Annotated in this window: 51 protein-coding genes and 1 pseudogene (2 of these 52 cut by a window edge); 28 read left to right on the forward strand and 24 right to left on the reverse strand. The window is 71.5% G+C overall.

From position 1 onward, the window contains the following. From POL25_RS42220 to POL25_RS42235, 4 genes are all read right to left on the reverse strand, one after another. A protein-coding gene (locus POL25_RS42220; protein WP_272092119.1) for a protein kinase domain-containing protein crosses the window boundary here: on the reverse strand, positions 1-489 show its beginning. The gene continues 1,110 nt to the left of window position 1, outside the view; 489 of the gene's 1,599 nt are visible here — the first part of the coding sequence; its start codon is at positions 487-489; its stop codon lies beyond the left edge, outside the window. Further along, positions 486-1,235, reverse strand: coding sequence for a PP2C family serine/threonine-protein phosphatase (locus POL25_RS42225; protein ID WP_272092120.1), 750 nt, complete (start codon positions 1,233-1,235; stop codon positions 486-488). Before POL25_RS42225 ends, POL25_RS42220 begins: the two co-directional genes overlap by 4 nt. Continuing rightward, positions 1,232-1,912 carry a vWA domain-containing protein gene (locus POL25_RS42230; protein WP_272092121.1) on the reverse strand — a complete coding sequence of 227 codons (681 nt, stop codon included), beginning with the start codon at positions 1,910-1,912 and terminating at the stop codon, positions 1,232-1,234. Before POL25_RS42230 ends, POL25_RS42225 begins: the two co-directional genes overlap by 4 nt. A gap of 473 nt (positions 1,913-2,385) precedes the next feature. After that, positions 2,386-3,465 carry a CE1 family esterase gene (locus POL25_RS42235; protein ID WP_272092122.1) on the reverse strand — a complete coding sequence of 360 codons (1,080 nt, stop codon included), beginning with the start codon at positions 3,463-3,465 and terminating at the stop codon, positions 2,386-2,388. Between the two features lie 178 nt (positions 3,466-3,643). Here POL25_RS42235 and POL25_RS42240 point away from each other — a divergent pair, with 178 nt between their 5' ends. The 5 genes from POL25_RS42240 to POL25_RS42260 all read left to right on the forward strand — a co-directional run bounded on the left by POL25_RS42240 (position 3,644) and on the right by POL25_RS42260 (position 10,520). Continuing rightward, positions 3,644-4,639, forward strand: coding sequence for a DUF2169 family type VI secretion system accessory protein (locus tag POL25_RS42240; RefSeq protein ID WP_272092123.1), 996 nt, complete (start codon positions 3,644-3,646; stop codon positions 4,637-4,639). Continuing rightward, positions 4,632-5,681: a 3-oxoacyl-ACP synthase gene (locus tag POL25_RS42245; protein ID WP_272092124.1), complete on the forward strand. Its 1,050-nt coding sequence runs from the start codon at positions 4,632-4,634 to the stop codon at positions 5,679-5,681. Before POL25_RS42240 ends, POL25_RS42245 begins: the two co-directional genes overlap by 8 nt. Before the next feature lie 9 nt (positions 5,682-5,690). Then, a complete protein-coding gene (locus POL25_RS42250; protein WP_272092125.1) occupies positions 5,691-7,109 on the forward strand; it encodes a DUF4150 domain-containing protein in 1,419 nt (472 codons plus the stop codon). Positions 7,110-7,121: 12 nt separating this feature from the next. Beyond that, positions 7,122-7,970, forward strand: coding sequence for a hypothetical protein (locus POL25_RS42255; protein ID WP_272092126.1), 849 nt, complete (start codon positions 7,122-7,124; stop codon positions 7,968-7,970). A 375-nt stretch (positions 7,971-8,345) separates the two neighbouring features. Then, complete coding sequence (locus POL25_RS42260) at positions 8,346-10,520, forward strand: type VI secretion system Vgr family protein (protein ID WP_272092127.1); 2,175 nt, start codon at positions 8,346-8,348, stop codon at positions 10,518-10,520. On the opposite strand, the gene POL25_RS42265 is transcribed toward POL25_RS42260, so the two are convergent. Continuing rightward, positions 10,421-11,269, reverse strand: coding sequence for a hypothetical protein (locus tag POL25_RS42265; protein WP_272092128.1), 849 nt, complete (start codon positions 11,267-11,269; stop codon positions 10,421-10,423). The two genes, POL25_RS42260 and POL25_RS42265, sit on opposite strands and share 100 nt — an antisense overlap. A 151-nt stretch (positions 11,270-11,420) precedes the next feature. Here POL25_RS42265 and POL25_RS42270 point away from each other — a divergent pair, with 151 nt between their 5' ends. Genes POL25_RS42270 through POL25_RS42285 form a run of 4 tightly spaced genes read left to right on the forward strand, consistent with a single transcriptional unit; the run spans position 11,421 to position 15,880 of the window. Further along, positions 11,421-12,656 (forward strand): hypothetical protein, encoded by a 1,236-nt coding sequence (locus POL25_RS42270; RefSeq protein WP_272092129.1) that lies wholly within the window; start codon positions 11,421-11,423, stop codon positions 12,654-12,656. Positions 12,657-12,666: 10 nt separating this feature from the next. Next, positions 12,667-13,638 carry a DUF2169 family type VI secretion system accessory protein gene (locus POL25_RS42275; RefSeq protein ID WP_272092130.1) on the forward strand — a complete coding sequence of 324 codons (972 nt, stop codon included), beginning with the start codon at positions 12,667-12,669 and terminating at the stop codon, positions 13,636-13,638. 10 nt (positions 13,639-13,648) lie between these two features. Beyond that, on the forward strand, positions 13,649-14,710 hold the full coding sequence (locus POL25_RS42280) for a hypothetical protein (protein ID WP_272092131.1): 1,062 nt from the start codon (positions 13,649-13,651) through the stop codon (positions 14,708-14,710). A 12-nt stretch (positions 14,711-14,722) separates the two neighbouring features. Continuing rightward, positions 14,723-15,880, forward strand: a complete 1,158-nt coding sequence (locus POL25_RS42285; protein WP_272092133.1) for a DUF2169 family type VI secretion system accessory protein — start codon at positions 14,723-14,725, stop codon at positions 15,878-15,880. A 65-nt stretch (positions 15,881-15,945) separates the two neighbouring features. Here POL25_RS42285 and POL25_RS42290 read toward each other — a convergent pair whose 3' ends face one another. Both POL25_RS42290 and POL25_RS42295 read right to left on the reverse strand, forming a co-directional pair. Beyond that, positions 15,946-16,134 (reverse strand): hypothetical protein, encoded by a 189-nt coding sequence (locus POL25_RS42290; RefSeq protein ID WP_272092134.1) that lies wholly within the window; start codon positions 16,132-16,134, stop codon positions 15,946-15,948. Further along, positions 16,131-16,289: a hypothetical protein gene (locus POL25_RS42295; RefSeq protein ID WP_272092135.1), complete on the reverse strand. Its 159-nt coding sequence runs from the start codon at positions 16,287-16,289 to the stop codon at positions 16,131-16,133. Before POL25_RS42295 ends, POL25_RS42290 begins: the two co-directional genes overlap by 4 nt. A 200-nt stretch (positions 16,290-16,489) precedes the next feature. Here POL25_RS42295 and POL25_RS42300 point away from each other — a divergent pair, with 200 nt between their 5' ends. Further along, entirely contained in the window at positions 16,490-16,828 is a 339-nt protein-coding gene (locus tag POL25_RS42300) for a hypothetical protein (RefSeq protein WP_272092136.1), read from the forward strand. Here the strand turns inward: POL25_RS42300 and POL25_RS42305 are convergent. After that, entirely contained in the window at positions 16,788-17,411 is a 624-nt protein-coding gene (locus tag POL25_RS42305) for a cysteine hydrolase family protein (protein WP_272092137.1), read from the reverse strand. The two genes, POL25_RS42300 and POL25_RS42305, sit on opposite strands and share 41 nt — an antisense overlap. Before the next feature lie 536 nt (positions 17,412-17,947). On the opposite strand from POL25_RS42305, the pseudogene POL25_RS42310 reads away from it, so the two are divergent. Further along, a pseudogene (locus POL25_RS42310) lies at positions 17,948-19,015 on the forward strand (epoxide hydrolase family protein); the annotation flags it as partial. Between the two features lie 388 nt (positions 19,016-19,403). Here the strand turns inward: POL25_RS42310 and POL25_RS42315 are convergent. The 4 genes from POL25_RS42315 to POL25_RS42330 all read right to left on the reverse strand — a co-directional run bounded on the left by POL25_RS42315 (position 19,404) and on the right by POL25_RS42330 (position 28,593). After that, positions 19,404-22,769, reverse strand: a complete 3,366-nt coding sequence (locus POL25_RS42315) for a M36 family metallopeptidase (protein WP_272092138.1) — start codon at positions 22,767-22,769, stop codon at positions 19,404-19,406. 897 nt (positions 22,770-23,666) lie between these two features. Next, the gene (locus tag POL25_RS42320; RefSeq protein ID WP_272092139.1) at positions 23,667-24,623 is read right to left on the reverse strand and encodes a hypothetical protein; all 957 of its coding nucleotides are present in this window, start codon (positions 24,621-24,623) and stop codon (positions 23,667-23,669) included. 256 nt (positions 24,624-24,879) lie between these two features. Further along, positions 24,880-25,386, reverse strand: coding sequence for a DUF2505 domain-containing protein (locus tag POL25_RS42325; protein WP_272092140.1), 507 nt, complete (start codon positions 25,384-25,386; stop codon positions 24,880-24,882). A 66-nt stretch (positions 25,387-25,452) separates the two neighbouring features. Continuing rightward, positions 25,453-28,593 (reverse strand): FG-GAP repeat domain-containing protein, encoded by a 3,141-nt coding sequence (locus tag POL25_RS42330; RefSeq protein WP_272092141.1) that lies wholly within the window; start codon positions 28,591-28,593, stop codon positions 25,453-25,455. A 312-nt stretch (positions 28,594-28,905) separates the two neighbouring features. Here POL25_RS42330 and POL25_RS42335 point away from each other — a divergent pair, with 312 nt between their 5' ends. From POL25_RS42335 to POL25_RS42365, 7 genes are all read left to right on the forward strand, one after another. Next, positions 28,906-30,033, forward strand: coding sequence for an NADPH:quinone oxidoreductase family protein (locus POL25_RS42335; RefSeq protein ID WP_272092142.1), 1,128 nt, complete (start codon positions 28,906-28,908; stop codon positions 30,031-30,033). 541 nt (positions 30,034-30,574) lie between these two features. Next, positions 30,575-31,309 carry a hypothetical protein gene (locus POL25_RS42340; RefSeq protein ID WP_272092143.1) on the forward strand — a complete coding sequence of 245 codons (735 nt, stop codon included), beginning with the start codon at positions 30,575-30,577 and terminating at the stop codon, positions 31,307-31,309. A gap of 8 nt (positions 31,310-31,317) precedes the next feature. Further along, positions 31,318-31,698: a hypothetical protein gene (locus POL25_RS42345; protein WP_272092144.1), complete on the forward strand. Its 381-nt coding sequence runs from the start codon at positions 31,318-31,320 to the stop codon at positions 31,696-31,698. Between the two features lie 6 nt (positions 31,699-31,704). After that, entirely contained in the window at positions 31,705-32,028 is a 324-nt protein-coding gene (locus POL25_RS42350; RefSeq protein ID WP_272092145.1) for a hypothetical protein, read from the forward strand. Then, positions 32,025-32,321, forward strand: coding sequence for a hypothetical protein (locus POL25_RS42355; RefSeq protein ID WP_272092146.1), 297 nt, complete (start codon positions 32,025-32,027; stop codon positions 32,319-32,321). The genes POL25_RS42350 and POL25_RS42355 overlap by 4 nt, the downstream gene beginning before the upstream one ends. A 10-nt stretch (positions 32,322-32,331) precedes the next feature. Beyond that, positions 32,332-32,523, forward strand: coding sequence for a hypothetical protein (locus tag POL25_RS42360; RefSeq protein ID WP_272092147.1), 192 nt, complete (start codon positions 32,332-32,334; stop codon positions 32,521-32,523). Positions 32,524-32,631: 108 nt separating this feature from the next. Beyond that, a complete protein-coding gene (locus POL25_RS42365; protein ID WP_272092148.1) occupies positions 32,632-33,486 on the forward strand; it encodes a hypothetical protein in 855 nt (284 codons plus the stop codon). A 91-nt stretch (positions 33,487-33,577) separates the two neighbouring features. Here the strand turns inward: POL25_RS42365 and POL25_RS42370 are convergent, their stop codons facing one another. The 5 genes from POL25_RS42370 to POL25_RS42390 all read right to left on the reverse strand — a co-directional run bounded on the left by POL25_RS42370 (position 33,578) and on the right by POL25_RS42390 (position 37,085). Beyond that, a complete protein-coding gene (locus POL25_RS42370; RefSeq protein ID WP_272092149.1) occupies positions 33,578-33,838 on the reverse strand; it encodes a hypothetical protein in 261 nt (86 codons plus the stop codon). Between the two features lie 148 nt (positions 33,839-33,986). Continuing rightward, positions 33,987-34,709: a hypothetical protein gene (locus POL25_RS42375; protein WP_272092150.1), complete on the reverse strand. Its 723-nt coding sequence runs from the start codon at positions 34,707-34,709 to the stop codon at positions 33,987-33,989. An 88-nt stretch (positions 34,710-34,797) separates the two neighbouring features. Next, the gene (locus tag POL25_RS42380; protein WP_272092151.1) at positions 34,798-35,823 is read right to left on the reverse strand and encodes a TrbL/VirB6 family protein; all 1,026 of its coding nucleotides are present in this window, start codon (positions 35,821-35,823) and stop codon (positions 34,798-34,800) included. Continuing rightward, the gene (locus POL25_RS42385) at positions 35,816-36,388 is read right to left on the reverse strand and encodes an RNA polymerase sigma factor (protein WP_272092152.1); all 573 of its coding nucleotides are present in this window, start codon (positions 36,386-36,388) and stop codon (positions 35,816-35,818) included. Before POL25_RS42385 ends, POL25_RS42380 begins: the two co-directional genes overlap by 8 nt. A gap of 49 nt (positions 36,389-36,437) precedes the next feature. Next, positions 36,438-37,085: a hypothetical protein gene (locus tag POL25_RS42390; protein ID WP_272092153.1), complete on the reverse strand. Its 648-nt coding sequence runs from the start codon at positions 37,083-37,085 to the stop codon at positions 36,438-36,440. Positions 37,086-37,506: 421 nt separating this feature from the next. Between POL25_RS42390 and POL25_RS42395 the strand changes: the two genes are divergently transcribed. Then, positions 37,507-37,764, forward strand: coding sequence for a hypothetical protein (locus POL25_RS42395; protein ID WP_272092154.1), 258 nt, complete (start codon positions 37,507-37,509; stop codon positions 37,762-37,764). Between the two features lie 367 nt (positions 37,765-38,131). Continuing rightward, the gene (locus POL25_RS42400; protein WP_272092155.1) at positions 38,132-39,043 is read left to right on the forward strand and encodes a hypothetical protein; all 912 of its coding nucleotides are present in this window, start codon (positions 38,132-38,134) and stop codon (positions 39,041-39,043) included. A 58-nt stretch (positions 39,044-39,101) separates the two neighbouring features. Here POL25_RS42400 and POL25_RS42405 read toward each other — a convergent pair whose 3' ends face one another. Beyond that, the gene (locus tag POL25_RS42405; protein WP_272092156.1) at positions 39,102-39,920 is read right to left on the reverse strand and encodes a hypothetical protein; all 819 of its coding nucleotides are present in this window, start codon (positions 39,918-39,920) and stop codon (positions 39,102-39,104) included. 1 nt (position 39,921) lies between these two features. Here POL25_RS42405 and POL25_RS42410 point away from each other — a divergent pair, with 1 nt between their 5' ends. Then, entirely contained in the window at positions 39,922-40,185 is a 264-nt protein-coding gene (locus POL25_RS42410; protein ID WP_272092157.1) for a hypothetical protein, read from the forward strand. A 254-nt stretch (positions 40,186-40,439) separates the two neighbouring features. Here POL25_RS42410 and POL25_RS42415 read toward each other — a convergent pair whose 3' ends face one another. Continuing rightward, positions 40,440-41,726, reverse strand: coding sequence for a tetratricopeptide repeat protein (locus POL25_RS42415; protein WP_272092158.1), 1,287 nt, complete (start codon positions 41,724-41,726; stop codon positions 40,440-40,442). Between the two features lie 244 nt (positions 41,727-41,970). Between POL25_RS42415 and POL25_RS42420 the strand changes: the two genes are divergently transcribed. Further along, positions 41,971-43,521 (forward strand): WGR domain-containing protein, encoded by a 1,551-nt coding sequence (locus tag POL25_RS42420; protein WP_272092159.1) that lies wholly within the window; start codon positions 41,971-41,973, stop codon positions 43,519-43,521. 61 nt (positions 43,522-43,582) lie between these two features. Here the strand turns inward: POL25_RS42420 and POL25_RS42425 are convergent, their stop codons facing one another. Continuing rightward, entirely contained in the window at positions 43,583-44,497 is a 915-nt protein-coding gene (locus POL25_RS42425; RefSeq protein ID WP_272092160.1) for a LysR family transcriptional regulator, read from the reverse strand. 58 nt (positions 44,498-44,555) lie between these two features. On the opposite strand from POL25_RS42425, the gene POL25_RS42430 reads away from it, so the two are divergent. After that, positions 44,556-45,557, forward strand: a complete 1,002-nt coding sequence (locus tag POL25_RS42430) for an aldo/keto reductase (protein WP_272092161.1) — start codon at positions 44,556-44,558, stop codon at positions 45,555-45,557. Between the two features lie 42 nt (positions 45,558-45,599). Here POL25_RS42430 and POL25_RS42435 read toward each other — a convergent pair whose 3' ends face one another. Together POL25_RS42435 and POL25_RS42440 are read right to left on the reverse strand one after the other, a co-directional pair. Next, the gene (locus POL25_RS42435) at positions 45,600-46,448 is read right to left on the reverse strand and encodes a DUF2490 domain-containing protein (RefSeq protein ID WP_272092162.1); all 849 of its coding nucleotides are present in this window, start codon (positions 46,446-46,448) and stop codon (positions 45,600-45,602) included. A gap of 208 nt (positions 46,449-46,656) precedes the next feature. After that, positions 46,657-47,520, reverse strand: a complete 864-nt coding sequence (locus POL25_RS42440; RefSeq protein ID WP_272092163.1) for a DUF2490 domain-containing protein — start codon at positions 47,518-47,520, stop codon at positions 46,657-46,659. A gap of 1,119 nt (positions 47,521-48,639) precedes the next feature. Between POL25_RS42440 and POL25_RS42445 the strand changes: the two genes are divergently transcribed. The 3 genes from POL25_RS42445 to pepN all read left to right on the forward strand — a co-directional run bounded on the left by POL25_RS42445 (position 48,640) and on the right by pepN (position 53,993). Beyond that, on the forward strand, positions 48,640-50,376 hold the full coding sequence (locus POL25_RS42445) for an amidohydrolase (protein ID WP_272092164.1): 1,737 nt from the start codon (positions 48,640-48,642) through the stop codon (positions 50,374-50,376). Between the two features lie 223 nt (positions 50,377-50,599). Continuing rightward, entirely contained in the window at positions 50,600-51,076 is a 477-nt protein-coding gene (locus POL25_RS42450; protein ID WP_272092165.1) for a hypothetical protein, read from the forward strand. A gap of 268 nt (positions 51,077-51,344) precedes the next feature. Next, the gene (gene pepN, locus POL25_RS42455) at positions 51,345-53,993 is read left to right on the forward strand and encodes an aminopeptidase N (RefSeq protein WP_272092166.1); all 2,649 of its coding nucleotides are present in this window, start codon (positions 51,345-51,347) and stop codon (positions 53,991-53,993) included. A 125-nt stretch (positions 53,994-54,118) separates the two neighbouring features. Here the strand turns inward: pepN and POL25_RS42460 are convergent, their stop codons facing one another. Further along, positions 54,119-55,363, reverse strand: a complete 1,245-nt coding sequence (locus POL25_RS42460) for a cytochrome P450 (protein WP_272092167.1) — start codon at positions 55,361-55,363, stop codon at positions 54,119-54,121. A 204-nt stretch (positions 55,364-55,567) separates the two neighbouring features. Here POL25_RS42460 and POL25_RS42465 point away from each other — a divergent pair, with 204 nt between their 5' ends. Next, positions 55,568-55,897: a hypothetical protein gene (locus POL25_RS42465; RefSeq protein ID WP_272092168.1), complete on the forward strand. Its 330-nt coding sequence runs from the start codon at positions 55,568-55,570 to the stop codon at positions 55,895-55,897. Between the two features lie 63 nt (positions 55,898-55,960). Beyond that, positions 55,961-56,770, forward strand: coding sequence for an alpha/beta fold hydrolase (locus POL25_RS42470; RefSeq protein ID WP_272092169.1), 810 nt, complete (start codon positions 55,961-55,963; stop codon positions 56,768-56,770). A 54-nt stretch (positions 56,771-56,824) separates the two neighbouring features. Here the strand turns inward: POL25_RS42470 and POL25_RS42475 are convergent, their stop codons facing one another. Then, positions 56,825-57,343, reverse strand: partial view of a hypothetical protein gene (locus POL25_RS42475; RefSeq protein WP_272092170.1) — the 3' portion only. The gene runs 141 nt beyond the window's last position; only the last 519 of its 660 coding nucleotides appear in the window; its start codon lies off the right edge, out of view; it ends in the stop codon at positions 56,825-56,827.

Genomic DNA, 57,343 nt, shown 5'->3' on the forward strand with positions numbered 1-57,343 from the left:
ATCCGTATCGATCAGCGTGACCCGCCCCGAGGTCGGCCGTATCAAGATATTCTGCGGCTTGAGATCGCCGATGCAGTGCCCGGTGCGATGGACCCCGGCGACGATCCTCGCCAGCCGCGCCGCGACGGCGCACAGATCGCGCTGCGTCAGCCAGCCGGCGACTTGCATCCGCTCGTCCGGCACGATCAGCTGGAACAGCTCGATCGCCCCGCGCTGCGCCGGCATCACGAACCCCGCGAACGCTCCGTCGCGCGTGTGGAGCGTCGTCACCGGCCACGCCAGCGCGCGGCAGACCAGCCACGACGGACGGCCGGCCAGCATCGCTTGCACCTTCTGCGCGCGCGCGGCGGCCTTCTCGGGCCGGTAGATCTTCGCGCACAGCTGCGGACGATCGCGGATCGCAAACACCGACCCCTCCCCGCCGGCACCGAGCTCTTCACCGAGCTCGACCGGCTCGCCGCGCTCGTCGCAATAGACCGGCGAGGTCATGGCACCGGCCGCCAGGCCAGCGCCAGCGTCTTGTCATCGCCCGAGCTCTTGCGCATCGCCGCGCCGTCGAGCAATTGCACGACCTCCGCGCTGGCCGCCGCGCCGTCGGTGACCTCGGCCGCGAATGCGAACAGCGGCGCGAAGAACGGCGAGTACGGCGAAACCTCCGCGCCGCGCACCAGCGCCGCCTCCTGACAGCCGTCGGTGAGCGCACAGACCCCCGCGATGCCCTCGTGCACCGCGATTCGCAGGCGGGCCTGCCACGCGTCCGACGTCACGAACCATGTCTCGTTGAAGTATTCGCCGCGATCGGGCGCGCTGAGCACAACGAGCTCACCGCTATCGGCGCGCCGGCCGACCGCCACCCCGTCGCCGAGATGCGCAATCGCCACCCGCTCATCCGAACACACCACTGCCACCAGCGTGCACGCCAGCGCCGCCGGAGCGACCCCGATTTCGGCGGCCTCGCGCAGCAGCGCCGCTCGCCCGGCAGTGCACGCGCCCCGCAGCGCCTCGACCAGCGCCTCGGGTCCGCTCGCCGTCCCGGTCAATGCTGCGACCACCGCCTCCGCCACCACCCGCGCCCCGACCTCCGCATGCGACGCCGAGCCCGCGCCGTCGCACAGGCACAGGCACGCCCCGTGCGCCCCGAACGGCCCCTGCGCCCACGCGTCCTGGCCGGGCGAGCCCTCGCGTTCGTGCTCCGGGCCCCGCACCGACGCGCCGACCACCTGCCACGAGATCACGACGGCAGCGCTCCCCACCCGCGCGGCCCGGTCGGATCTTCGAGCGGCACCTCCTCGCCCGGCCGCGAGCGGCTGCGGGCCTGCAGGCTGCGGCTGAGCCACTGGAACATGGTCTCCCACTGCGCCTCCTTGAGCCGCAGCGGCACCCGATCGGGGCACAGCTCGCCGAGCCTGGCGAACCCTGCCGTCTGCGTCCCGACCGCCAGCAGCACCAGCTTGCGCTCGCGCTCGGCCTCGCGGACGCGGCGCACCGCCTCCGGCCAGCGCGACAGGTCGGTCGGCTCGCCGTCGGTCAGCAGGAACAGCAGCGGGCGGTAATAATCGAGCCCGCTGCGCCTGTACGCCTGCTTCTTGGCCTCGAGCAGATCGAGCGCCTGCGTCAGCGCCGAGGCCATCGGCGTATCGCCGGACGCGCTCAGCGGCGGCGGCTCGAACAGCGCCGCCTCGCCGAAATCGCCGTGCACCGTGACCTGCCCGCCGAACGTGACGACCACCAGCTCGACCCGGTTGCGGGCCACCGGGTCGCGGGCCAGCGCGCCACGCAGCCCGTCGAGCCCGGCGGCCACGTCGGCCAGGTCATCGGCCATCGAGCTGGAGGTGTCGACGAGCAACACGAGCGGCTGGCGCGGCTCGCGGTTGTTGTCGTTGACGCGGACACGGTCGACCAGGGCGCTCATGGCCAGGAGGGGACCACGGGACGCCGTGGCGAGCAAAAAACTCTCTGTGGGCGTCTGGCGCCGCGGCGAGGGGCCGGAGCAGGCAACCTCGGCGCCCGCGAACCGTCGGTCACGAACGCGCAAGAATGCGCAATCGCGCCTGACCGGCGCCCGTGAGCCCCGAAGCTGGCCCACTCGAACCAGTCCAGTCGTGGCTAGCGACGCCATCGCCGTCGTCTTGCTCGTGACTCTCGGCCGCCAGCGGAACCACCCGCCGCGCGAGACCCGGTGATTCTCGGCAGGCGCGGCGCCTCGTGACGGTCGGCCCTCGATCACCGCGTCGCGCGCGCGGCTCGGCAGCACCAAGGTCTGGCACGTGGTCTTGACCGAGGTCTCGCTCCGCCCGAAGCGATGAGAGCGCGGCGCCAGCGAACGCATGGTGCGATGGGAAGCGGTGGCACGCGCTGCCGGCGAGCCCCCGCGGCGCGCGACCGCTACAGCGACGTCATCACGGCGTAGATGTCGGCCAGGCCGTCCTTCCAGATCTGATGGGCGAGGCCGGGGATCCGGCATGTGGCGACCTCGGCCCCGGCGTCGCAGCCCGTGAAGCCCAGGCAGGGCGCCGGCGCCACTGGCTCCTGGGCCCCGCTGCACCCCTGGCGCGCGGCGAAGCCGGCCAACGTCGCCTCCTCGTCGGCGTGGCGCGTGACATCGTCCTCGCCCATGACGCTCATCACCATGACGGCGCCGTCGCACTGGTTCGCCACGTCGTTGTAGGGGTCGCAGACGCCGGGCCCGTAGGAGAAGCAGCGCCCGCCGAACGGGAACACCGCGCGCACGCGGTCGCTCCGCAAGCAGCCGAGGTGGAACGCCATCTGCCCGCCGTTGCTCATGCCGATCACGAACACGCGGTTGAGGTCGATGCAATAGTCCCCGGCGAGCTTGTCCAGCACCTGCTCGAACACCACGAGGCTCGCGTCGAGGTTGAATGGCACGAAGTGCTTCTGGTTCCACTCCGGGGCCGTCCACCCCTGCGGCGCCACGTTGATCGAAAAGCCCGCGTTCTCGGTGCTCAGGGTGTCGAGCTGGAACTGGTTGGTGTTCGCGGTCCCGTCCACGCCGTGGTAGCTGAAGATCAAAGCGTGCGGCTTGGCGGCGTCGTACGGGGTCGGCACGAACATGTCGTAGAAGCGCTCGACGCCGTCGACCGTCGTCTTCTGTTCGTCGAGGTGTCCGGTCGGCGCTCCGCCCAGTCCGCAGCCCGGGCTCGGGAGCACTGGCACATCGACCTCCATGTCGCCGGTGCTGGAGCTGCTGCCGGTGCTGGTGCTGCCGCTCGTCGTCTCGGGGGCCGCGCCCGTCGTCGTGCCGGTCACGGTCCCGCCGGTCGAGCTCGACGTGCTGGCCGTTCCAGTGGTCCCGTCGCTGCCCGTGATCGGCGCGTCGCTCGTCGGTGCACCCGTCGTCGGGCTCGCGCCGGTGCTCGTGCTCGTGACCGCCGTGGTGGCCTCGGAGCCGGTCGTCTGCGTGCTGCTGCTGCCGCCGCCCCCGCACGCGGCCGACCCCGTCGCCATGGCCAACAGGACGCCGGAGACGATACTTTGGCGCGGACTCAGGAGCATCCGGTCAGGCTATCATCGGCGCCGACGAGGAGGCAATCCATCCCCGAAACTCCGCCCCGATCGGACATATCGACGACCATCGCGCATACCCTGTCCAAAGCCGCCTGACCCTGGGTTATCTTCGCTGTGGGTGTTTACCCTCACCAACCGGACGTCCTGCCAGGTCCACACGCAACTGCTGCTCGACGCCAATGGCGAAGAGCGCCTGCTGGTCCTCGCCAAGGCGAGCTTCCGCATCGAGGCCGGGAAGCTCGTGAGCGCCGACGCCGAGCTGGTGCTCGCCGATCGCTATCGCGGGGACCCCACCGCCTCGAGCCTCGTCGCGGCCGGCGAGGTCGTGCTCGCCAAGCCGCTCCCGGATCTGCTCCTGTCGGGCAACGCCTACCCCTCCGAGCCCGGCGGCACCATGGGACACGTCAGCTTTCGCGTCGGTGCCTGGTCCAAGGATGCGCTGGTCTTCGGCGACCGCACATGGACGCGCGGCGTCACCGGGCTCCGTCCTGCTGCTCCGCAGCCGTTCGAGACGATGCCGCTGATCTACGAGCGCGCGTTCGGTGGCGCCGACCTCGACGCACGGCCGCCGCTGGAGTGCGCCGAGAACCCGGTCGGCGTCGGTCTCGTCGGTTGCCAGGCCGGAGCGCCGTTGCCCAACCTCGAACACCCGCATCACCGCCTCGAGGCGCCCGGCGATCGCCCACCGCCGCGAGCCTTCGGCCCGATCGCCCCGCACTGGCAGCCGCGGCGGAGCCTCCACGGCACCTTCGATGCGGCGTGGCAGCGCACGCGTCTGCCGCTGCCCCCGCTCGATGGCGATCCGCGCGCGGCCCAGGTCGCGCCGCCCGATCAGGTCTACCCGACGATGTTGCGGGGCGACGAGGAGGTCGAGATCCGCGGAGCCCAGCCAGGCGGCGCGTGGTTGACGTTTCGCCTGCCTTCGATGCACGTGCAGGTGATCGTCCACGACGGAAAACACCGGCGCGCCTTGCCGACCGCCCTCGACACCCTGCACGTCGACGCCGAGGCGCGCCGCCTCGACCTGACGTGGCGCGCGAGTTTGTCGGTGCACGAGCGATTCGACGAGCTCGCCTGGGTGCTTGTCGACTCCGCGGGAGGACCGAGTGTCTGACGAACGCCTGGTCGTGACCGGGGCGGGCATGCGCACGCCGGTGGGGACCAACGCGCCCGGCACGTGTGGGGCGCTCCGGGCCGGCATCTCGCGCCTGGCAGCCTGGCCGCACTTCGGCTTCGCCGGCGAGCCCCTGAACGTCGGGGCCGTCGCCGCCGAGCGGAAGGACGCGCCGTGGGTCGAGAAGGCGGTCCCGATCGTCTCACCGGCGATCCACGAGGCGCTCTGGCAGGCTGGGCTTTATGCGTATACGTGGCACCGGCGCCGCGTGGGGCTGTTCTTCTCGACGCCGTCGCCGACCCGCCCCGGGGTATTGCCCGAACGACTCGCCAACTTTCGCGCGTATGTCGGCGACCTCTGGGCCGAGCTCGCGGGCAACGACCTCGTTCACTACGTCGAGCAGGCGCACGTCGGCGGCGCGCTCGCGTTGGCCCACGCGTCCGAGGCCGTGGCGAAGGGCGAACTCGACGCCGCGGTGGTCGCCGGCTTCGAGTCGTATTTGGACAGCGTCTACCTCGACGAACTCCTGGGCGACGGCCGCCTGCTCACCGCCGATCGCTCCAGCGGCATCATCCCGGGCGAGGCCGCCGCAGCGCTGGTGATCGAGACGGCGGAGACCGCCCGTCGCCGTCAGGCTCCCGCGCTCGCCACGATCGCCGCCCTGGCGCTCGAGCAGGAGCCGACCGGCTGGACGCCCATGCGCCCCTCGCAGGCCGAGGCGCTCGCACGCGCGCTGCAGGGCGCCCTCGCGGCGGACCCGGGCGCCGCGTATCACACGATCATCGTCGACCACACGGGCGAGCGCTGGCGGCCGCGCGAGTGGGCCCTCGTCGAGCCCCGGGCGCTCGGCTCGCTGCCGGAGGATTGGGCGCTCTGGCACCCCGTCGAGGGCATCGGCGACGTCGGCGCGGCCTTCGTCCCCCTCGCGGTCGGGTGGGCGACCCAGGCGTTCGCCCGCCGCTACGCCGGCCCGGGAGGTATCCTGGTCGGCGCCATGAACGACACCGGCGAGCGGGCCATCGTCGCGCTCATGCCCCCCTGAGAACCACGCATGCCCGCCACGGTCATCATCAACAACCTCACCGTCGTTCACAAGCAGAGCGGCGGGACGAGCGTCGCGGCGCCCGACGTGTGCAAGACGCCGACGCCGAGCGGGCCGGTGCCGCTGCCGTATGCCAACACCGCGCTCTCCCGCGACGTGGCGAAGGGCGGCAAGCGGACCCGCATCGACGGTCAGCCGCCCGCGCTCAAGTCGAGCACGTTCTCGAGCAGCGCCGGCAACGAGCCGGGCTCGCTCGGCGGAATCATCTCGGGCAAGACGAAGGGCCGGGCGAAGCCGCGGAGCTACTCGCTCGACGTCAAGGTCGAGAACCAGCCGGTGGTCCGCTTCACCGACGTGATGGTCCAGAACGCCGGCGCCGCTCCGAACGCGACCGGCATCATCAGCCAGCCGAGCGGCGCGGCGACCGGCCTCGATCCCGACAAGGTCGAGGTCGTCGAGTTGCGCTGGTCCACGACGAAGCTGTGCTGCGGAGACCCCGTCACGCTGCACGTGGCGACCCAGAACGCCAAGGACGGCCAGCCCGTCCAGGTCTGGGCGCGACGCACCGATCCGAGCCGATGGACGACGATGGAGGGGCTCGCCGTCGAGGTCCACGGCAACAAGGCCGAGGTGCCGTGGATCTCGCGCTGGCGCTTCAAGTTCCGCGAGAACATCCCGGCGGTCGCGGCCCAGGAGACGCTCAAGGGCGCGCAGAAGAGCAGCAACGCCCTGGAATTCCAGAACCCTCCCGCGCAGGCGAAGCAGACGATCCACGCAGCCACGCATTGGGCGTGGAAGTTCGTCTTCGACGACACGCTCCAGAAGTGGATCAAGAATGGCGAACACTACGCGTGGGAGGTCGCCTTCGACATCGCTATCGCCGACGGCTGGATGATCGTGCGCCGCGAGCTGGACTTCAACCTCCGCTCGGGACAGGCGCCGGTAAGTCCGCTGACATGGCGCGCGTGGGCGCAGGAGATCGAGGCGGTGTGGGACCGCAAGTTCTACTTTCACCGCGTCGACTGCAAGCGAGAGCACCGCTGCGACTGCAGCCTCATAGGCTGCTGCAAGTATCCGCTGCGGATCTTCGCCAAGCAGGGCGCGGCCCACGGCGAGGTCGATCTGTTCGAGGGCGCGCCGCGGGCGAAGAATTGGGGCAAGCCGGATCTCTGGTGGTACTCGCACACGTGGTGGACGGAGCTCGGCGAAGCCAACGGCTACGTGCGAGCGCACGAGTTCGGTCACCTCATCGGCTGCTACGATGAATACAAGGGCGGCGCCTGCCAGACCGGCGGTCATTGGGTCGGGGCCCCCAACAGCATCATGAACGACGGCAGGACCGTGTTCCCGCGGCACGTGGAGACCTTCCGCAAGATGTTCTCGGCGGCGAGCCCCGTCGTCGGCGCGGTGCGCACGGTACGGGTTTAAAAGGGTATCCCCATGACCGATCTCCTCTGGCCTTTCAAACTTCACCAATCGATCCCCAGCTACTCGCGCGGCGAGCTCGGCGCATCGCTCGACGCCGACGGCAGCTTCCATTTCTGGACGCCGGGTGTGATCCGCGGCCGCCCCGAGATCGGCTCCTACGTCCACGAGTTCCCTCCCCAGCGAGCGCTCGACTTCCGCGCCATGGTCGAGCAGGCTGGGGTCTGGGACTTGCCGCGGCTCAAGGCCCTGCGGCCGGAGCAGCCGCACGTGTTCATGATGGCAGGCGCTTGGGAAGGCCCCAAGCGCTCGGTGATGTGGGCGATCGACGCAGTGCCCACCGAGGTCCTGCCGATCATGGACGCGTTTCACAAAATGGTCGACGAGGCGTTCTCCAGCCCACTCAAGGTGCTCGCGGGCGCCGCTCGCTGGACAGCGCCGAGCTTCTCGGCCCGCGACTTGTTCCAGCTCGAGCTCACCCTGAGCAACAAGGGGACCCAGCAAATCTCGCTGCAGGACCCGATGGGGCTCGATGCCCGCGGCTCGCTGCTGACCCTGCTCATCTCGCAGGTGCCGACCCGGGAGTTCCCGTCGCCGACACCGAACCGCGTCACCATCACGCCCCCGATGCTCTCCCGACCCGACCAGGCCCAGCCCCACGCCAAAAAGCCGCCAGGTTCGCGCCTCACGCTCGCGCCAGGCGAGTCGGTGCGGTTCGCCGTCTCGACCTCGGCTTTCCTGTCGCCAGCCGAGCACCGGGCGGTCCTGCTCCTCGACACGGGGGACAACGCGCAGACCCCGAAGGACCATGTGCGCGGCGTCCTCGCCATGGACATGCCGTCCGTCCACATTGTCCATCCGTGAGAATGCACGGACGCCCGTTCTCCACGACAGGTGCCCGCGTGGCGGAGAACTCCATCGGGTGAATCGAAATGCTCCGATCGCGGTGGGAGTGGCCCCTTCACGGGCGATTTCGTTCCCCTTGTGTACTGAATGTCTCAAAGGACATGTGTCTCCCGCGACCTCGGCGCCGCGCACACGGCCACGCGCTGCGACCGCCTGTCTCGCTCGTGGAAGTCGCGCATCCGCGACATCCGGGGATCGCGCGTCCGCTGACGCGTGGACAGAGGTCCGCCTCGCGCGCTCCGATCCCGATCGTCGGCGCTCGCCTTGTTGAGCGCGGACGCGCTTGCTAGGGTGGCGCCCGGGCCTCCTCGGCGACGAGGACGGGGGGATGCGGTGGAATCAGAGCTGCTGGTAGCGAAGATGATCGGGGGCAACTCGGCCCGCTTCGAGGTCGAGGGCTCGGTGAACCAGTACTTCGTGATCCGCTTCTCCGGCGTCGAGGCGGTCTCGGAGCTGTACGAGTTCCAGATCGAGGTCACCTCGCGCTTCGTCAGCGTCGACGAGTTGGTCGGCTCGCTCGCGCGGCTGCGGCTGGCCGGCATCGACCGCGCCCCGCGTGAGCTCCACGGCCTGATCTGCCGCGCCGAATACGTCGGCGAGATGCCGCCGCGCTCGCTGTACAGAGTCACCCTCGTCCCCGAGCTGTGGCGCCTCAAGCTGCGCACCAACAGCCGGATCTTCCAGCACATGTCGACCCCGGAGATCGTGACGGCGATCCTCGACGAATCGGGCATCCAGCACCAGCCACGCCTCGCGGCCTCGTACGCGCCGCGCGACTTCTGCGTGCAATACCGCGAGAGCGACCTCGCCTTCGTCCGCCGTTTGATGGAGGAGGACGGGATCGCCTTCTACTTCGAGCACGGCGCCGAGAACCACACCCTCGTGCTGTCGGACATCCACACCGGTCACGCCAAGATCGAGGGCGACCCGAAGCTGCCCTTCCGCATCGACGAGCAGGTCCGCGGCGGCGAGCACGTCCGCAAGTTCTCGCTCGGCCAGCAGATCACCTCCGACGCCACGGCCGTCCGCGACTACGATCTGCACGCCTCGCAGGACATCGAGGCGCGCCAGGGCGCCGGCCGGCTCGAGCTGTACGACGCCCCGATCGGCGCGCGCGCGCCGGCCCACGCGACGGCGCAGGCGAAGATCCGCCTCGAAGAGGCGCGCGTGCCCGGGGTCGTCGCCACCGGCACCAGCGACTGCCCGCGGCTCGTCCCCGGCCACGCCTTCACGCTCGAGGGCCACCTCCGCGGCGAGCTCGACGGCGAGTACCACGTCCTGCGCGCGGTCCACCGCGGCGAGCAGCCGCGGATCGTCTATGCCGACGCCGAGCTGGTGTACGACAACGACTTCGTGGCGGTCCCGGTGGCCACGCCGTACCGCCCGCCGCGTCTCACGCCGCGGCCGACGATCCGCGGCGTGCAGGTCGCCACCGTCGTCGGCCCCGCCGGCGAGGAGATCTACGTCGACCCGCAAGGCCGCGTGAAGGTGCAGTTTCACTGGGACCGCAGCGGCCGGTACAGCGAGCTGAGCTCGTGCTGGGTGCGCGTCAGCCAGGCGTGGGCCGGCCCCGCCTACGGCTCGATGTTCATCCCGCGGATCGGTCACGAGGTGTTGGTCGAGTTCATCGAGGGCGACCCCGATCGACCGATCATCACCGGACGGATCTACGACGGCACCCGCGGCCCGCCGTACCCGCTGCCGGACGAGAAGACCAAGAGCACGATCAAGTCGGACTCGAGCCCCGGCGGCGGCGGCTTCAACGAGCTGCGCTTCGAGGACGCCAAGGGCGCCGAGGAGATCTACGTCCACGCCCAGCTCGACATGAACACCGACGTCCTGCGCGACGCCACCCGCGATGTCGGCCGCGACGACCACCTGACCGTCGCCAACAATCAAACCGAGGCCGTCGGCGTCGACCGCACCGCGTCCGTCGGCAACAACGAGACGATGACGGTCGGCCAGCACCAGACCACCACGATCGGCGGCGACCAGACCACCGTCATCGACGCCAACCAGACCACCACCGTCACCGGCGGCCAGGACACCGTCGTCGGCGGCGACCAGACCATCAGCGTGTACGGCCACATCCTGACCGCCGCAGCCGCCGACAACGCGCTGGCCGTCGGCGGCGACCAGCACGTGCAGATCCAGGGCCTGCGCACCCTCGAGGTCGGCCTCGACCAGCGCACCACCGTGCTCGGCAACATCACCTGCGACGTCGGCATGAGCGTCCAGGCCACGATCGGCACCGACGCGGTCGTCAACGTCGGGGCCAACCACTACCTGATCGTCGGCGGCGAGCGCTATGCAGCCGTCGGCGGCAACGACTCGGTGATCGCCGCCGGCGCCGTGACGATCTCGGCGGCGACCATCACCCTGACCGCCGGCGGCTCGGCGATCACCCTCTACCCCGGCGGCATCGACATCTCCACCGGGGGCACCGTCTCCATCAACGGCTCACTCGTCACCGTCAACATGGCGGCGATGGGTGGCGGCCTGTTCTGAGCATCGACCGGAGGACCCGTGCCCAGCAGAATCGACACCTCGGTCAACACCTCCTCCTCCACGGTCGTCGTCGACGTCCCCAGCACCGACATCCCGACCCGCCCGCGCGCGTCGTCGATGTCCGCGTTCGACCCCAACCGCCCCCCGCCGACGCAACCGCTCGGCGCGCCGACCTCCTCGCCGTCGCTCGCGCCTCCGCCCGGCGGCGGAACCCTGCCCCCGCTGGTCGGCGCCGGGACGACCGTCACCGTCCCCGCCGGCCCTCCGGCCCCCCGCGCTCGCGCCCAGAGCTGGTCGATGGGACAGACGGTGGGAGGCGGCGGTGCGCTGATCACCTTCGCGCGAACCCCCGCCCCCAGCGCGACCACCACGAGCTCCAGCTCCAACTCGACGACGAGCACCTCCAGCTCCTCGAACTCGAACCCCAGTTCGGCCTCGAACACCTCGAGCCCCACGGATTCCAACTCCACGACGAGCAGCTCCGACTCCACGACCTCCAGCTCGGCGACTACCACGTCCCCCGACCCGACCGTCGACGGTTCGAATCCATCACGACAGCCCCCGACCGTCCTCCTCCCCACCACCACCACCACCACCACCACATCCGACCCGCTCCTCGGCGACCCATCGCAGCAGGCCCCGACGGTCGTCGACCCGCTCCCGCCCCCGCCGCAAAAGCTCCCGCCGAAGCCGTGGCCGAACCCCGACCGCCCGGACAAGCGCCACATCCGGCTGGCGACCGCGGGCATCAATACAAAGGCGAAAGGCGAGGGAACGGCTCACCGCAACGAGCTCGTCACGAACGCCCTCCAGGACCCCGACGACGTCACCGGACCGACGCGGAGCGACCTCGACTTCGTCGCCACGTCTTTCGAGGTGATGCCGAGCCTCAACCTCAGAATGCGCACGGGCGTGCTCGCGGAGGCCCACCAGCGCCTCTTCAAGATCCGCGAAGCCCTGCACGGAAGGCGGCCGATCTCGGGGCTGGAGGACCTGCATGGATCGACCCTGAAGTGGGCCGACGGCGCGCTCGCCGAGGCCGACGCCACCAAGGATGTCGACCAGCGACTGGCGCAGCTCCGAGAGGCCTATCACTCGCTCCGCGAAGCCCACGCCCTCACCTTGCACGGAGAAGACCCCGACGCGGTGTGCGACTACCTCGACAAGTGCCTCGCCGAAGCCGAAGCCGACGCGGCGGCCGACCGCGCCCACTTCTCCGCGGTGTCGAGCAACCAGTCGGTGCAGAAGCTGTACGTCGCGCCCGAGTGGATGTTCCGCCGCAGCGCCGGCGCCCCCTACTCGACGGCGGAGTTCAAGCGCATCGCCGCGCGGGTCACGGCGATCAGCAACAAGTACCCCGACTGGCTGATCATCCCCGGCACCGTCTATTACGGCGAGCCCATCGGCGACGGGAAGTTCTTCGTCCGCAACGAGGCGCTGGTCGCCCACGCCGGGGACCTGCGCGTGGTCAGCAAGCAGCACGAGCAGGACGCCATGGCTGCGAACGAGGTGTGGTACCCGCGGCCGAACGAGTCGACGCGCTTCAAGGCCGGCGGCCACACGTACGCCGTCGAGATCTGCCGCGATCACTACAAGGCCATCGCGGCCGAGGAGTCCGACGACCTCGTCGATTTTCACGTGATCACCTCGAACGGGGTCGCCGTGGCGCCCCACGCGGTCGCCGCCCGCGACGGCGGCCTCGTCGTGCACGTCGACGGCCAATTCGGCGCGACGACCGTCTATCGCGTCCAGTGGCGCGAGAACCCGAACGCCGGCGAGGCCAAGGAATTCAGAGAGCGGGCCAGAGCAATGCGGCGAGAGATCACCGCGCTGGACATCGAGTGGACGGCCGGCAACGCCGAGGCGAGCAAGCTCCAGGCGCAGATCTCGCAGCGGAAGGCGAAGATGCGGCAGCAGGGCAAGTTCAACAAGGACGATGCCACGCTCAAACGGCTGGAGAAGCAACGCGAGGAGCTCGACGACGCGGGCTGCAACATCATGCTGCGGCAGAAGGCGGTCAGCAACAAGCTCAACGCGGAGGCCGCGAAGTTCCTCGAGCTCGCGCCTATCTCCGGCGGCGACGGGATCCAGATCCCCGAGAATCTCCTCGAGCTGGATCGGGACCGGTACGCCTAGTCATCCGGCGATGAGGCTCTTCAACTACACGCCGTACCCGGCCCACCTGCACCGCGGCTGCATCGAGGAGCGGCGCATGCTCGCCTGCGCCATGCTGCGCGTCACCTACGACGTCGTCGACGGCCGCCTGCGCCCCGCGGCCGAGCAGACCTGGCCGGTCTCGCCTGGCCCATGGGACAGCCCGTATGGTCCGCTGCCGGGCGACCAGCGGTACGTCCGCGGCGGCGTCGACGTCATGGTCTTCGGGTCCGCCCGCGCCGCCGGCGGCCGACCGGTGCCGAGCATCGACGTCGCCGTCGAGGTCGGCCCGCAGTGGCGCGCCCGGCTGGTCGCCTATGGGCCGCGCGTGTGGCAGCCCGGCCGCGCCGGCCTCGTCCCCGGCGCCCCCGAGCCGGTGCGCGAGGTCCCGCTGACGCTCGCGCGCGCGTATGGCGGCAAGGACAGGTGGGACGGCCTCGAAGTCCCGTACGTCGACAACCCCGACGGCAAGGGCTTCTACCTCGAGGAGTCGCGCGCCCGCGGCGGCCCGCTGCCCGAGCTCGAGGACCCCGACTCCCCGATCCGCGCGTGGGACGACCGCCCCGAGCCGGTCGGCGCCGGCGCGTGCCCGCAGCACTTCGGCCCGCGGGTGCGTCGCGGCGTCGAGCTCGACGACGAGGGCCGGCAGATCCGCCGGCTCCGGCCCGAATTCTTCAACGACGCCTTCCCCAGGATGATCGCGCCGCGCGCCGTGCCCGGCGACCGCGTCGTGATCACCGGCGTGCGCGAGGACGGCCCGCTCGCGTTCGTGCTCCCCGCCAACGACCTCCGCGTGCGCGTCGAGGTCGGCGACGACATCGGCGAGCGCACCCCCGCGATCGACCAGATCGGCGTCGAGGCCGACGCCCGCCGCGTCTTCGTCACCTACCGCTATTCCTTCGCCTACCGGCTGACGCCCCACCAGCGGCGCAGCTGCATGCTCGGGCTGGTCGAACCCGAGTGAGGAGCGCGCCGTGTTCGCTGTGATGAAGCACTTCGACGTGATGCTCGGCATCGACCTGCACATCTGCTGGCCGCCGCCCGCGCCCAAGCCGATCGGCCCCAAGCCGTACCTCACGATCATGCTGCTGCACGGCCTCCAGCCGCTGACGCCGATGATGGCGCCCTCGTGCCTGACCCTGGCCGGCATGACGATGCAGCGCGGCACCGACATCGGCCCGGGGATCCCGCACATCGGCCCGGCGAGCAAGCTGACCCCGATCGACGTGCTGTTCAGCTCGTCGATCTCGTACTTCGGCCCGTCGACGTACGCCGCCGAGGCGATGCCGGTCGCGGCCGCGCTGGCGATGGGGATCAACATCAACGCCAACTGCTGGCACGTCGGCCCGATCCCCTCCGGGATCGTGATCTGCCCGACGACCCACTTCACAGGCATGACGCCCTTGGACATCCTGTTCGGCGTCGTCAGCTACGGCGTCGACTTCGCCTTCGAGGCCGCGACCGACAAGCTCGCCGATGTCCTCGGCCCCGCGCTCAGAAAACACGTCATCGGTCCGATCAGCGACAAGCTGACGGCCAAGCTGGCCTCGAAGTCCGCCGCCGACGTCGCCGGCGGCGCGTCGGCGAAGACCGCGAGCGAGGCCGCCGGCAAGGCCTCCCCGCAGCTCGGCGCCCAGCGCCGCACCGGCCCCGCGGCGGGCCCGGCCACAGGCCCACGGCCCCCCGGCAAGACGCCCATGGCACGCCCCGCCGGCGCCCCGACGCTCGCCGCGCACCGCTCCCCGCCGGCGCGCCCGCGGACGCCTGCGGGGCCGAGCAGGCCGCCTCCGCACGTCTGGAAGCCCGGCAAGCCGAACCCGCAGCAGCGCCCGACGGGCCGCCCGACGCTCGGCGACCACCGCGTCCCCGACAAGGGCCCGAGCCTGTGGGAGATCTACCGCGACGTCGGCTACGACGCCCTGATCGAGCTGCTGCTCGAGGTGCCGATGGCGATCCCGCAGCAGTTCGTGGCGGACCTCTTGCCCTTGAGCGGCATCGAGGAGTTCGGCGCCCCGCGCGACGAGCAGGACGGCTGACCGATGGGACATGTGCTTTCCGCCCCCTGCGACACCGCCGTCCAGCTGTCGGCGCCGCGCCCTGACGGCGAGTGGACGCTGACGCTCCTCGCCCGGCGCACCTACGAGGTCGACGGCGCCGGCCGTCTCGCGCCCGCGCCCGCGCAGCCCGGCCTGCGACCGACGCCCGAGTGGGACCCCGCCGACCCCGAGCGGCTGGTCGCCGACATGGACCTCTTCACCCACAAGCTGCGCACCGACCTCGTCGTACGCGGCCACGTCCACGGCGATGGCAAGGCCACGCGGCTGACCGCCGAGGTGACGGTCGCCGGCCGCTCGCACCGCCTCTCGGTGTTCGGCGAGCGCCGCTGCACCCTCGACCGCACCGGGCGGATCGTCGTCTCCGAGCCGACGCCGATCGAGCGCGTCCCGCTGCGTTACACCCACGCCTACGGCGGGCGCGACGCCACCTACGAGGCGACCCACGGCAACCCGCTGCGCCACGACCCGCGCTGGGCCGGCATGACCGCGCCGCAGATCGACGCCGCCTCGCCGTACCTGTACCCGCGCAACCCGTGCGGCCGCGGCTACCTGATCGAGGCCACGCGCGACGCCGTCGACCGGCTCGCGCTGCCGCAGCTCGAGGATCCCACCGACCTGTTGAGCCCGACTCGCCTCACCGTCGGCGACTTCAAGGCGTGGTACCGCATGCCGCTGCCCCAGGGCACCGACTGGATCGACTACGGCTGGTACCCGCGCTGCGCCTTCTTCGGCGTGGTCCCGATCTGCAAGCGCTTCACGTCGCCGCCGGCCGAGGTCGTCCGCCAGCTCGTCCCGCCCGAGCTCGCCCCCGGCGACGGCAAGACGCTGGCGAACTTCCCCTTCGAGGCCGCGAGCGGCGCCTCGCTCCCCTTGCAGCTGCCGCACCTGCGCGGCGGCGAGCCGGTGGCGCTCGTGCACATCCACCCGCAGCGGCCGCGCTGGGAGCTCACGGTCCCGTTCGCACCCGCGCTCGCGGTCGACGCTCGTGACGGCACGGTCAGCCCGGTCGAGCCGGTCCTGCACACCCTGGTCCTCGAGCCCGACGTCGGCCGACTGACCGTCATATGGCGCGGCTCGGCCCCGGCGCTGCGCCGCTACCTGCCGCAAGAGCTGGCCACGATGCCGATGCGCGTCGCCTGGCGCGACTGACCGCCAGCGCGACGCGGGAGCCCGACGATGCGTCGTGGTCGCGACGGCGATATCGACTGCGATGATTACTGTGCAGCGAGCTCGGCCTGACGCGCCAGGTCCGGGATCGCCTCGAGGTGGGTCACGCGGTGGCGGCGGTCGAGGAACCACAGGTAATGCGAATAGAAGAGCCCCTGGTAATGCGGCGAGTGCAGGTGGCGGCTGGTGTCGGCGTTGCGGTGGTGGCGGCGGTGCGTCTCGGCCCACCAGATCACCCCGCCTGCAGGGTCGTGCTGCCGAGCAGCGCCAGCAGGAACTGGAACGGCCGCGACGTCTTGAACGCGCGGTGGGCGAAGTAGCGGTGGAACTGACCGTCAGCGCGAACATCCGCGCCGCGAAGCAGGCGGCGAACAGCGCGAACGCCGGCCACGACAGCCCGGTGACGACCACCCCGAGGCACAGCGCGTGGACCAGCAGGTAGAAGCCCGCCGCCGACCACGAGAGCTGCGCCAGCGCAGCGAACCCTTGCCCCGGTCGTCTCGCATCACCTCAGCTCCCGGCCGCCTCGAGCGGCCCCGCGTCGCCCGGGCGCACCGCCGGCAGCGGCGCCCCCGGCCGCCACTTGCGGTCGTGGCGTTCGCCAGCCCCCGCAAGGTGCTCGCGGGCGCCGCTCGCTGGACAGCGCCGAGCTTCTCGGCCCGCGACTTGTTCCGGCTCGAGCTCACCCTGAGCAACAAGGGGACCCAGCAAATCTCGCTGCAGGACCCGATGGGGCTCAATGCCCGCGACTCGCTGCTGACCCTGCTCATCTCGCAGGTCCCGACTCGGGAGGTCCCGTCGCCGGCACCGAACCGCGTCACCATCACGCCCCCGATGCTCTCCCGCCCCGACCAGGCCCAGCCCCACGCCAAAAAGCCGCCAGGCTCGCTCAGCGCGCGGGCAGCGAGGCCACGAGCTCCTGTGTCGTGACGATCGCGTGGGCGTACGTCGGCCCGTTGATCTCGTGGGCCGCGCGCATCGCCTCCTCGGACATCGCCGCGGTCGCGTCCTTGACGAGGGTCACGTGGTAGCCGAGCTCGACCGCGAACCGGCTCGTGCATTCGATGCACGTGTTGGCGATGAGGCCGACCGCGATCACCCGCGCGATGCCGTGCTGCTTCAGCAGCATGTCGAGGTCGGTGTTGGCGAACCCGCTCGAGCCCCAGTGCTCCTTGACGACGATGTCGCCCGGCTGCGGCGCGAAGTCGGGGTGCCACTCGCCGCCCCAGCTGCCCCTGGCGAACACCTGCGTGCGGGCGGCGTTCTGCTGGTACGGGTTCGCGCGCTGCCAGCTCTCGAGGTCGCCCGGCTCCCAGCGGCGGTGCGGGACGATGAAAACGCGGATCTTCGCGGCACGGACCGCCGCGACCACCGCCCGCAAATTGTCGAGCAGGCCGACCTTCTCGGCCACGTCGCGGAGACGCGGCCAGACCTTCCCGCCCTCCGAGAGGAAGTCGTTGTACGGATCGACGAACAGGAGCGCGGTTCTTTCGGCGGGGTACGAGTCGGTCATGTTATTTCTCTTTCGTGCGGGACACTGTCGGCGCGACGGTCCCGGCCGCGCAGCTCCTCAGGTATGGCGCAGCTCCGCAGCGAAGAAAACCCGACCAACGTCGGGGCCGGGCGATTTCCACATGTTCACTGCGGCTTGAAAGCGACGTTGCCGCTGTACGCGTCGACAGGTCCGCCGACAGCAGGCGCCTCGATCTCGATGTCACGTTCAGCCTGGCTCGCTGTCCTTCAGGACAAGTTCCGAACGCCATGTTCTTCGCATCATGTGTTTCCTCGATCCCGCGCGCACCGAGCACCTCCGCGGTGACCTCGGTCGCGTCACCCCGGAGCCTGCCGACGCCGTCGCTTGCGGGAAGACCCTGATGCGTCACTCTCCGCCGCCGGCCTTCGCGGTACCGCCGCTGCCGCTCCGCGTGCCGCCTCGCGCCCACGGCGGATTGTTGGTAGCGGCGTCCCGCGAGCCGAAGCGACGCCCTCCGCTGCTCCCGTGCGCACTCCGGCCCGCAGTACAGCGGGCCGAGGCCCAGCTGGCCCGACGCCCTGCCCGACGTCGGTTGGTCCCTCGGCCCTCCGCCGGAGTACCTGCGCGGGCTGGCGACCTACTGGCGCACCACCTACGACTGGCGCCGGCACGAGGCGCGGCTCAACGCGCACCCGCAGTACACCACCACCATCGACGGCCAGACGATCCACTTCCTGCACGTGCGCTCGCCCGAGCCGGACGCGCTGCCGCTGATCGTCACCCACGGCTGGCCGAGCAACGTCGTCGAGTACCTCGAAGTCATCGGCCCGCTCACTGACCCTCGCGCCCATGGCGGCGATCCAGGGGACGCGTTCCACCTCGTCATCCCCTCGCTGCCGGGCTATGGCCTGTCCGGCCCGACGCACGAGCCCGGGTGGGGCGCCGTCCGGATCGCTCGCGCCTGGTCCGAGCTGATGCGACGCCTCGGCTACGCGCGCTACGGCGCCCAGGGCGGCGACTGGGGCACGTGGATCTCCCGCGAGCTCGGCCTCCTCGACCCCGCCGTCGTCGGCCTGCACGCCAACGGCTTCATCACCTGGCCGTCGGGTGACCCGGCCGAGCTCGAGGGCCTCTCGCCCGCCGAGCAGCGGCGGCTCGCCGGCGCCGACTACTACCTGCGCGAGCTCTACGGCTACAAGAAGATCCAGTCGACTCGCCCACAGTCGCTCGCGTACGCGCTCGCGGACTCGCCGGTCGGCCTGCTCGTCTGGATCGTCGGCGTGCTCAAGGAGTGGACCGACTGCCGCGACTCACCCGAGGACGCGATCGACCGCGACGCGATCCTGACCAACGTCACGCTGTACTGGCTGACCAACACCGCGGGCTCCGCGGCGCGCTCGTTCCTCGAGACCCCCGACACCCCCGACGACGCCGACCTCTCGGCCGTGCAGCGGGCGACGCTGCCAATCGGCGTCGCCGTGTTCCCGCGCGACATCATCGCTCCGATCCGCCGCTTCGCCGAGCGCGACAACCACGTCGTGCACTGGACCGAGTTCGAGCGCGGCGGCACCTTCGCCGCGCTCGAGCAGCCCGACCTTTACGTCGCCGACGTGCGCGCGTTCTTCCGCCGCGTGCGCGCCTGATCGAAAACACGTCCACGAACCCGCCCACCGACGCCTGGCTGATGTCTCGGGGGGTCCCTCGTCGCCGGGTGGTTACGCCGCGACGCCCGGACCCACGGGATCGAGGCGTGGCCTTTGCGAGTGCACAAATAGAAGCTGCAGCGAGATCGATGTACCCGATGTCGACGTGCCAGTGTCGGCGCAGGCGGTCGGGCTGCCGGGAACTGACCGCTTTTGAGAGGCTCGTAGGTCTGCGATGCTGGGGCTTCACTGGATGTTGCGGCCCGCGTTCTTGCTCCCTCCGCAGAGGCTCTTGACGCCCGCTCGGGCCGCGGCGATTTCTCGCCGCGCCTGGGGCCTGCGACCGGCCGCGACGGCGCCATCGCCCGCGTCCCCGCGCGGCAGCGCTTCAAACGGCGCGACGGCGCCGGCGCAACGCCAGGAGGGGCAGTGCCAGCCCCGCGAGCCAGCCGCCGCGGGGATCGGCGACGCAGCCGCAGCCGGTCTCCGCGCCCGCGCTCATGCCTCCGGAGTCGGACTCGTCGCTCGAAGTACCGGTCGGCTCGTCGGGGCCGGTGGTCGGGTCGGCGGGACCGCCCGTCGTGGGCTCGTCCGGATTGGGCATGCAGACGGCGGCATCGTCGACCCACCGCGGGAAGGGAGCGTCGACGATCCCCTCGAAGCGGAAGTTGTCGAGCGTCCACCCGGGGGCGCTGAGGACCGTATCGGTGGCGAGCCGGAAGCGAATGCGCATGGTCAGGCCGGCCAGCATCGTGCCGAAGTCGAGGACGACGGGGTTCATCTTCGGGTAATCCGGGCTGGTCTTGACGAAGGCGTAGCGCTTCACGAGCGGATTATCGCTGGCGACGATCGTGCCGTTGTATCCGATGTCGCCGACGACCTTGGTAGCGTCTTGCCAGGTCTCGCCGTCGTCGTCGGACAGCTCGATGACGCCGCCGTCCCATGCGTAGCCGCCGTAGGCGTCGAAGGCGTACGCGTGGTCGAAGGCCAGTGTGAAGTCCTGGTCTTCGGCGACGGTGAAGGCCGGCGAGACGAGGGCGGCGTCGGTCGGCGCGCCGCGGTCCCTGCCGTGCCAGACGTGGCTGTCGGGCCCGGACTCGCGTGCCCACACCAGCGAGCCGTCGTCGCCGGTGAGCGTCCAGGCAGCGGCTACCTCGACGTCGTCCTCGCTCGCGCCGGTGAGCGCTGCGTCGGCCTGCACCGTCGCATGCAAGAGCTGCTCGGCCGGCGACTCGCACCCGCCGGGCGTCGTCAGTCGCACGCGCAGCGCCACGGGCGTGGGCTCGGTCATGCCGGCGTCCAGCGCCACGGGGATCGCCCCCGTGCCGGCCTGCTGCGGCCCGAGCTCGGGCAGGGCGAACACGGGCCCGTCGGGGAACACCAGGCCCGGCGGCGGATCGACGATCTCGACCGTCGCGCCGGCGAGCGGGACGGTGCCGCCGTTGTAGACCTCGAACGCGAGGCGACCGATCTCGCCGTCGTCGAGGATGCCGTCCTCGTCGCACGAGAGGATGCTGTCGTCGAGGGTCGCGCCGAGCAGCACGCCGCGGCCGCGCAGCTCGTAGTCCTCGACCACGTGCTCGAGGGTCGTCGAGAACTTGGGCGGTGACTCGGCGCAGCTGCCCGCGCCGCGGTCGGCGAAGGCCGCGGCGACGGCGAGCATGTCGGCCTCGCTGGTGGCGGCGATCGCCATGAGAATCGCGTCTCGCTGCTCGGTGAAGGTCGGCTCGAACGGCGCGAGCATCATGCCGGCGACGACGTAGTCCGACATCCTGCGTCGGACGGCCTCGAAGCCGAGGTCGTCGGCGTGGAGCTCCTGCAGCGCGACGTAGCTGTCCCACAGCATCTCCGCCCACACCTGCCCGGCGTTGTGCTGCTGACTGTTGGGGTAGCCGTTCGGGCTGAACAGCGGACCCTCGGGCAGGAGCACGTCGTCGCCGATGTGGCGGAACGTCAGCGGGTTGATGGCGAAGTCGGTCGAATAGACGTACTGGCGCCCGTTGAAGAACTGGGTCGGGTCGATCGAGGCCCAGGGCGCGTAGTTGAGGGTCCCGTGGAGGTCGTCGCCCTCGCGGACGCTCATCAACATCGCGTTGAAGTCGCCCCAACCCTCGCTCTCGGCCAGGCAGGTCCGGCTGCCGCACTCGACGAGGCGAACATGCAAGAAGTGGCCGAACTCGTGCGCGATCATCAGCGAATCGAGGCCGGCATCGCGGGTGGGGCCCTGCTCCGCGGCCATGTGCACGGTGAGCTCGGGGCCCGCGAGCGCAGCCTTGAGGGCGTCACCGTCGGCGAGGGTGATGCCGACGGTCGGGATGGTGGGGTTCATGATCGAGGGATCTTCGATGGGCACCAGCGGCTCGGCGGCCGCGACGTCGTCGGCGATCAGCACCCCGACCGCGCCGGCGGTCCGGGCGCGATGGACCTGGGTCTCGAAGGCGCACTCGCCCCGGTCGACGAGGACGATCTTGCCCTTCACGTCGTTGACCGGCGCCTCGCAGCCGTCGCTGGTGCTCGCGCCGACACCATCGTCGCAGAGGACCAGCGGCGCGGTGAGGTCGTAGGCCACGGGCCCGAACTCGGCGACCTGCCCGTCGAGCGCCAGGCCCAGCGGCTCCACCGACAAATCGCCGAGCGTGCTGAGCCCCTCGAACAGGCGCAGCCGCAAGCGCGGCGACACGCCGTCGAGCGTGAACGACATGCTGGCGTTGTTGCGCAGGCCGCTCTGCCACCCGTTCAGGTTCTCGACCAGCATCGGATCGCCGTCCTCGCCGCCGCGCCCGTAGTTGTCGAGCTGCGCGTTGCCGGTCGCCTCGACCAGGCCCGAGTCGTACCACCAGTCGTGCTGCCAATTGGTGACGTAGAAGGCGTGCGTCAGCGCGGCCATGAGCTGATCCTCGCTGGCCGTGGCCGCCTGCGTGAAGTCATAGGTGCGATCGAACACGCCTGGGTCCGTGACGGTGGCACGAAAGCGGTTCTCGACCGGGTCCGGGTCCAGGGAATCGGTGTAGGCGTCGACGTTGTTGCCGACGGTCTGGGTCGCGTTCGCGGGCAGCCACGGATCGGGGACGCCCTCGGGGTTGGTGTTGAGGCCCTCGACCATGACGAGCGCGGCGTCCGAGTAGCCGTCCGGGACGACGCCGGGGACACCGGTCGGGTGGGGGTTGAAATCGGCGAGCGGACCGTCGAGCGGCCGACGATCGCCGGGATCGGCGTACACTCGATACTGATGGGCGTGATGGGTGCCGTCGTGGCGCATCAACAGCCGGTCGTCGTCGGCGGCGACGACGTATTGAAAGACATCGTCGCGGGCCCCGAGCCGGGTCTGCAGCTCGACGAGGTAGGCGGCGACGAGGACCTCGCCGAGCGGGAAATAGACCGGCCGCGCTCGCGCTGGCGCGAGGAATCGCAGGCCCTGGCCCGCGGCGGACTCAGGTTTGCTCGCCGCCGCGAAGCTTCGCCACGGGTGCCGCCCCTCGATCTCGACGAGCGGCACGGCGACGCCCTCGCCGTGCAGGTCGCGCAACGCGACAGCGATCGCTGCCGCGGGCGTGGACCCGAACGGGCGCGCCGCGCCAGGGTGCGCACCGGGGTGCAGCGCCCCGGAGATGGCCACGAGGCGCCGCTCGCGGTCGAGCAGCAGCTTGACGTCCCCGTGGTACAGGTCGACGCCGGCGACGGTCTGCCGCAGGGCGACGATGATGCCGCCGCGGCCGGTGTCGTGGACGAAGAGGGTCCGTGCCCCGGCGATCACGTGCGGCGTCGCCCCATACGCATCGGCGTGGCGCCCCAGCTGCGCGCGCGCGGCAGCCTCCGGCGAGCGCGACGCCGGCTGCGGCTCCCCGCGCGGTACCCACATCAAGGAAGGCGCGCCCCGCCCGGGCACTCGAGCGACCGCGACGCCACCCTGGACGAGCGTGGGCGCCACCTGGGGTTCGAGCGCCGATGCGTCGAAATTCAACCTCGGACCCGCCGCGTCGACGGCAGCGACCAGCGCGACGAGCGTGGAGAGCGTGGAGAAGGTAGAAGCCAGGAATAAAGACATGCGCAGCAAGCTATCCGCTGGGGCGCGTCGCAGCCGATCGTCCCCGACCCATTCACGGCTTCACTGCAGTGACTTGAGGATTCGCGCGCAGGCAACGATTTCTCCGCATCGTGGATAGCGGGCACCTGGACAGCCGCTCCTCGAATTACGAGCGAACACGCCGCCGGCGCGCGCGGCCCGCACCGGTCGTCGGTGCGACGGGGCGGTCATCGCACGAGCCTGTGTTTGCCCACATGTGGGTGAAGCCCACGCAATCGAAAACGCGTCTACGAACCCGCCCACCGACCCCTGGCTCGGTGCTCACGCGCAGTAGCCGGGCGGAAGCTCGGGCGTGGACCGTCCTTGCCGTAGACGAAGCGATGGAACACGCCGCGGACCATCGACGCCTGCAGCTCGCAGTAGAGGTGCTGCTCGAGCTCCGCGGCGCTGAACAGCCCGCGCGCGCGGCTCGTAGAAGAGATTGATCCTGTGGCGCGATTCGCCGGGGACGGCGGCGGGTGGAGCGGGGCGACTGCTCCCATCTTCGCGAGAGCAGGATCGGCGCGCAACCTCGCAACGCCACCTGAATAGGCGCACCATTCGGTCGCGAGAGGCAGACGCGAGGCGCTACAGCGGGAACGCGCTGTAGTCGTCGAAGTCACGCCAGTTGCAGGCTTCGAGCGGGTCGATCCGGCTGGCCAGCTGGGAAGCGCGCAGACGCGTCGCTACGCGGCAGTTACGCTTCCACGGCGTGGGCCACAGGCATAGCCGCCGCAGCGCGACGAGCTCCGCGGCGCTGCCGAGAGCGTTCACGGTCGCATCGTCCCAGATGAGGGCTTCCTCGCACCGATCCGAGAGCTGTCGCGGGGTGCGGGTCTCGTAGCCGAGGTGCAGCTCCGTGAGTCGTGGCAGCTCCGCGCGGGTCAGCGACTGCACGGAGGGCGGCGCCGCACCCATGCGCGCATCGAGAATGCGCAGAGCAGGGTGGAATGCGGCGACGAAGTAGGGGCAACGAATGCCGAGCCGCTCCAGGCGGGGACACCCCCTGGCCAGCGGCAGCAGCGAGCCGCAACTGCGCAGGACGAACGACGCGTCGCTGTGCGGATCGGGCAGTCCGCCGATGCACAGCGCGCGCAGGGCCGCGAGCGGCTCCGCCGAAAGCGCCTCGACGAGCGGCGCGAAGTCCTCCCTGTCGTCCTGCATGTACTGCACGGAGAGTGAGACCAGAAGCCGCGCCGATGGATGCGCGAGGACCAGCCGGAGCACCTCGGGAGGCCCTGCAAAACGCAGGGTCCGGAAGAAGCCGCCGCGGTAGACCACCTCGCAGCGCGCCGCGGGCTCGGCGTCACGCAGCGAAGCAAGAGCGCCGGTGAGCTCCGCTGCGTGCGTCGCAAGGAGGGCTCGCTCTTGCTCGCGTAGCGCAGCGTCCTCGTTTTCTTCGAGGGCGAGCTGGACGAGACCCAGCTCGCCCCGCGGGTCACCTTGGGATCGCAGCCGCTCGGCGTAGGCGACCCATGCTCGGCGCTCGTCGGGGCGGTCGATGATGTCTCGCTCGAGTTGCAAATTCTCGGGATCGGCTCGCACCGCGACATCGTATCCTCGGCAGACCACGCGCCACCTGAAAAGGTGGATTCGCCGGGCCCCGGCGAGGCGGACACGCTCTACCGCGCACCACGGAGGTTTACCTGCACGGCAGCAAGCGCGGCGCGACGCGATCGCCGAGCTGGTCGCTCACCGAACAAACCTCGCCACCGAGAGTGACACAAATCTGACACAGCCCGGGGCGACGCGAGGCGGCCGTGACAAAGGCGCCGCCGGCCTCGCGTCATCACGACGCATTTCAGCCGTTGCCGTGCTCGGCGAGCCACTTGTGCATAAACGGCACGCTCGCCTCCCAGCCCTCGCGCAGCTGCTTCTCGAGCGAGCTCTCGATCAGGCCGCCCACCCCGAACACCTTGGCTTCGACGACGAGGTCGGCGATTCGGCGCACCTTGTTGTCACCGATCGGCTCGATCCGCAGCGAGCCCTCGTTGCGGACCTTGTCGGCCATCGAGCTCGGGGTGACCTTCCACGTCCAGAGCTTGCTCGCGCGGTCGAGCTTGCCGTCCTCGACGTAGCTGAAGTTCGCGCCGACGAGCTTGGCGATCGGCCCGGGCAGGTTCATCTTCGGCGCGCCCTTGACCTTGCGCGTCACCGTCGTGTCGGTCTCGTGCTGCTCGAGGATGTCGTAGGCGTTGAACCCGAGCCCCTCGAGGTAGAGCTTCTTGTTGTACTCCTGGTCGAGGAACACTCGCCAGAAGGTGTCAGCGTCGCAATTGATCTCGTGGACTAGCGTGAACTTGGACATGACGCGCGGACTCTAGCAGCGCCACGGCCGGGCGGGAAGCGCAGAACGCCGCCAAGTCGAGCGGTCTCACGGCTGCGAACGACGGATGAACAGCACTCCGCCGCGCACGCCGACGACGTCGGGGCGATCGTCACCGTCGACGTCGGGGAACGCGACCAGGTCGAGCGACTCGTCGGCCAGGGTCACGCGTGCCACACCTTCGTCGCTGCGCAGCCACACGTACGTGCCCGCGAGGTCGGCGACCGCGAGGTCGTTGTGGCCGTCGCGGTCGACGTCGGCGACGCCCTTCAAGAGGCTCTGCTGCAGCGAGTCGCTGCGCAGGAGCAGCGACTTGCGGTCGGGCGCGCCGCGGTCGTGGCGGTAGATCGCCGTGCCGTCCTGCGTCACCAGATCGACGCGACCGCGGGCGTCGGGCGGGCCGAACATCGCCGCGGTGCCCGGCAGGTCGGTCGCCGACCAACTGCCGCCCGCCTCGGCGAGCACCAGCGTGCTGACGCCCGCGTCATGCGATCGCACGAGGATGTCGAGGTCGCCGTCGCCGTCGACGTCGCCGAGCTCGAGCGTCGAGCGGGCGGTGGCGGACACCTCGGCGATCGCGACGAGCGACGCGAACTGCCGCGGCCCGGTCCCGCGGGCCAGCGACACCTTCGCCCCGCCGTCGAGCCGCAGCGCCACGAGGTCCGGGCGCGTTTCACCGTCGAGCTCGCCGACCGCGAGCGCGCGCACGCCCCCCCCTTCGAACTCGGCGATCACGATCGGCGGATCGCGGCCGTCGGGGCGAAACGGGAACACCGCGACCTCGCCCGACCATTTGGCGGCGAGGACCTCGGGCGGGCCGTCGCCGTCGATGTCGCCGACGGCCAGCGCGTAGCGGGACGACCCGTCGCTGTGCGACCGCCCGCGCGCGAGCGCGTCGACCTCCGCGCCCCACAACACCCCGACCCCGCCGACGCTCCCCTGCGACGCGGTCGCCACGTCGTCGTGGCCGTCGGCGTCGAGGTCGGCCACGACCAGCCCGTCGACCAGCCCGTGGAACGGGCGGATGCTGGTGAGCTGCGGCAGCATCACCGGGCGCACCAGATAGGTGGCGATGCCCAGGCGCCCGAGCGTCACCACGTCGAACTGCGCGCCCTGTTCGGCGGCGAACGCCCCGGCAGTGGCGTCGACGAACCGGTAAGACGACCACTGCGGCGCGAACGTCCCGTCGCCGTGGCCGCGGTGGTACTGATACGCCCCCAGGGCGGAGATCGCCGTGACCGCGTCGACACGACCGTCACCGTCGAGATCGCGGAGCGACCGCGGCGGCAGCACCCCGGGGCTCGGCACCACCGCCGGCGTCCCGTCGACCAGCCCGAACACGCTCAGGACTCCCGGCATCGTCGCCACCACCACGTCGAGCGCGCCGTCGCCGTCGAGGTCGCCGACCGCGAAGCCGTCGGCGAGGAACTGCCCGCTCGTCAGCCCCGTCGCCGCGCCGAGGTCGACCGTCGCGGCGGCGACGAAGCCCGAGCCCTCGGGCACCAGGTACGAGACGAAGCCGGTCTGCTTGTCGCGCCCGTACATCACCAGCTCGTCGACCCCGTCGCCGTCGAGGTCGACCGGCGCCAGCCCGAGCACGAAGTGCTCCGCTCCGATCACGACCTCCTCGGCGACGCTGCCGTCGGCCGCGAAGCGCAGCAGCGCCGCCCCCGGGCCGTTGTACGCGCCGCCGGTCTCCTGCGCCGAGATCGCCGCGATCGTCGCCGGCTGGCCGGGCCCGGTCCGCAGCGGCTGCAGCTTGAACGGCAGCGCCGCGGCCTCGTACGGCGGCTGCAGCTCGAACGACCCGTCCTCGGCCGCGCGCGCCAGCCACACCCGGCTCGCGTCGGACACGAGGATGTCGCCCAGCCCGTCGCCGGTGACGTCGGCGATCGCCATCCCGCGCGGCTCGACCTCGAGGTCGAGCCCGGCGATCGGCTCGAGGCTGCGATCGGCCCGGCCGCGAAACACCAGCAGCCGATTGTCGGACACCACCGCGACATCGAGCAGCGGATCGGCGTCGAGGCGCCCCGTCGTCACCGCGCTCTCGTAAAGGCTGCTCTGCAGCGACGGGTCGCGCCAGATCTCCACCGCCGCCGTGATCGCCTCGTGCACGTGCAGACGTACGAACCCCTCGCCGCCGACCAGCAGGTCGCCGTCCGCGCTCGCCCCGACCCAGCTGCCCGTGCTCGCCATCGCCTGCTCGATGCGACCGAGCCACGTCGAGCCCTTACCGAACCACGTCGTGAAGCCGAGGTCGCTCGGCACGCTGACGCCGACCAGGCCGCTCGCCGCCACCGGTCCTGCCACCAGCCCCGCGCCGTCGGCCGGCGCCGCGAACGGCAGCGCGATCGGGCTCGAGAACCGGCCGACGCCGTCGTTGCGATGGACCAGCACCTGCTCGCGCCCGGCCCGGGTCAGCGCGTCGAGGTCGCCGTCGCCGTCGTGATCGGCGAGGGTCAGCCATTGCATGCGCGCCGCCGCCGGGCTCGCCGCGCCGGCCCGCAGCGCGCCGTCACCTGTCCCGAGGAACAGCCGCAGCGCCCGCCGGGCGTCGACCACCACCACGTCGAGGTCGGCGTCGCCGTCGACGTCGCCGACGGCGAGCTGCAGCGGCCGACGGCCGGCCTCGTGCTCCTGCATGGTCGCCTTCGGCGGATCGATCACCGCGAGCAGACCGGCCTCGGGGATCGTGACCAGCAGCTCGGGCGCCCCGTCGCCGGCCAGGTCGGCGGCCACCAGCCCCACCGGCGCGTCGCGCAGGAACACCTGGCGGCGGCGCTCGAGCCGGCCGGAGGCGTCGACGCCGAACATCGCCACCTGCGGCGGTTTCGCCAGCGCCACCCCCACCTCGCCCGCCAGCGCCGCGATCGCCACGGGCCGCTCGTCCAGCAGGAACTGGACCGATCGCTGACCCTCGGGCCAGGCGACGGCGAGCTGCCCGCCGCTGGCGTCGAGCACCACCATCTCGCGCGCCCCGTCGCCGTCGAGGTCGACCTCCACGACCTGCTCGCCGCGCGGCGTCAGGCTGCGCCACTCGCCGTCCTGCGCGCACAGCCGCGCCAGCGGGCCGCAGCGCCCCTCGTCGCCGCCGCACGCGAACATGGTCGCGCCCACCAACGCCGCCGCCACCGAGCCCGCCACGCGCGCGCCGCTGGGGGCCGAAGCAGGTCGAGAGCGCCGCCGCATGCGGGCCCCAGCGTACACCCGCGTCGCCGGACCCGTCGCCTGCGCACGCGCCGCTCGCAGCGAGCGCACGGCAGACCCCCGCCAGCGAGCCCCCGTGCCGCCCAGCCACATCGCCCCGACCACCCGCCACATGCTCGCTCGCCCGCCCCCACAATCACTGCCCGCCCGACCTCGTGCCCGCATCGCCGCGACGGCCGGACCCCGCGGCCATCACGAGCCCCGATCTAACCGGTACTTTCGGACATGCCCCTCGGGACAGCTCATTCCTGATTTTGACCGCGCCCGCCGCGGGCGGTACGCTCGCGCCCCCGCATGACCGAACCGAACCTGCCCCCCGGACACCGCGTCGTCGTCACCGAGCTGGCCGAGGACCCGGCGACGGCGATCGAGCATCACATGTCCCTGGAGCCCGTCGACCCGCCCGACCCGCGGCTGCTCGGCGCCACCGACGTGATCGTGCGGATCCGCAGCGCCGCGGTCGGCTGGGTCGACCTGCTCATGACGAGCGGCCAATATCAACACCAGCCGCCCCTGCCCTACACCCCGGGGCTCGAGTACGCCGGCGAGGTCGCGTGGCTCGGCGCCGAGGTCCCCCCCGAGCAATTGCGCCTCGGCGATCCGGTGCTCGTCGACGGCCTGCTCAGCGGCCCGCGCTCGGTCGGCGCCTACCAGGCCTACGGCGGCTTCGCCGATTACGCGGTCGCCCCCGCCGGCGCGGTGCGACGATTGCCGCCCGGCCTCGACTTCGATCAGGCCTGCAACCTGCTCGGCAATTACGAGACCGCCTATCATTGCCTCGTCACCTGCGGTCAGGTCCAGCCCGGCGAGACCGTGCTGATCCACGGCGCCTCCGGCTCGACCGGCCTGGCCGCCGTGCACGTCGCCAAGCTGCTCGGCGCCACCGTCATCGCCACCGGCCGCTCCGACGACAAGCTGGCCGAGGTCCGGGCCCAGGGCGCCGACTACGTGGTCAACACCCGGACCCTCGACGGCAGCCCCGGCGTGCGCCGCTTCCGGGACGAGGTCAAGGCGCTTACCCGCGGCGCGGGCGTCGACGTCGTCCACGACGGCGTCGGCGGCGACGTCTCGCTCGAGAGCCTGCGCTGCGTGAAGTTCGGCGCCCGCTTCCTCATCGTCGGCTGGGCCGCCACGCCCGCGGTCGCCCGCGGCAAGGGCCTGCGCGGGGCGCCCAACGCCAACACCCTGCCGACCAATCTGATCATGATGAAGGGCCTCACCGTGCGCGGCTGCCCGACCGTGCTCTCGACGCTGCACGACCCCTCGATCCGGGCCCCGCGCCTGGCCCGGATCCTCCAGTGGGTGGACGAGGGCAAGATCCGCCCGCACGTGTCGCGGGTGTTCCCGCTGACCGCGTTCAAGGAGGCCATGCAGGCCAAGTGGCGCGGCGAGATCGTCGGCGGCTGCGTGCTGCGGCCCTGATCGCGCAAGGCCCGCGACGGACACGACCATCCCGTCGTCGTAGTACCAGCGACCTCGACCGTGGCGAGGGCTCCAAACGCAGCCTGAGCCGCGAATCGGCCGGCCCTCGCGGCTTGCGCGGGATGACCGCGCTGCTACCGTGGAGCCTGAATCATCGCTGTGAATAGTGGGGGTCGGTGAATCCCCTGGCCTCGCCACATTGGCGCCCGCGCCGCCAGACCGCGTTCTGCGGGCCCGGCCGTGGCTTTGGCGGCTCGTGTGCGCGCGCGCCGACCGGTCTCGACCGGGCAAATGTGAATCGCTGCGCTTGCACTTCCGGGGATGCGGTGCATGCCCTCAGCGCCGCTTGCCGTGGCGAACCGCCGGGCGAGCAACGAAAACAAACGCATCACCCGAGAGATACAGGGAGATACCCATGCGACGAGACAAGAATGCCCAAGGTTTGGCCATTGCGGGTGCGGCGCTGATCGCCGTGGTCGCCACGAGCGCCTGCAGCAGCGAGCGCGAGCGTGCGGCCGATCGTGCGGCGCAGCAGGCCCCCATGCCGCTTCCGACCGCCAAGGTCGACGAGGTCAAGGAGCACCCGGCCTGGTACTACGACAAGGCCGTCCGCGTCACGGGCGCGATCGACGAGGTCTACAGCGACCAGGCGTTCCGCCTCGAGGGCACCGGCTGGGCGTTCGACGACGACATCACGGTCCTGCTGAAGAAGCCGGTCGACGCCGGCGCCTCGACCACCTTCGCCAAGGACGACGAGCTGATCGTCAGCGGCACCGTGCGCCGCTTCGTGGTCGCCGACGTCGAGCGCGACCTCGGCTGGGACCTCAGCCCCGAGATCGAGGTCAAGCTCAAGGAGCGCCCGGTCCTGATCGCCGACGCCGTCCGCAAGATCACCCCCGAGCAGGCCAAGAACGCCAACGAGGTCGCCAAGGGCGACGTCGAGACCGTCGCTCAGTTGGTCGCCGTCACCGACCAGAAGTCGCTCGAGGGCAAGAAGATCGACCTCGACCGCGAGAAGGTCCAGCTGATCGTCGGCAAGGGCATGTGGATCGGCTCCTCCACCACCGAGAAGGTGTTCGTGGTCCCGAAGGAGATGCCCAAGGAGGTCGTCGCGGGTGATTTCGTGACCGTCTCCGGCACGATGCAGGAGATCCCGGCCAACGCGGTCGAGAAGTGGGACCTGCCCAAGGAGATGACGAACGAGCTCGGCACCGTCGTGTTCGTCGATGACGCCAAGGTCCGCGAGCTCGACGACGACGACCAGCGCCGCAACTGAGGCCGCCCATGGCGCGCCGCGATTCGCCGCCGCTGCACACCCCCGACGGACGATACATCGTCGTCCGCGGCCGGTTGTGGCGCGCGGCGAATCCTTTTTTGGCCGAAGGCGCGCGGGCCGAGCTGGTGCGCGCGCTGATGACGGCCCGCCGCGACGTCCGCCGCGCGGGCGCCGAGGGCGACGACGAGGCGCTGCGGGCCGCCCGGTCGCGGGTCCACGCCGCCAAGGTCGGCCTCGGCGAGCGCGGGCCCGTGTGGTGGAAGGACGGCGCGCCCGACCTCGGGCGGCGGATGATCCAAAATACAGCGTATGCTCAATGGTATCGTGAACGATTATCGTCGCTTGCACGATCGAAAGACCCGCCTATTACTTCGGCAGGAGTCACGTAAAACACCATGAGCAACGTCCTTCACCGTTCCTTCCTCGCGTTCGCCTTCCTCTTCGGCCTCGGCCTGGCCGCCTGCGGCGACGACAGCAGCGGCGCCACCAACCTCGAGATCAGCGCCAGCTGCAAGTCGTACTGCGACAAGGCCCGCGAGTGTGACGAAGACGTCTCGGTCGACGAGTGCGTCAACGACTGCAAGGACAAGATCGGCAACTGCATGGCCGACGAGCAGCGGGAGACGCTGGACGACCTCGACTCCTGCGCCTCGGACGCCTGCGGCGAGTTCGGGGCCTGCACCATCGGAGCGGGGCTGCAATGCACGTTCGGTCTGTGAGCCCGGGCCCCGGCCCCATCGACCCTGCGGATCCGGGGCTGACCCCGCCTGACCCGCAGGGCCCGCCGGGCCAGCCGACCCCGCGCGAGGCCCCGCCCCAGCCGGACCCGCGAGGGCCGCGCGAGGACCCGACTCCGCCGCCTCAGCGGGACCCCGAACCGACCCCGCCGCCGCGCGAGGACCCGACCCCGCCGAGCCCGCCCGAGATCGATCCGCCGCCGAACGAGCCGCCGCGCATCGACCCACCGCCGGGCGACCCGCCGGGCCAGGAACCTCCACCCATCATCGCCTGAGGCGACCGACATGACCGTGCCCGCGCCACCCGACCCTCATGACCCGCTCGCGCCCCGAATCGACGATCCGGGGTTCTATCGGCGAGGGTGGTGGCGCGGCGCGCCGCGTTCGGCCTTCCGCCGGCCGCTGCGGCTGACCGCGGCGATGCTGCTGCTCGCCGCGGTCGCGCTCGGAGTCGTAGTATTGCTGCGGTCGTTGTGATTCGTCGGGCGCCGCGGGCGCTGTTCATAATTGCGCGTGCGGGTGTCACCGAACGGTGACATTCCAGTGCGCATGACTCGAGACGATTCCGTCACCGCCGTGGGCCCAATGCCCACACCCACGCGCACCGGCGTCTGTTGGGGCTCGATCTTCGCGGGCACCATGATCGCCGTCGGCGCGTGGCTCCTCCTCCACCTGCTCGGAATGGGGATCGGCCTCACGGCCATCCATCCCCATCATCCGGGCTCGCTGCGCAGCTTCAGCATCGGCGCGGGGGTCTGGACGCTCGTCGCCCCGATCCTCGCGCTGTTCGTCGGCGGCCTCGTCGTGGGCAAATTGTCGGGTCCGAGCGACCGCCTCGGCGGCCTCGTTCACGGCGCCGTGGTGTGGGCGCTCGCCACGGTGGCCTCGATCACCCTGCTCTCGATGGCGCTCACCGCGGTCCTCGGCGGCGCCGTCTCGGCGGGCGCCAGCGTGGCCACGGCGGCCACCGGCGGCGCCGTCGCGGCCCTCGGTGGGGCCGTCGAGGTCGCCCCGGAGTCGCTGGGCCTGTCGACCGACGACCTGCTGGCGCCGATCAATCGCCGCCTGCAGAGCGAGGGCAAGCCGGCGATCACCGGCGAACAAATCATGGCAGCCGCGAAGAAGGCCCTGCGCACTTCGGTGCGCGAGGGCCGGATCGACCGTCAATCGGCCGTGAACGCCCTGGCCGAGGACACCGCGCTGTCGCCGGCCGAGGCGGCCGACCTCGCCGGGCAGATCGAGCGCGGCTACGACGCCCGCGTGCACGAGCTCGCCGAGACGGCCCGGACCCACGCGCTCGAGGCCGCCGAGGGGGCCGGCAAGGCGCTGCTGGGCCTGTCGCTGGCGATGCTGCTCGGCCTCGCCGCGGCCGTCAGCGGCGCGCTGGTCGGCGTCCACCGCCCGCAGTCCGGCCGGCGCATGCACACGCGGGACGACTGACGGCGATCGCGGCGTGAACCAACGCGAAAATCACCGATCGGTCGCCCGATCGGTGATTTTCATGGTGATTGGTACGAGTCGCTAGCGCCCCTCACGGAGGGGTCGGTGCCGGCGGCGGCGTCGGGCTCGGCGACGGATTGGGGCCCTTCGGCTTGGGCGGCTTCGGCTCCGGGGTCGGCTGCGGCTTGGGCTCCGGGGCCGGCGGGGCCGTCGGCTCGTCGGGCGTCGGCTGGGCGATCTTCTCGGTGGTCTTGCCCTTGTCTCCGGCCGCCGAGGCCTGCGCGGTGGCGACGGTCGTCGTCATCATGGCGATCCCGAGCAGCGAAGCGAAGATGCGAGTTCGGTGGTGCATGAATGCCCTTTCTCGCCGACGAGCTTAACCGTGACCGGGCAGCGCGCAAACGCGGCGGACCCGTCTGGAGGGCGAGCCCCCGCCGATCGCGGGGGCTCTGTGCTCGACCTCGCAAGCGGCGGCGACGCCCGAGCGCTGCGGCGGATCGCTACGGCACGGCGCTGCGGCACACGTTGTCGAGGCACACCGCGACGATGCTGCCGTTGTCGGCGGTCGCCTCGCCGTCCTCGGCGTCGGTCTCCTCCGCCACGCAGTCGCAGAACGGCTCGAACGTGCACGGCGCCGCCGCCTCGGCGTAGGCCCCCGCCGACGCCTCGCTGATGCCGTACGCGTCGACGGTGCCGCAGCAGTCGGTCATGTGGAACACGACGATGCAATCCTGATCGACCTCGCACGCGCGCTCGACCCCGGGCGCGTCGAGCGGCGGGTCCTCGCACACCTGGCCGCCGCCGGTCTCGAACCCGCTGGTGCTCGAGGTGCTGGACACGTCGGTGTCGCTCTCGGCCTCGCTGGTGCTCGAGCTGGAGGCGTCCGTATCGGGCCCAGTCGCGCTGGTCGTGCTCGAGCTGGAGGCGTCGGTGTCCGGCCCGGTCGCGCTCGAAGTGCTCGAGCTGGAGGCGTCGGTGTCCGGCCCGGTCGCGGTCGCGCTCGAGCTGCTCGAGGTCGACTCGGGGTCGGTCGCGCTCGAGGTGCTCGAGGTGCTCGAGGCGGATTCGTTCGAGGTCGCCGATTGACCCGAGGTGCTCGAGGTGCTGTCGTCCTCGCCGTCGGTCGCCGAGTCGTACGGCTCACCGAGCAATTTGGCGTTGAGGGTGCAACCGCCGAGAGTCGTCGCCAGCAGGGGAAGGATAGTCAGAATCTTCAATGTCATGTCGTCCTCAGTGCCCGGTGAATGTCCGGCCCCGCTGGTTTTCGTCGGCCGCTCGCAGCGAATGGACATGTCCCTCCGGACATGTCCTTCAGCGCACGCCGCAGGCCCGGCGCACCCGCTCGGCCGACAGCGAGCCGGGGTGCGCGCCGAGGAACGCCGTCGCCGCGGCCGCGCCATCCTCCCGCCCCGCCGCGCACAGGGCCACCGCCCGCAGGGCGGCCGCCTCCTCGCGCAGGGCCCCGCCGGGGAAGCGCTGCTGGTAGTCGGCGAGCCGCGTCAACGCCTGCTCGGGGCTGCCGCCGGCGAGCGCGTCGTTGACGGCCCGCACGAGCGCCAGCTCCTGCGCGAGGCCGTCGGCCCCGGCGACTTCGGCGGCACCACCATGGGGATCGCCCGTCGCGACGGATTCGTCGCGGCGTCGCCCGCTCGCGGCGCCGCTCTTCGGATTCGCGGGAGCGGGCGAGCCCTCCGCGGAGGCCCGGCCCGCCGCGCCGTCGCTCGCGGACCGACCGACGCTGCCCACATTCACGGCCGCCCCGGCGCGGCCCACATTACCGATGCTGCCCACATTGACCACCGTGCCGGCGCTGTCCGCATTTCCGGCGTTGCCCACATCGCCCGCCGCAACGGCGCTGCCCACATTTCGCGCGACGCCGGCGCTTTCCGCATCCGCCGTGCCGGCGCTACCCACATTCCCTGCAACGCCCGCGCCGCCCGCATTCGCATCGGCCGCGCCGCCGTCGCTGTCCTCCGCGCCCGCGCCCCGCAGCGGCGCCCGGCCGCCTGCGCGCCGCGTCGTCACCGACTCGCTCGTCGTCGCCTCGGCGCCCTGCAGCGCGGCCGCCGAGCGAGCCGCCTCGGCCTCGGCGTCGAGCCGGCGCGGCGCCACCTGGATGGCCAGCGCCACCGCGGCGGCCACCAGCCCGACGATCGCCACGCCGACCCATTGCGGCGAGACCCGCCGCCGCAGCGGCAGCACCTGCGCCTCCGGGGCCCCGGCGGCGCTGCGGCGCACCGACGCCAGCAGGCGCTCGGTCGCGGCGGACGACGGCCCGGCGTCGCGGCGATAAGCGGTCAACAGGGCGCGAGCGCGTGCATCGAGTTCGTCAACCATGGGAACCTCCGGCCGCGCCGCCGTGCAAAGCGGCGACGAACGCCGCGAACCGCGACCGCGCCGCCCGCAGGCGGGTGTACACGGTGTTGACATTGAGATCGAGCGCCGCGCTCACCTCGTGCGCGCGCAGCCCTTCGATCTCGAACAGCTCGAACACGACCCGCTGCTCCGGGGTCAACGACGCCAGGAATTGCGCCACCGTCGCGGCGGCCTGCGAGCGCTCGAGCCACTCCGCCGGCCCCTCCGCGGGCCCGGGCTCGGGCACCTCGGCGTGCCGCCGCTGGCGCCGCTGATCGCCGCGCCGGCGGTTGCTGGCGATCCCGCGCGTGATGGCGTAGAGCCAGGTCGTGATCGCCGCGCTGCCGTCGAACTCCGGCAGGCGCCGCAGGACCACCAAAAACACCTCGTGCGCGGCGTCCTCGATCTCCGGCTCGGGCACCCCCAGCCGCCGCAGGTTGCGCCACACGAAGCCGACGTGCTCGCGGTAGACCGCCTCGAACTCGCGATCGGCCGCGGACGCCTGGGCGGAGTCGACGAGCGGGCCTGACAGGGCGGCGGCGATCATGCGCGCCGCGTTCATGTCCGGGCCCGGCGAGAATCGTTGGCCCCCCCGCTCACGGCAGCCGGACCTCGACGCCGGCGGTCGCGGTGGCCCCGACGGCGGCGCTGCAGCACACGTCGCCGCGCCCGGCGACCTGGAACCGCGGGCGCGTCAGCAGCACCAGCAGGTCGGCGCCGAAGGTCAGCGCGACCCGCGGCGCCACCCGCACGTGCAGGCCCGGGCCGGCGGTCGCGGCCGCCCACACCGAAGTGGCGCGATAGGAGGTGGCGAGGTCGCCGATGCCCTGGCCACGCAGCGCCCCGACCTCGACGCCGGCGCACAGCGGGGCCTCCACGCGGCCCTTGCCGACGATCCCGCAGCCGCGCAGGCCGGTCGCCGCCAGCCACATGCGCCCGCCGACGCGCTCGTCCTCGGCCGCCGGCAGGTCCCGCGGCAGCCAGAAGCTCTGCGTCACCGCGACCGACCAGCGCCGGCCGCGGAGTCCGACCGCGGCCCGCAGCAGCGCCGAGACCCCCGGCAGCGCCCCCGCGCCGATCCCCGCGCCGAGGCCCAGGGTGGCCCGGCGGGCGGCCTGCGGGCGAGCGGGCGGTTTCGCGCGCGGTTCGACGTCGGGCTGCGAGCCCGGCAACTCCGGCTCGAGCTCCCCGGGCGCCGGCGGCAGCGGCACGACCGCCGCGGGCTCCGCAGCCGGGCCGTCCACTGGTGACCCCGCGGGCCCAGCCGGTCCCGCCGGTACCGTCGGCCCTCCCGCTCCTCCGGGCCCCGCCGGCCCCGCCGGGCCAGGCCCCGTCGACCCCGGCCCTCCTGGCCCTCCAGGTCTTCCAGGACCAGCCGCTCCCGACCCAGCCGGTCCAGTCCCTCCCGACCCTCCCGGCCCTCCTGGCCCTCCAGGACCAGCCGCTCCCGGCCCTCCAGACCCGCCTGGCCCAACGGGTCCAGGGCCTCCCGACCCTCCTGGCCCTCCCGACCCCGCCGGCCCTCCTGGAGCTTGCCCGGGCGGCGTCACGGCTCCGGTCTGCAGCTCCGGCGCCGCCGCGATGGCCGTCAGCAGCGCCGCAGCCTCGGCCAGCGCCTCGCAGCGGTCGGCCTCGAGGGTCCGGCGGCCGTGACCCTCGCGGCTGGTGATGGACGCCTCGAGCCGCCAGCGCCCGCCTGGCAGCGGCGCCACCCACAGCTCGACCCGCGGCGGCGCGTCGGTCCGCGCCGGCGCGCGTGCCAGCAGCCCGGCGATCTGCGCCCGCACGGCCGCCTCGCTCGGACACCCCGGCGGCGCCGACCAGCGGACCTCCGGCATCGCCGGGCCCGGTCCGGGCGAGGGCGCCGGCGCGAGGACCAGCGCGGCGCACGTGATGAGCGCGAGCATCGGCGGCGCAGCCTAGCCGGCCTCGGTCGCGAACCCAACCCCGAAGCGCACGCGACAATTCGCGCGGGCCCTGCCGCCATTGCAGTCCCCGCCTCACGCACCCGGACGATTCACGCACCCGCCGCGGGCCGACCCTCCTCATTGTCGATACCCCCGATTCTTCACCATCACGGGTATCGCCCCCGCGTCGCTGCGATTCACGGCACTCGCGCTTGCGAATCACGCCGCGCCCCCTGACCCCCTCACCGAACCTCACCGAATCCACGCACTGCTCGCGGCCCGAGCGACGCGAAAGCCCGCAGCGAAGGATTACGCAGCAGGTCGCAGCCTCGCGCGAGATCCGGGTTGCAACGCCCCCGCGACCTCGCCGATGCTCGCGCCCCATGCGCCCGCTCTTCGCCCGCTCCTCGCTCCTCGCTCTCCTGCCCCGCCGCGCTCCGCTCGCGTTGTCGGCCCTCCTGGCCTGCGGCGGCGCCGGCCAGGCCGCCAGCGACAGCGACACCGACGCCACCACCCAGCCCACCGGCGACACCGACGCCACCACCCAGGGCGAGGCCGTGTGCGGCGACGGCGAGGTCGCGGGCGCCGAGGTCTGTGACGACGGCGCGGACAACGGCGTCGGCGGCGGGTGCAAGGCCGACTGCAGCGGCCTCCACGTCGCCACCGTCGAGGGTGACGCGATCCCGTTCGACGCCAGCCCCGACGGTCGCATCGAGGGCGCCGAGGTCGGCATCCTCGAGTTCCCCGACCTCCGCGTCGTGACCGCGGCCGACGGCCACTTCAAGTTCGAGGGCCTGCCGGTCGGCGCCGACATCACGCTGACGATGCAGCACCCCGACTATCACCCGATCCAGACCGGCACCCACGTGGTCCCCGCCGAGGGCCTGCAGCGGATCACCTTCCAGGCCGTCACCCACGCCATCTACGACGCCCTCGGCGCCATCGTCATGGTCACCCCCGACGAGGCCAACCTGTGCCAGATGGTCACCACCGTCACCCGCGTCGGCAAGTCGATCTACGACCCCGGCGCCCACGGCGAGGCCGACGTGATCGTCACCCTCGACCCGCCGCTGCCCGCCGAGAGCGGCCCGATCTACTTCAACTCGAGCGTAATCCCCGAGCCCGGCCTGACCCAGACCAGCGACGACGGCGGCGTGCTGTTCGTCCAGGTCCCGCCCGGCGATTACACGTGGACCGCCAGCAAGGCCGGCGCCGAGTTCCGCCAGGTGCGCATGAAGTGCCGCGCCGGCTGGCTGATCAACGCCGCCCCGCCGTGGGGCCTGCAGCGCCTGTGAGCCGCGGTGATGCTCTAAAGGACATGTCCCGCCAGACATGTCCCACAGAACATCCCGATCACGGCGCCGTGCAGCGACCGAGGTGATCCTTGCCCGGCACCTCGCCCGGGGCGAACAGCGCCACGCACTCGAACCCCTGGCCGGGGCAGGTGTTCGGCGCGTTCACGTCGCAGAACGGGACGCAACAGCCGGTCGAGGCCAGGTCGCAGCCCGGCACCATCTCGCTCTCGACGCAGCCGAGCCCCGGCTTGCAGACGTTGGCGAACTCGCACGGGTCGAACGCGAAGCCGCTCTCCTCGCTCATGTCGACGGCGCACACGAACTGGGCCGGCATGGGCGACAGGAACACGCAGAGGTCGTCCCCGGGGCAGCTGTCGGGGTCCAGCGGATCGCAGTCCGGGAGGCACGTGATCAGGTGGTCGCCCCCCAGGTGACACGTGCTGCTCGGCGGGCAGATCGGGTCGCGCACGCTGCCGGTGCACATGGCGATGCAGGTGCCGAACAGGCTCACCGGGTCGACGAACCAGCACATCTCGTGCGGCCCGCAGCTGTCCTGCCCGCTCATCGGCGCGCCGAACACCATGCACTCGTCGCCGACGCCGTCCGGCATGGGCACCAGGTCGACGCAGACGCTGTGGTCCCACCAGATCCCGTCGCTCGAGGCCGAGGCGCACTTCTTGCCCGGGGGACAATCATTGGTCCACAGGTCGCACTCCGAGGCCGGAGGGCCCGCGTCCAGCACGGGCCCCGAGGTCATGCTCGTGACGTCGGCGGTCGTCTGGCCCAGGCTGTCGGTCTCGCCCGGCCCGGTCGTCGAGGTCGTGCCGTCCGGGCCGGTGGTGCCCGGCTCGGGCAGCGCCGTGGTCCCTGGCATCACCGTGGTCTCCGGCATCACCGTGGTCTCCGGCGTCCCGGTGGTCCCGCCCGGGGGCGGCCCCGAACTCGCGCTGGTGCCGGGCACGCCGCTGCCCCCCGAGCTGACATCCGCCCCGCTCGAGCCGGTGGACCCCGTGGCGCTCACCGCCGATGGTTCGTCGAGCGATCGCACGGTGCACCCGGCGAGCAACAGCGCGAGGACGGGGCCGGCCGAGATCGAGGATGTCCGGAGCGACATGTCTTTTAAAACCTGTTCTTTGGGATAGCCGCCGACCCACCTCGTGGCGGACCGCGGCCGTGATGTCGCGGCGGCACGATGGCACCCACGACCCGGGACAGCTTGACAGATGCCCTCGACGGCGCAAAGCCGCGGACATCCCCCCTGCGCGACTTCGTTCGCGCCGCTGCTCGCGCGAATCCACCGATCGCACCCGCCAGAAACATCGTGCGCCGGCGATCGAGCCGCATCGTCGTGCCCCGTTGCCGCTCCGCCGGCCCGCGAGCCCCGGCGCGCGCGCGCTCAGTCGCCCACGGCCCTTGCCTCGGCCGCGCGCGCGTCGTCCTCTTGCCCGAGCTCGCGGTACACCTCGGCCAGGTAGCTCCAGCCCTCGCGGTAGTCCGGCATCGCCTCGAGCGAGCGGAGCAGGTGATACAGCGCCAGCCGCGGGCGCCCGAGCCGGCGCAGCGCGTTGCCGAGGTTGTTGTGCGTCGCCTCGTGGTCGGGATCGATCAGCAGCGCCTCGCAGTACGCGTTCACCACCTCGTGGTCATCCTCGAGCGCGTAGGCGTACTGAAAATGCACGTCGATGTCCCTGCAGTTGCGCCCGCGCAGCGCGGCGAAGTGCTCGAGCGCGTCCTCCCGGCGCTCCAGCGCGTGCAGCAGCCGGTGACCGGCGTTGAAGGCCTTGATGTAGGCGCACCGCGGCCCGAACAGCCGCCGCCCCTCGGCCAGCTTGAGCAGCGCCTCGTCGCCCGGCGCGTCGGGATCGTCGCGGTCGTGGTCGGACATGCCGAACGCGGTCAGCGACGGCCGCCCCGCCACCAGCGCCTGCACCGCGGCGTGGCTCGGGCCCCAGAACCCGAGCTCGGTCCACTGCGGCGGCAGCGAGGCCACGACCGACGGATCCATCGCGGTCCGGCTCTCCCACGCGACGCGGCGCAGCTGCGGGCAGTGGGCCTGCGTCAGCGAGCGCAACACCGCTGGGTCACACTCGGCGCCGCTCGCCGTCTCCGCGCACACGGCCAGGCTGGTCAGCTGCGGCAGGTCGAGCCCGGCCAGCGACGACGTGGGGTGGAGATAGAGCCCCAGCACCAGCTCGGTCGCGTCGCGCAGCGCGTTGGCGGCGGCGACCACCTCCGTCGAATGGTCGTCCTCGCTGAGGATCTCGCCGGTGTCCTGGTCGCAGTAGTCGGCGTTGAGGTAGAATCGCGTGACCCGCTGCGGGTGCTGCCTGGCCGCCTCGATCCACGCCTCCAGCCCGCCGTCGACCACGACCTCGATCTCCTCGACCTGCGCCAGCGCCGGCGCCGTCGCTATCGCGGGCCACAGCCCCGCCGCCTCGCTGCACTTCAGGGTGACCCGCCGGACCCACCCGTCGATGATCGCCACCGTGGTGTCCTGCGGCAGCGGCCCGAGCAGCTCGGCGCGGGCCTGCTTGAGCAATTGCTGCCAGCGCTTGATCTGCTTGGCGTCGAACTCGACCTGACCGCGGGTGGCCAGGAACTCGAGCAGCTTGGCGTGCTTCGGTCCGACCGGATCGGCGACCGTGGCGGCGGAGGATTGGGAGGGGTTCGTGGAGCTCGTCATTGGTTCGCGGGGGGACGCGGGGGACTCGTCACGCCGCGGATGCAGCGCGCGCCGACGCTAACACGGGCTCCCCCGCACGCCTGGCGGCGATGCAGCCGCGAGGAGGCAAGACTTGCCTCACTCGCGGCTCGGTCCTCGGGGATGCCATGGCCGACGCCTCGCGGGCGCTGCTGCGGTACGTACGATTGCCCCCGCTTGACAAAATTCGGCCCTCGATTGTCTATGGCGCCAGGAATCATCAGACATGGCGAAGACGCGTCGCTTCGAGCTCGTCGAGGGCTCATCGAGCAAGTTCTGGGAGATCGCGGTCGAGGGTGACAGCGTGTCCGTGTCCTACGGACGCATCGGCGCGGCGGGGACCACCAAGGACAAGTCCTTCGCCTCGACCGACGAGGCCAAGCGCGAGGCCGCGAAGCTCGTCGCCGAGAAGACGAAGAAGGGCTACGCCGAGGTCTCTTCCCCCGCCAAGCCCAAGCCCGCCGCCGCCGCGAAGCCCGCTGCCGCCGCCGCTACCAAGCCCGCCGCCAAGGCCAAGCCCGCCGCCAAGACCAAGCCCGCCGCGGAGGCGCCGAAGAAGAGCTCCGTCGCCCCGGCTGCGAAGCCCGCCGCCCTCGCCGAGGCCAAGGCTCGGGCCGCAGCGCCGGCCGCAGAAGCGCCGCGTGCCACCTCGCCGGCGATCGACGCCCTGCTCACGGCGATCCGCAAGAAGCAGCGCCCCCTCGCCGCGCAGCTGCGGGCCCCGGCCTCTGCGGGCGGGCTCAAGGCCCTCCGCGGGCTCAAGGCCCCCGCGAGCATGCTGGACCTCTACGCCAGCTTCGACGGCTCGGAGGCCGAGCTGTTCGGCGCGTATCGACTGCTGCCGGTCGCCGACATCGAGGCGACGCGCGCCCAGATGAACGGCTTGCTGGCCGAGAACCCGAAGTGGGGCACGCGCGCCGGGGCCTGGCGCGCGGAATGGCTGCCTTTCATGGCCGACGACGACGGTCAGCTCTATTGCCTCGACCCTGCCGGCTCGCTCGACGACGGCCCGCCCGGCCAGATCCTGGCCTACGACCACGAGACGGGGGCGCAGCGCGAGTTCACCGCGTTCGACGTGCTGCTCGATCTGCTCACCGCGCTGGCCAAGAAAGGCCTCCTCGATCAGGAGTCGCAGGAAGCGAGCGACGAGGCCCGGGCCCAATACGAGACCCTCCACGCGACCGCCCGCAACGTCGGCCTGGCGAAGATGCCGCCCAAGGACCTGAAGGCGGCGATCCGCTCGATCCAGAGCCTGACCCGGCCTGGCGAGCAGCTCGCCATCGCGTTGCCGCTCGCGCGCAAGTACCCCGCCGAGTGCGACCTCTGGGGCGCCGTCGTCGACGCCTCCTCGGCCCAGGAGGACTGGGCCCTGGTCGCGCAGGCCGCCGCCAACGCCGAGCGGCTCACGCCGTCGCGCGACCGTCCCCGCTACGCGTCGACCCTCGCCGAGGCGTTGCACCGGCTCGGCCGCGACGACGAGGCGCTGGCGGTGGTCACGACCGCCATCAAGGCCAAGAAGCACTACCTCGCCAGCGAGATCCCGAGCGACGCCGCCCCCGCGTTTCGCGTGCGCTGCCTCGAGCGCGCGACGGAGCTCCGGCCCAAGGATTACGAGCTGTGGTTCTTGCTCGGCTCCGAAACCACGGACCGCGAGCAGCGCAAGGCCGCCCTCGAACGGGTGATCGCGCTGTGCAGCGACAAGGCGCTCATCCGCTTCAACGAGTCGCGCGCCCTGCCTTTCAAGGCCCAGGCCGCGGCGCTGCTCAAGGCCAAGTGACCGCCCTCGCGGCCCGCCCCTCGCGCGCCGGCGGGGGGCTCGGTGCTCCCCTGCCGCGGCCTCACGACTTCGCCGCCAGCCCTTTGGCGATCCGCTGGATGTGGGCGCGGGCGAACCGGCACGGTGGGTCGTCGTCGGTCGCGGCCGGCCACAGCAGCTCCATCGTCCCGCTCGGCACCGCGAACGGCAGCGCCGTCGTGCGCAGGTGCGGCCGCACCTTGCGGATCTGCGCGGCCACCAGCGCCGGCACGGTCGCCAGCATCGCCGTGCCGTCGATCAGCGCCCCGAGGTTGGCGAACGAAGACACCGAGCAGCGGATGTTCCGCGTCTTGCCGAAGTAGTCCTCGACCACCCCGCGCAGGTCGCCGTTGTACGAGACGATGATGTGCTCGCGGGCGAAGTACTCGCGCTCGCTCAGCTTGCGCAGCCGCGCGTGACGCGGGTCGTACAGGCAGGTGAAGCTGCCGGTGATCAGGCGCTCGCGGCGGATCGACCCCGGCAGCTCGTCGGCGACGGTGACCGCCGCGTCGAGCCCCGCGGCCAGGGCGGCGCCGACGGTGCGGAACTGGACCGGGATGGCGACCACGCGCATGCGCGGGGCCTCGCTCGCCAGCGCCTGCAACAGCCGCGGCAGCAGCCACAGCTCCGTCGAGTCCGACAGCCCGAGCCGCAGCGTGCGCTCGCTGGTCGCAGGGTCGAACGTCGGGGCCGTCAGCGCCGCATCGATGAGCGGCTGCAGGTGCGGCCGCACGCCCGCCCGCAGGCGCTCGCCGCGGCTCGTCAGCACCAGCCCGCGACCGCTGCGCACGAACAGCGGCGCGCCCACGGCGGTCGTCAGCCGGCGCAGCGCGGCGCTGACCGCCGGCTGCGTCAGGTACAGCCGCGCCGCCGCCTCGGTCACGCTGCCGGCCTCCGCGACCACGGCGAACACCCGCAGCAGGTTGAGGTCGAGGTCCCTTCCATAACTGTTGTTCATGTCCAGCATACATCCTATTCACTGGAGCGATGCGACGCCAGGGGCTACGTTACGGCCCATGACGACTCGGACAACCAAGCTCGGCACCCACGGCCCCGCCGTCTTCCCGCTCGCTCTCGGCTGCATGGGCCTCGGCGCCGGCAGCTGGTACGGCGCCCGCGACGACGCCGAGGGCATCGCCACCATCCACGCCGCCCTCGAGCGCGGGGTCGACCTGCTCGACACCGGCGATTTCTACGGCATGGGCAAGAACGAGCTGCTGGTCGGCAAGGCGATCGCCGACCGCCGCGACCGCGTCCTGCTCAGCGTCAAGTACGGCGGCCAGCGCGGGCCCGACGGCGCCTTCCTCGGCTTCGACGCCAGCCCGGCCGCCAGCAAGACCGCGCTCGCCTACAGCCTGACCCGCCTCGGCGTCGATTACATCGACATCTACCGCCCGGCCCGCCTCGACCCGCGCGTGCCGATCGAGGACACGATCGGCGCGCTGGCCGAGCTGGTGAAGGCGGGCTACGTCCGCTACATCAGCCTGTCCGAGGTCGGCGCCGAGACGATCGCGCGCGCCGCCGCGGTCCACCCGCTGTGCGACCTGCAGATCGAGTACGGCCTGACGACCCGCGGGCCCGAGGCGACGATCATCCCGGCGCTGCGCCAGCACGGCATGGCGATGACGGCCTACGGGGTGCTGTCGCGCGGGCTGCTCACCGGCAGCAAGCCGACCGGCGACGACATGCGGGCCCACCTGCCCCGCTTCACCGGCGACAACGCGGCCAAGAACGAGCCGCTGGTGGCCGCCCTGCACCGCCTGGCCGAGGCGCGCGGGGTGTCGCCGGCCCAGCTGGCGATCGCGTGGGCGCGGGCCAAGGGCGCCGCGCAAGGCGTGACGGTGATCCCGACGATCGGCTCGCGCACGCCGCAGCAGATCGAGGACTCGATCGCAGCCCTGGCGCTCGAGCTGACCGCCGCCGAGGTCGCCGCGCTCGAGACCGCGGTGCCGGCCAAGGCCGTGGCCGGCGACCGCTACCCGGCGCCGATGATGGCCGGCCTCGACAGCGAGCGCTGAGATAAACGTGCTCGAAAGGACATGTCGCCGAGGACATGTCCTTTATTTCTTCGGCGCGGGCTTCTGCCCCGGCGTCAGCTTGATGATGAAGGCCAGCGAGAACAGGTGATTGTTGTTGTCGGGGTCGCGCGGGCGGTGAATATACTGATTGAGGTAGCCGAACTCGACGCGCGCGGCCCGGGTCTCGTACGCCAGGCCGACGAAGATCCGGTTCTGATCGAACCCCGGCTCGGTGTAGGCCGTGCGGGCCAGGTGAAAGAAGAACTCGTCGTAGACCACCAGCTGCCACGGCGCATCTTTCTTGAAATTGACGGCCACGCGCAGCTGCTGGCGAAACCGGTGGGCCCAGCGGCCCATCCCGAGCGTCTGCGCCACCCCGTCGACGATGTCGTCGCTGCCGAGCCCGTGGGTGCGGATCCGGTGCTCCACGCGGTTGCGCCAGTTGATGTCGAGCCGGCCCTCCAGCGCCCAGCGCAGCGTCAACTGCTCGTAGATGCGGTGCTCGTCGACGTTGCGCGCGCGCGCGAACACCGGGTCGTCGAAGAAATCGGGCAACCAGATGTAACCCACGAACAGCCCGCCCCATTTGGCCCACATATAGCCGATCGCCGGGCGCACGACGGCGAACGTGTTGGGGTTCTGCCGCGTCTCGATCACATTCCCCGCCATGTCGCGGACGTATTGCAGCGGCGAGTTCATCCGCCGCAGATGAAAATCGAGCACCAGCCGCAGACCCTTGGCCTTGGCGTCGAGGTTGAGGTCGATCATCACCTGGTTCCAGATGCCCAGGTCCGGCTCGGACGGCGTGGTCGCGCTCGCCCGGCCGCCGCCGAACGCAGCGACGCCGACGCCGACGACGAGCGGGAGCAGGCGCGAGGAGCGGCGAATCATGGCAGTCTCGGCGCGTGTCGACCCATAAGGCCCGACCCCGCGGCGACGCTCGCGGACCTCGCCCGCGCCGCGTCCGCAGCCCCGCCGAACGCAGAGATTGACCGCGCCCCGGACGCTGCGCAGCCACCGCTGGCCGGCCAAGCACGGGCAGACGGCCGCACGCCGCCGACCCCGCACACCGGTGATTCACGCGACCGCCGCGGCGGGCTCAGCGAGCGGTCGCCGGCGCGACCGCGGGCGGATGCGCCGCGTGCTTGCCGTGCCCGATCTTGATGATGAAGTTCAGCGCGAACACATGGTTCAGCTGATCCGGATCATGGAAGCGGCGCACGTACTGATTGATATAGCCGACCTCGACGCGCACCGGCTTGGTGTCGTAGCCGATGCCGACGAACGCCCGGTTCTGATCGAAGCCCCGCTCGGTCGTGAAGGCCGTGCGGTTGAGGTGAAAGAAGAACTCGTCCCAGACGATGAGCTGCCACGGCGCGTCTCTCTTGAAATGGACGGCGAACCGGATCTGCTGGCGAAACCGGTGGGCCCAGCGATCCAGCCCCTTGTGCTGCGGCTCGCCGTCGACGATGTCGTCGCTGCCCGGCCCGTGGGAGCGGATCCGGTGCTCGAGGCGGCTGCGCGCGCCGAGGTCGAAGCGGCCCTCTCGCTGCCAGCGCAGATTGAGCTGGGTGTAGATCCGGTGCTCGTCGACGTTCTTGACCCGCGCCACCGCGCGGTCGTCGAAGAAATCCGGCTGCCACGCGTAGCCGAGGAACAGCCCGCCCCATTTGGCCCACATGTACCCGATCGCCGGTCGCACGATCGCCACCGTGTTCGGGTTCTGCCGCGTCTCCGCCACCGCCCCCGACGGATCCTTGATGTACTGCAGCGGCGCGTTCATCCGCCGCAGCTGCAGATCGAGCGCCAGCCGCAGCCCCTTCGCCCGCGCGTCGAGGTTGGCGTCGATGAGCACCTGACTCCACATCTCGAGGTCCGGCTCGGGCGGCGCTGCGGCCCGCGCCGGCACCCCGACGAGGACCGCGGCCAGGCCGATGGCGAGTTGGAGCGAACGCGAGGACAAGGATCGGCGGCGGCGAATCATCGGAGTCACGGCGGAGTGCGGCGCTGACGAGACAAGGGCCCGGAGACGCGAGGACGGCGGTGACGTCGGCCGAGGGAGCCGGAGGAGCCGGCCGAACCGTCCGTTCGGCCCGCCTCCGGCCGGCGCGTCTCCGACTCCGACGCCCGCCTGCGCAGGCGCCGATCGCCGAAGCCCGTCGCCGCGGAGCGTGTTACGTCCAGGTCACGATCGTCACGGAGCGGGCCCGCGCGAGATCGGGCGAAAGCCCGTCGACGCCGGAGAATTCCGCCGTCCGACGCCGTCTCGCGGCAGCGGCGTCGGCGCGAAGGTGTCAGGCCGAGTTTGCAGAACGAAGGCTTTCTCGTCACACTTTCGTGACAAGCGCCGCCGACCACCTTGCCTGGGAGACCCGTGATTACACCCGTGGCATACGCCAATCGGGCCAGAACAGCATTCTGACGCACCGTACAGGTTCGTCACACGAATGACACAATCGCCGGGGCTGGCGGCGCCGCCCCTCGCACCGCCAGACCGCGCAGAACTTCGACGCGCAGGACCCTGCGACGAGCGGCGCATGGCGGCCGCCGGGCACCTGTGCCCGTGGCCCCCGCGGCCGCCGGTCCCCACCTCCGCGGTCGCGCCCCTCGCCGCCCGTGCCGAGCCCGCGCAGCAACGGTCGCCGCTTCCCGTCGCCCGCACGCGAATGCGTCGTTCGTCCGACTCCCACCATTCGCCTGACGCGACGCCGTCCGAACACCGCGCGCGACCCAGCGGCGCGCTCTCGAACAATGCGCATAGCAGCGCAGGCCGCGGCGCGGATCCCCGCCCTGGCGCCCGGCGGGCGCCCATGGGCGCCCGCCGGCCATTTTCGGCGGTGTGGAGCATCACGCAATCGCCAGAGCGTCGCCCCCCGATGCGTGGTCGCAGCATGATATGCATACCCGCAAGAACGACGCGCCAGCGCTCCGGCGAGGGTGTGCGCTTTCGTCGGGCCAGGCGCTCCAGCGAGCCTCGCACAGGCCCTTGCGAAGCCGGGTTCGTCCATGCGCAAGGGCGTACTCTTGGGCCCGCCATTTCGTGAAATCGCCGGTCGCTCCTCACTCGACAGAAAGGTCATCGATGTCCGCGAATCTGATCCTCAAGGCTGCCAGCATCATCACGATGGACCCGGCCAGGCCGCGCGCCGAGGCCGTCGCCCTCGACACCACGACCGGCACGATCGCGGCCGTCGGCTCGCTCGCAGAAGTCCAGGCCGCGACCCCCGGCGCCCCCGTCGAGGACCTGGGCAGGGCGGTGCTGATGCCCGGCTTCATCGATCCGCACAGCCACCCGCTGAACGGCGGCATGGTGACCCAGGCGCCGGCATACTGGATCGCGCCCTACCACGACGCTCCCAAGTACGCGACCTTCGCCGCCGTCCAGGCGTTCTGGAAGCAACTCGACGCCTCCCTCCCTGCCGATCAGCCGGTCGTCTGCAACGGCCTCGATCGGCTGCTCCAGGGCGCGCCCGAGCTCGACAACACCGATCTCGACGCTTTCTTCCCCACCCGCCTCGCGGTGGTCCTCGACAACTCCGGACACGAGGCCTACTTCAACAGCGCCGTCATTCGCGCCAATTGGCCCGACGGCAAGCCGCCGGCAGATCCGACCGGCGCACGATATGGTCGCAACCAAGACGGCACCTCGAACGGCCGCGCCTACGAGACCGCCGCCATCTTCGCGGCCGTCGGCAAGGTGCTCACGCAGGCGATCCCCAACCCGCTGCGATCCGGCGCGCTCTGGTACAAGCTGATGGCCGAAAATGGCATCACCATGACCACCGAGCACACCTACCAGACGGACCTGCTCAAGGGCTACATCGCCCTGTCCGCGGTGCCCGACTCGCCGCTGCGCCTGGCCATGTACCACATGTCGATCGAGGCCGACTGCGGCGATCCGGTCGACACCGCGCCCGCGCCGAAGGATCGGCTGTGGAAGCAGGGCATCAAGCTCTGGGCCGACGGCTCGCCATGGGTCGGCACCATCGCCTCCTCGTTCCCCTACCTCGACAACGAGACGATCCGGAACGCCAAGATCCCGATCGGCCCCGGCGGCGAGTCGATGCTCAACTACTCGCGCGCCGAGCTCGACCAGATCCTCGACCAGTTCACCCCGCTCGGTTGGCAGTTCGCCTTCCACTGCAACGGCGACGTCGGGCTCGACGTCGTCCTCGACGCCTACGCCCGCGCCCTCGCCAACCACGGCCTGCTCGGCATCGATCATCGCTGGCGCGTCGAGCACTGCGGCGGCTGCCGCGGCGATCAGTTCGTGCGCGCCGCGGCGCTCGGCGTCACCATCTCGCTGCCGCCGTTCCAGTTCATCTACTGGGGCGACCTGCTCGACGGCACCATGTTCCCGTCCAACATCGGCAGCCAGTGGGTGCGGGCCGGCGACGCGGTCAAGTCGGGCACGCCGGTCACCTTCCACAACGACGGCTGCGTCAGCCCGCCCGTCCCGCTGCTCAACATCCAGGCCATGGTCACGCGGCGCACCCCCTCCGGCGCCGTGCACGGCCCGGAGCAGGCGGTGAGCCTGCACGACGCCCTGAAGGCCCACACCGTGCACGCCGCCTGGCAGCTGCGGCGCGAGCACGACCTCGGCTCGATCGCCGTCGGCAAGCTGGCGGACTTCGTCGAGCTCTCCGCCGATCCGTACACCGCCGACATCGAAAAACTCACCGATCAGGTCCAGGTGCGCGGCACCTGGTCCGGCGGCAAGAAGGTCGACCTGCGCGCCTTCATCCTCCAGATCGAAGCCCTCGAGGCGAGCGAGCACCAGCACCTGGTCCTCCGCGCGGTCCACAAGCGCTGCTGCTGATCGTCGGCATCGCCAGCCGAGGTCGTCCGGTTCGTCGTCCGTCCCGACGGCCGCCCTTCGCTGAAGGGAGCTTCGACGGGTCGGTCGGCGGCCGGTTGCTCGCCCGCGTTCGCCCGCGGCCGCCGGTGCGGCTGCCCCTGCTTCGGGGGCCGCGCAGCGCTCATGGCGAACCCCTGAACGGCGTCTGGGCACCCGCACGCTTGACAGGCCCTGCCCGTCGCCCATGGTCTTCGACGTGTCACTGCCCCCCGACTCCCAGGAAGCATTGATCACACTGTTTCGCGGCGAGGCCACCGCCGTCGAAGCCTACGCTCGTGCGCTGGAGAAGTTCGCAGGTCAGCCCGAGGAGCCGACGCTCGGGGAGATCGCGGCCGGGCACCGTGAGGCGGCGGCGCGCCTCGAGACCGAGCTCAAACGCCAAGGCATCGTCGTCCCGGAGGGTCCTGGGCCCTGGGGCGTCATATTCAACGCGCTCGGGTCGCTGACCGCCCTGGTCAATGACGAGGTCCCGCTGCAGATGCTGCAACGCGGCGAGGAGAGCGGGGTCGCCATGCACGAACAGGCCCTCGCGGCGGGCGGGTTCTCGCCCGACCTCCTGCGTCGGATACGCGACGGCATGGACCGCTGCCAGCGAAACGGCGAGCGCCTCCAGGGCCTGCGCGACGTGATCACCACGCGACCCACGCGCCCGATGATCTGACAGTGACAGTCGCTCTCGGGCGACTCGATGGCTCCCCAATGGCCAACGCATGACTTGAACTCCCAATATCAACACTCTGGCCGCTCCGAGCGCCCGGCATCCGGCCAGGGCCGCGCGGCGCCGGGAGCAGCGAGCGCCTGCCCCGCCTCGGCCTCGGCCGGCCCGCGTGCGCCGACTCGCACGCGGAAAGCCTCGCCGGGCCCCGAATCGGCCCTGCGCCGGGCCCTGCGGGCTTGAAGCAGGCGGGCCCGCTCGGTACACCAGGATCATGACCGAGGCCAAGCCTGCGCCGCAGCCGATCTTCCGCAAGGACTACCGCCGCCCCGATTACACCATCGACCGGGTCGACCTGCGGTTCGAGCTCGGCGAGGAGGTCTCGCGCGTGCACGCCACCCTCTCGATGCGGCGCACCGACGCCGCCGCCGCCGCCGCTCCGCTGGTGCTCGACGGCGAGAACCTCGTGCTCGTGCGCGTCGCCCTCGACGGGCGCGAGCTCTCGGCCGGCGACTACGACCTCGGTCCCACCACCCTCACGATCCGCGACCCCGGGGCCGAGTTCACCCTCTCGACCCTCGTCGAGATCCGGCCCCAGGACAACCTCGAGCTCTCGGGCCTCTATCGCTCGAGCGGCAACTTCTGCACCCAGTGCGAGGCCGAGGGCTTCCGCCGGATCACCTACTTCCTCGATCGCCCCGATGTCATGGCCCGCTACAGCGTCGTCGTCGAGGCCGACCGCGCCAAGTGTCCCGTCCTGCTCGCCAACGGCAACCGCGTCGCCACCGGCGAGCTGCCTGACGGCCGCCACTTCGCCCGCTGGGACGACCCGTGGCCCAAGCCCAGCTACTTGTTCGCCCTCGTCGCCGGCGACCTGCGCTGCTTCCCCGGCGACTTCGTGACCCGCTCGGGCCGCACCGTCCGCCTCGAGATCTGGGTCGAGGCCGAGAACATCGACCGCTGCGCCCACGCCCTGCGCTCGCTGCAGGCCTCGATGCGCTGGGACGAGGAGACCTTCGGCCGCGAGTACGACCTCGACATCTACATGATCGTCGCCGTCAGCGACTTCAACATGGGGGCCATGGAGAACAAGGGCCTCAACGTCTTCAACGCCAAGTACGTGCTCGCGCGGCCCGACACTGCCACCGACGACGACTACGACGGCATCGAGTCGGTCATCGCCCACGAGTATTTCCACAACTGGACCGGCAACCGCGTCACCTGCCGCGACTGGTTCCAGCTCACCCTCAAGGAGGGCCTCACCGTCTTCCGCGACCGCCTGTTCAGCGCCGACATGGGCTCGCCCGCGGTCGCGCGGATCGGCGACGTCCTGGGCCTGCGCACCAATCAGTTCGCCGAGGACAGCGGCCCGATGGCCCACCCGATCCGGCCCGAGTCGTACATCGAGATGAACAACTTCTACACCACCACGGTGTACGAGAAGGGCGCCGAGGTCATCGGCATGATGCGCACCCTCCTCGGCGAGGCTGGTTTCCGCCGCGGCATGGACCTCTACTTCGAGCGTCACGACGGCCAGGCCGTCACCTGCGACGACTTCCGCGCCGCCCTCGCCGACGCCAACGGCCGCGACCTCGAGCAATTCGGCCGCTGGTACAGCCAGGTCGGCACCCCGATCGTGCGCGCCCGCGGCGACTACGACGCCGCCGCGCGCAGCTACACCCTCACCCTCGAGCAGGCCCCGCCGCGCGGCAAGCCGGCCGCCGAGCTGCTGCACATCCCGGTCGCCGTCGGCCTGCTCGGGCCGGACGGTCCGCTCCCGCTCAAGCTGTCCGGAGAGACAGCCGCGAGCGGCGACGGCACCCGCGTGCTCGAGCTGCGCGAGCGCAGCCAGAGCTTCCGCTTCGAGGAGGTCCTGGCCGCCCCCGTGGCCTCGCTGCTGCGCGGCTTCTCGGCCCCCGTCGAGCTCGAGGTCGAGCGCAGCGACGCCGACCTCGCCCGCCTCATGGCCGCCGACCCCGACGCCTTCTCGCGCTGGGACGCCGGCCAGGAGCTCGGCCGCCGCGTCCTCCTGCGGCTCGCCGCCGATGTCGAGGCCGCCCGCCCGCTCGCCCTCGATCCCGCCTTCGTGGCCGCCTGCGCGCAGATCCTCGCCGACCCGAACCTCGACGGCTCGCTCAAGGCCCTGGCGCTGACCCTGCCCAACGAGCGGCTGCTCGGCCAGCACCAGCAGGTCGTCGCCGTCGACGCCCTCCACGAGGCCCGCGAGTTCGCCGTCAAGGCCCTCGCCACCGCCCTGCGCGAGCCCCTGCTCGCCATCTATCACAGCAGCGCGCCGCAGGGCGTCTACCGCATCGAGCGCGCCGAGGTCGACCGCCGCAAGCTCCGCAACCTCGCGCTCGCCTACCTCGTCACCCTCGGCGAGCCCGAGCTCGTCGGCCTCGCGGTTTCGCAATTCCACCTCGCCGACAACATGACCGACAGCGAGGCCGCCCTCGCCTGCCTCATCGATCACGGCGGCCCCGAGCGCGACGCCGTCCTCGCCGAGTTCCACCGCCGCTGGCACAAGGACCCGCTCGTGCTCGACAAGTGGTTCGCGCTGCAGGCCGTCTCGAGCCACCCCGACACGCTCGAGCGCGCCATCCTGCTCGCCGACCACCCCGACTTCAACCTGCTCAACCCCAACCGCGCCCGCTCCCTCATCGGCGTGTTCGGCCTGCGCAACCAGCATCAATTCCATCGCAAGGACGGCCGCGGCCACGCCCTCGTCGCCGACAAGGTGCTCGCCCTCGACCCGCACAACCCCCAGGTCGCCGCCCGCCTGGTCGCCGCCTTCAACCCCTGGCGCCGCTTCGACGCCGCGCGTCAGCACAGCATGCGCGCCCAGCTCGAGCGCATCGCGGCGCAGCCCGGCCTCTCCAAGTCGGTGCGCGAGATCGTCGACCGCGCCCTCGCGCCGGCGTGACGCCGGAGCGCGTCGCCGCAGCGTGGTGACCCGGCCTCACGCGCGGCGGCCAGCGGCGCCGCGCGATGTCGGGGCGCTTCCGGCAATCACCGGCCTGCCATGATTCGTAGCGACGGGCCGCGGATTCATGCCTCGCGGGCCGCTGCGTCCCACACGAGCGGCAGGCGCTCGTAGCCTCGCAGGAGGATGAACGCTCGGCGCTCCACCGGCCGCCTCGGATCGAGGCGCACGCCGGGCAGGCGCTTCAGCAAGCGTTCGAACGCGATACGGCCCTCGAGCCGCGCGAGCGCGTTGCCGACGCAGAAATGAATGCCCTTCGAGAACGCCAGGTGCGGGGTCGCGGGGCGGCGCCGGATGTCGAACACGTCCGGGTCGGGGTACACGTCCTCGTCGCGGTTCGCCGAGCCGTACAGCAGGAACAGCCGCGCCTCGGCCGGCAGCGATACGCCCGCGAACGTGGTGTCGACGCGCACGCGGCGAAACATCCCGCGCACGGGTGCCTCCATGCGCAAGATCTCGTCGACCGCGTCGGGCACCAGCGACGGGTCGGCGCGCAGGGCCGCCAGCTGCTCGGGGTGCGCGATGAGCAGCGTCATGCCGTGGCCGATCATGTCGGTGGTCGTCTCGTGCCCCGCGGCGAGCAGGTCGATCGCGTTGCTCACCGCCTCCTGCATCGTCAGCGGCGCCGTGCCGCCGATGTCGATCGGCGCGAGCAGGGTCAGCAGGTCCTCGCGCGGCTCGTCGACCCGGGCCTCGATGTGCCCGCCGAAGTAGCGCTGCAGGTCCACGAACTCGCGCGCGCACGCGGCCAGCAGCGCCGGCGGGGCGGCCCCCGCGAGCAGGATCTGCTTGGCGTTCGACCCACTCTTGAGCCGCGGCAGATCGGACCGTGGGACCCCGAGCAGCTCGCCGATCACCGCGCCGGGCAGCGGGAACGCAAAGCGCTCGATCAGCTCGACCTCGCCGTCGCCGACGAACCCGTCGATCAGCTCGTCGGCGATCGCGCGGACCTTCGGCTCGAGCGCCGCGACCCGCTGCGGCGACAGGGCTTTGCCGAAGACGTTGCGCACGCGCGTATGGTCGGGCGGGTCGCTCTGCACCAGCGACTGGAACTCCAGATAGCCGGTCCGCAGGATGTCCATCACCTCGTCCGGGAACACCGCCGAGGACTCGAGCGCGCCGGCCGAGGAGAACCGCTCGGTGTCGCGGGCGACCGCGACGATGTCGGCATGACGGGTCACGACCCACGCGCCGAGGCTCTCGGCGAAGAACACGGGCTGCTCGCGGCGCGCCCGGGCGTACAGGGGATACGGATCGACGACCTGATCCGGCGCCATGGGATTGAAGGTTGTGCTGAGCTCCGCGGCCATGGTGGCAGACTACCGCCGACGCCGCTCCGAAGGAACGCGCGGACCTGCGCGCTCCGCCGCGCGCTCCCGGCTGGCCGCAGGGCCTTCAGCCACGGACAGGCGCGCAGACGGCCTTTGAAGTCGTTCGATCGCTCGGCTATCGTGGCCAGACGACGATCGCCACGCTCCTCTCGAGCCGCGGATTCGTGCGCATTGGATTGTGACATGGCGAAAAAAGACAAGTGTTGCGTGGACCCGGACGACGTACGCGTCATCACCTGCGAAGGCCCGTGGCTGTCGCAGCAGACGCCGATCTACGCCGTGCCTGCCGGCAAGCTGTTCGTGCTGACGGCCTGGACCGTGCACGCCTGGAGCGTCGGCGACATCAGCCTGTACCGCGGCGGCGCGCTGGTGGCCTTCATGCGGACCGTGGGCGGTGGGTCCGGGCATCAAGTCTACCCGGACGGCATCGTCTTCGCCGCGGGGCAGACCATCGCCGGCAACATGGTCAACGGCGGCCTGCACCTGCTCTACGGCCGCGAAATCGACGCCTGACCCGGCAGCGGGCCTGCCGACCGCACCTGTCCCTCCGCCGCGAATTCTGGCACCCTCGTGGCCATGTCGACCGCGACGGAGGCCCACGTTCTCGAGCGCGACGGCTGCCCGCTGCACTACTGGCTCACTGGCGACCCCGCCGCGCCGCTGGTCTTCCTGACCCACGGCGCCGGCCTCGACCACGGCCTCTGGCGCGACAACCTCGCCGCGCTCGGCGAGCGTCACCGCGTGCTCACCTGGGACGTGCGCGGCCATGGCCTGTCGCGGCCGATGGGCGCGCCCTTCACCGTCGACACCGTCATCGCCGACATGGAGGCCCTGCTCGACGCCGTCGGGGCCACCGATGTCGTGCTCGTCGGCCAGAGCATGGGCGGCAACCTCGCCCAGGAGTTCGTGCGCCGGCGACCTCACCGCGTGCGCGCCCTCGTGCTCGTCGACTGCGCCTGCAACACCGCCTCGCTCACCCGCGCCGAGCGCCTCGGCGTGTGGCTCACCCCCGCCCTCCTCAAGCTCTACCCCTACCGCGCCCTCCTGCGGACCAGCGCGCGCTCGATCTCGGCCCACGAACACGTGCGCGCCTACTGTCACGAGGCCATGTCGCGCCTCGCCAAGCCCGAGCTGCTCGCCATCATGCTCGCGACTCTCGGCTGCATGCGCGACGACCCTGACTACCGGATCTCCCGGCCCTTCATCCTCGTCCGCGGCGCGCTCAGCCGGGCCGGCTCGATCGCCAAACAAGGCCCCGCGTGGGCCCGACGCGAGCCGCAGTGCCGCGCCGACGTCGTCATCCCCGCGGCCGACCATTGCGTCAACATGGACGCCCCCGCAGAGTTCGACGCCGCGGTCCTGCGATTCCTCGCCACCCTCGACTGACCTGCTCCGAAGGACATCGATCAGCCCCTCGCGCTGGCGTGAAAGCGAAGTCGATCACGGGAGCTCACAGGCGCACTGGCAGACTCCGGGCTCACGGCTGCCATCGCACCAACCATCATAGCCCGTCGGGTCGTGTTCGCACGGACCGAGGATGAGCTCCGGGCCGAGCGGTCCCTCCCGATGGTAGGCGACCTTCGACCCCTCACAGATGGAGACGCAGCCCTCGCCGTGGTATTTATAATGCGTGCATCGGTGGATCGTGCGCGCGCCACAACCACCGTCCGGGCAGAACTGGAAGATCTCCGTCCACATGCAGAAATCCCAGGCGTTCGGGACATGGAGGCTGTTACAGCCGGCCTCGTCATGGAAGGTCGGGCACAGCGCTGCGAGGTCGGACAGCGCGTCAGGCAAACAAGCTCCGACGCCGACGACCGGCTCGATGCCGCAGGTGCACGCGTCGTCCTGCCCGGTGCAGACGATCGTGCCTTCCGCGACGGTCGGGTTGCAGAACTCGCCCGCAGCGCAATCGGCGTCCGTTTGGCAAGCAGGCCGCGGGCAGCCGTGTTCGTCGAA

This window comes from Nannocystis bainbridge, assembly GCF_028368995.1.
Taxonomy (GTDB): Bacteria; Myxococcota_A; Polyangia; order Nannocystales; family Nannocystaceae; genus Nannocystis; species Nannocystis bainbridge.

Excerpts from the sequence above, each read along its gene's own strand:
- POL25_RS42230 (WP_272092121.1), bottom strand. The coding sequence starts at position 1,912 with ATGAGCGCCCTGGTCGACCGTGTCCGCGTCAACGACAACAACCGCGAG.
- POL25_RS42235 (WP_272092122.1), bottom strand. The coding sequence starts at position 3,465 with ATGGCGACGGGGTCGGCCGCGTGCGGGGGCGGCGGCAGCAGCAGCACG.
- POL25_RS42250 (WP_272092125.1), top strand. The coding sequence starts at position 5,691 with ATGCCCGCCACGGTCATCATCAACAACCTCACCGTCGTTCACAAGCAG.
- POL25_RS42255 (WP_272092126.1), top strand. The coding sequence starts at position 7,122 with ATGACCGATCTCCTCTGGCCTTTCAAACTTCACCAATCGATCCCCAGC.
- POL25_RS42265 (WP_272092128.1), bottom strand. The coding sequence starts at position 11,269 with ATGCCCGCGGTCGCCAGCCGGATGTGGCGCTTGTCCGGGCGGTCGGGG.
- POL25_RS42270 (WP_272092129.1), top strand. The coding sequence starts at position 11,421 with ATGCGCACGGGCGTGCTCGCGGAGGCCCACCAGCGCCTCTTCAAGATC.
- POL25_RS42275 (WP_272092130.1), top strand. The coding sequence starts at position 12,667 with ATGAGGCTCTTCAACTACACGCCGTACCCGGCCCACCTGCACCGCGGC.
- POL25_RS42305 (WP_272092137.1), bottom strand. The coding sequence starts at position 17,411 with ATGACCGACTCGTACCCCGCCGAAAGAACCGCGCTCCTGTTCGTCGAT.
- POL25_RS42325 (WP_272092140.1), bottom strand. The coding sequence starts at position 25,386 with ATGTCCAAGTTCACGCTAGTCCACGAGATCAATTGCGACGCTGACACC.
- POL25_RS42330 (WP_272092141.1), bottom strand. The coding sequence starts at position 28,593 with ATGCGGCGGCGCTCTCGACCTGCTTCGGCCCCCAGCGGCGCGCGCGTG.
- POL25_RS42335 (WP_272092142.1), top strand. The coding sequence starts at position 28,906 with ATGACCGAACCGAACCTGCCCCCCGGACACCGCGTCGTCGTCACCGAG.
- POL25_RS42340 (WP_272092143.1), top strand. The coding sequence starts at position 30,575 with ATGCCGCTTCCGACCGCCAAGGTCGACGAGGTCAAGGAGCACCCGGCC.
- POL25_RS42345 (WP_272092144.1), top strand. The coding sequence starts at position 31,318 with ATGGCGCGCCGCGATTCGCCGCCGCTGCACACCCCCGACGGACGATAC.
- POL25_RS42350 (WP_272092145.1), top strand. The coding sequence starts at position 31,705 with ATGAGCAACGTCCTTCACCGTTCCTTCCTCGCGTTCGCCTTCCTCTTC.
- POL25_RS42360 (WP_272092147.1), top strand. The coding sequence starts at position 32,332 with ATGACCGTGCCCGCGCCACCCGACCCTCATGACCCGCTCGCGCCCCGA.
- POL25_RS42365 (WP_272092148.1), top strand. The coding sequence starts at position 32,632 with ATGCCCACACCCACGCGCACCGGCGTCTGTTGGGGCTCGATCTTCGCG.
- POL25_RS42370 (WP_272092149.1), bottom strand. The coding sequence starts at position 33,838 with ATGCACCACCGAACTCGCATCTTCGCTTCGCTGCTCGGGATCGCCATG.
- POL25_RS42375 (WP_272092150.1), bottom strand. The coding sequence starts at position 34,709 with ATGACATTGAAGATTCTGACTATCCTTCCCCTGCTGGCGACGACTCTC.
- POL25_RS42380 (WP_272092151.1), bottom strand. The coding sequence starts at position 35,823 with ATGGTTGACGAACTCGATGCACGCGCTCGCGCCCTGTTGACCGCTTAT.
- POL25_RS42385 (WP_272092152.1), bottom strand. The coding sequence starts at position 36,388 with ATGATCGCCGCCGCCCTGTCAGGCCCGCTCGTCGACTCCGCCCAGGCG.
- POL25_RS42400 (WP_272092155.1), top strand. The coding sequence starts at position 38,132 with ATGCGCCCGCTCTTCGCCCGCTCCTCGCTCCTCGCTCTCCTGCCCCGC.
- POL25_RS42415 (WP_272092158.1), bottom strand. The coding sequence starts at position 41,726 with ATGACGAGCTCCACGAACCCCTCCCAATCCTCCGCCGCCACGGTCGCC.
- POL25_RS42420 (WP_272092159.1), top strand. The coding sequence starts at position 41,971 with ATGGCGAAGACGCGTCGCTTCGAGCTCGTCGAGGGCTCATCGAGCAAG.
- POL25_RS42425 (WP_272092160.1), bottom strand. The coding sequence starts at position 44,497 with ATGAACAACAGTTATGGAAGGGACCTCGACCTCAACCTGCTGCGGGTG.
- POL25_RS42430 (WP_272092161.1), top strand. The coding sequence starts at position 44,556 with ATGACGACTCGGACAACCAAGCTCGGCACCCACGGCCCCGCCGTCTTC.
- POL25_RS42435 (WP_272092162.1), bottom strand. The coding sequence starts at position 46,448 with ATGATTCGCCGCTCCTCGCGCCTGCTCCCGCTCGTCGTCGGCGTCGGC.
- POL25_RS42445 (WP_272092164.1), top strand. The coding sequence starts at position 48,640 with ATGTCCGCGAATCTGATCCTCAAGGCTGCCAGCATCATCACGATGGAC.
- POL25_RS42450 (WP_272092165.1), top strand. The coding sequence starts at position 50,600 with ATGGTCTTCGACGTGTCACTGCCCCCCGACTCCCAGGAAGCATTGATC.
- pepN (WP_272092166.1), top strand. The coding sequence starts at position 51,345 with ATGACCGAGGCCAAGCCTGCGCCGCAGCCGATCTTCCGCAAGGACTAC.
- POL25_RS42460 (WP_272092167.1), bottom strand. The coding sequence starts at position 55,363 with ATGGCCGCGGAGCTCAGCACAACCTTCAATCCCATGGCGCCGGATCAG.
- POL25_RS42465 (WP_272092168.1), top strand. The coding sequence starts at position 55,568 with ATGGCGAAAAAAGACAAGTGTTGCGTGGACCCGGACGACGTACGCGTC.
- POL25_RS42470 (WP_272092169.1), top strand. The coding sequence starts at position 55,961 with ATGTCGACCGCGACGGAGGCCCACGTTCTCGAGCGCGACGGCTGCCCG.